This window comes from Pseudomonas psychrophila HA-4 (genome assembly GCF_000282975.1).
Classification (GTDB): domain Bacteria; phylum Pseudomonadota; class Gammaproteobacteria; order Pseudomonadales; family Pseudomonadaceae; genus Aquipseudomonas; species Aquipseudomonas psychrophila_A.
Genome location: NZ_ALJC01000050.1, coordinates 1 through 56,477, shown reverse-complemented (window position 1 = coordinate 56,477; position 56,477 = coordinate 1). Strand labels below are relative to the sequence as shown.

The 56,477-nt window shown below is 57.1% G+C and carries 50 protein-coding genes (1 of these 50 running past the window's edge); 25 read left to right on the top strand and 25 right to left on the bottom strand.

What is annotated here, in order from left to right:
- Positions 1–592, bottom strand: partial view of an MATE family efflux transporter gene (locus B347_RS0105905; protein WP_019408779.1) — the 5' end (the start) only. It extends 758 nt beyond the left edge of the window; 592 of the gene's 1,350 nt are visible here — the first part of the coding sequence; the start codon lies at positions 590–592; its stop codon lies beyond the left edge, outside the window.
- Between the two features lie 267 nt (positions 593–859).
- On the opposite strand from B347_RS0105905, the gene B347_RS0105900 reads away from it, so the two are divergent.
- A complete protein-coding gene (locus B347_RS0105900; RefSeq protein WP_019408778.1) occupies positions 860–5,752 on the top strand; it encodes an alpha-2-macroglobulin family protein in 4,893 nt (1,630 codons plus the stop codon).
- A gap of 92 nt (positions 5,753–5,844) precedes the next feature.
- Here the strand turns inward: B347_RS0105900 and B347_RS0105895 are convergent, their stop codons facing one another.
- Positions 5,845–6,138 (bottom strand): hypothetical protein, encoded by a 294-nt coding sequence (locus B347_RS0105895; protein ID WP_019408777.1) that lies wholly within the window; start codon positions 6,136–6,138, stop codon positions 5,845–5,847.
- 85 nt (positions 6,139–6,223) lie between these two features.
- On the opposite strand from B347_RS0105895, the gene pbpC reads away from it, so the two are divergent.
- From pbpC to B347_RS0105880, 3 genes are all read left to right on the top strand, one after another.
- The gene (gene pbpC / locus B347_RS0105890; RefSeq protein WP_019408776.1) at positions 6,224–8,551 is read left to right on the top strand and encodes a peptidoglycan glycosyltransferase PbpC; all 2,328 of its coding nucleotides are present in this window, start codon (positions 6,224–6,226) and stop codon (positions 8,549–8,551) included.
- Positions 8,552–8,905: 354 nt separating this feature from the next.
- On the top strand, positions 8,906–10,426 hold the full coding sequence (locus B347_RS0105885) for a collagen-like triple helix repeat-containing protein (protein ID WP_019408775.1): 1,521 nt from the start codon (positions 8,906–8,908) through the stop codon (positions 10,424–10,426).
- Positions 10,427–10,609: 183 nt separating this feature from the next.
- Positions 10,610–12,292, top strand: a complete 1,683-nt coding sequence (locus B347_RS0105880) for a ShlB/FhaC/HecB family hemolysin secretion/activation protein (RefSeq protein WP_019408774.1) — start codon at positions 10,610–10,612, stop codon at positions 12,290–12,292.
- A 126-nt stretch (positions 12,293–12,418) separates the two neighbouring features.
- Here B347_RS0105880 and B347_RS0105875 read toward each other — a convergent pair whose 3' ends face one another.
- Positions 12,419–12,823, bottom strand: a complete 405-nt coding sequence (locus B347_RS0105875) for a response regulator (RefSeq protein WP_019408773.1) — start codon at positions 12,821–12,823, stop codon at positions 12,419–12,421.
- Between the two features lie 20 nt (positions 12,824–12,843).
- Complete coding sequence (locus B347_RS0105870) at positions 12,844–13,062, bottom strand: Flp family type IVb pilin (protein ID WP_019408772.1); 219 nt, start codon at positions 13,060–13,062, stop codon at positions 12,844–12,846.
- Positions 13,063–13,401: 339 nt separating this feature from the next.
- On the opposite strand from B347_RS0105870, the gene cpaB reads away from it, so the two are divergent.
- From cpaB to B347_RS0105830, 8 genes are read left to right on the top strand one after another with little or no spacing between them, the layout of a single operon-like run.
- A complete protein-coding gene (gene cpaB, locus B347_RS0105865) occupies positions 13,402–14,337 on the top strand; it encodes a Flp pilus assembly protein CpaB (RefSeq protein ID WP_019408771.1) in 936 nt (311 codons plus the stop codon).
- Between the two features lie 26 nt (positions 14,338–14,363).
- Complete coding sequence (locus tag B347_RS0105860; RefSeq protein WP_019408770.1) at positions 14,364–15,590, top strand: type II and III secretion system protein family protein; 1,227 nt, start codon at positions 14,364–14,366, stop codon at positions 15,588–15,590.
- Positions 15,587–16,786 (top strand): protein TadZ, encoded by a 1,200-nt coding sequence (locus B347_RS0105855; protein WP_019408769.1) that lies wholly within the window; start codon positions 15,587–15,589, stop codon positions 16,784–16,786. The genes B347_RS0105860 and B347_RS0105855 overlap by 4 nt, the downstream gene beginning before the upstream one ends.
- Positions 16,783–18,057, top strand: coding sequence for a CpaF family protein (locus B347_RS0105850; protein ID WP_019408768.1), 1,275 nt, complete (start codon positions 16,783–16,785; stop codon positions 18,055–18,057). Before B347_RS0105855 ends, B347_RS0105850 begins: the two co-directional genes overlap by 4 nt.
- Before the next feature lie 10 nt (positions 18,058–18,067).
- Positions 18,068–18,952 (top strand): type II secretion system F family protein, encoded by an 885-nt coding sequence (locus tag B347_RS0105845; RefSeq protein ID WP_019408767.1) that lies wholly within the window; start codon positions 18,068–18,070, stop codon positions 18,950–18,952.
- Between the two features lies 1 nt (position 18,953).
- Positions 18,954–19,838: a type II secretion system F family protein gene (locus B347_RS0105840; protein ID WP_019408766.1), complete on the top strand. Its 885-nt coding sequence runs from the start codon at positions 18,954–18,956 to the stop codon at positions 19,836–19,838.
- Positions 19,839–19,852: 14 nt separating this feature from the next.
- Entirely contained in the window at positions 19,853–20,545 is a 693-nt protein-coding gene (locus B347_RS0105835) for a tetratricopeptide repeat protein (protein ID WP_019408765.1), read from the top strand.
- 17 nt (positions 20,546–20,562) lie between these two features.
- The gene (locus tag B347_RS0105830) at positions 20,563–20,829 is read left to right on the top strand and encodes a DUF3613 domain-containing protein (RefSeq protein WP_019408764.1); all 267 of its coding nucleotides are present in this window, start codon (positions 20,563–20,565) and stop codon (positions 20,827–20,829) included.
- A gap of 61 nt (positions 20,830–20,890) precedes the next feature.
- Here B347_RS0105830 and B347_RS0105825 read toward each other — a convergent pair whose 3' ends face one another.
- The gene (locus tag B347_RS0105825) at positions 20,891–21,670 is read right to left on the bottom strand and encodes a response regulator transcription factor (RefSeq protein ID WP_019408763.1); all 780 of its coding nucleotides are present in this window, start codon (positions 21,668–21,670) and stop codon (positions 20,891–20,893) included.
- 120 nt (positions 21,671–21,790) lie between these two features.
- Positions 21,791–22,264, bottom strand: coding sequence for a prepilin peptidase (locus B347_RS0105820; protein WP_019408762.1), 474 nt, complete (start codon positions 22,262–22,264; stop codon positions 21,791–21,793).
- A gap of 71 nt (positions 22,265–22,335) precedes the next feature.
- Between B347_RS0105820 and B347_RS0105815 the strand changes: the two genes are divergently transcribed.
- Both B347_RS0105815 and B347_RS0105810 read left to right on the top strand, forming a co-directional pair.
- Positions 22,336–22,782, top strand: coding sequence for a TadE/TadG family type IV pilus assembly protein (locus tag B347_RS0105815; RefSeq protein WP_019408761.1), 447 nt, complete (start codon positions 22,336–22,338; stop codon positions 22,780–22,782).
- A complete protein-coding gene (locus B347_RS0105810; protein WP_019408760.1) occupies positions 22,779–25,535 on the top strand; it encodes a PAS domain-containing sensor histidine kinase in 2,757 nt (918 codons plus the stop codon). The genes B347_RS0105815 and B347_RS0105810 overlap by 4 nt, the downstream gene beginning before the upstream one ends.
- Here B347_RS0105810 and B347_RS0105805 read toward each other — a convergent pair.
- The 7 genes from B347_RS0105805 to B347_RS0105775 form a co-directional block, all read right to left on the bottom strand.
- On the bottom strand, positions 25,524–27,509 hold the full coding sequence (locus B347_RS0105805; RefSeq protein WP_019408759.1) for a pilus assembly protein TadG-related protein: 1,986 nt from the start codon (positions 27,507–27,509) through the stop codon (positions 25,524–25,526). The two genes, B347_RS0105810 and B347_RS0105805, sit on opposite strands and share 12 nt — an antisense overlap.
- 242 nt (positions 27,510–27,751) lie before the next feature.
- Positions 27,752–28,336, bottom strand: a complete 585-nt coding sequence (locus B347_RS0105800) for a DUF4136 domain-containing protein (RefSeq protein WP_019408758.1) — start codon at positions 28,334–28,336, stop codon at positions 27,752–27,754.
- 28 nt (positions 28,337–28,364) lie between these two features.
- Entirely contained in the window at positions 28,365–28,979 is a 615-nt protein-coding gene (locus B347_RS0105795; protein ID WP_019408757.1) for a DUF4136 domain-containing protein, read from the bottom strand.
- A 23-nt stretch (positions 28,980–29,002) separates the two neighbouring features.
- Complete coding sequence (locus B347_RS0105790; RefSeq protein WP_019408756.1) at positions 29,003–29,752, bottom strand: methyltransferase domain-containing protein; 750 nt, start codon at positions 29,750–29,752, stop codon at positions 29,003–29,005.
- Complete coding sequence (locus tag B347_RS0105785) at positions 29,749–30,054, bottom strand: MazG-like family protein (protein WP_019408755.1); 306 nt, start codon at positions 30,052–30,054, stop codon at positions 29,749–29,751. The genes B347_RS0105790 and B347_RS0105785 overlap by 4 nt, the downstream gene beginning before the upstream one ends.
- Positions 30,055–30,349: 295 nt before the next feature.
- The gene (locus B347_RS0105780) at positions 30,350–31,204 is read right to left on the bottom strand and encodes a MaoC family dehydratase (RefSeq protein WP_019408754.1); all 855 of its coding nucleotides are present in this window, start codon (positions 31,202–31,204) and stop codon (positions 30,350–30,352) included.
- Positions 31,205–31,207: 3 nt separating this feature from the next.
- A complete protein-coding gene (locus B347_RS0105775) occupies positions 31,208–32,560 on the bottom strand; it encodes a 3-oxoacyl-ACP reductase (protein WP_019408753.1) in 1,353 nt (450 codons plus the stop codon).
- Positions 32,561–32,682: 122 nt separating this feature from the next.
- On the opposite strand from B347_RS0105775, the gene B347_RS0105770 reads away from it, so the two are divergent.
- Entirely contained in the window at positions 32,683–33,957 is a 1,275-nt protein-coding gene (locus B347_RS0105770) for an acetyl-CoA C-acetyltransferase (RefSeq protein ID WP_019408752.1), read from the top strand.
- Here B347_RS0105770 and B347_RS0105765 read toward each other — a convergent pair.
- Positions 33,954–34,982 (bottom strand): bile acid:sodium symporter family protein, encoded by a 1,029-nt coding sequence (locus tag B347_RS0105765; RefSeq protein WP_019408751.1) that lies wholly within the window; start codon positions 34,980–34,982, stop codon positions 33,954–33,956. The genes B347_RS0105770 and B347_RS0105765 overlap by 4 nt on opposite strands.
- A gap of 82 nt (positions 34,983–35,064) precedes the next feature.
- On the opposite strand from B347_RS0105765, the gene B347_RS0105760 reads away from it, so the two are divergent.
- On the top strand, positions 35,065–35,856 hold the full coding sequence (locus B347_RS0105760) for an AraC family transcriptional regulator (protein ID WP_019408750.1): 792 nt from the start codon (positions 35,065–35,067) through the stop codon (positions 35,854–35,856).
- Between the two features lie 247 nt (positions 35,857–36,103).
- On the top strand, positions 36,104–36,997 hold the full coding sequence (locus B347_RS0105755) for a PA4780 family RIO1-like protein kinase (RefSeq protein WP_019408749.1): 894 nt from the start codon (positions 36,104–36,106) through the stop codon (positions 36,995–36,997).
- A gap of 112 nt (positions 36,998–37,109) precedes the next feature.
- Here the strand turns inward: B347_RS0105755 and B347_RS0105750 are convergent, their stop codons facing one another.
- Positions 37,110–37,973, bottom strand: coding sequence for an MBL fold metallo-hydrolase (locus B347_RS0105750; RefSeq protein WP_019408748.1), 864 nt, complete (start codon positions 37,971–37,973; stop codon positions 37,110–37,112).
- Between the two features lie 92 nt (positions 37,974–38,065).
- Between B347_RS0105750 and B347_RS0105745 the strand changes: the two genes are divergently transcribed.
- Genes B347_RS0105745 through B347_RS0105735 form a run of 3 tightly spaced genes read left to right on the top strand, consistent with a single transcriptional unit; the run spans position 38,066 to position 40,814 of the window.
- Complete coding sequence (locus B347_RS0105745) at positions 38,066–38,395, top strand: ArsR/SmtB family transcription factor (protein WP_019408747.1); 330 nt, start codon at positions 38,066–38,068, stop codon at positions 38,393–38,395.
- 44 nt (positions 38,396–38,439) lie between these two features.
- Positions 38,440–40,005 carry a bifunctional protein tyrosine phosphatase family protein/NAD(P)/FAD-dependent oxidoreductase gene (locus B347_RS0105740; RefSeq protein WP_019408746.1) on the top strand — a complete coding sequence of 522 codons (1,566 nt, stop codon included), beginning with the start codon at positions 38,440–38,442 and terminating at the stop codon, positions 40,003–40,005.
- Positions 40,006–40,013: 8 nt separating this feature from the next.
- Positions 40,014–40,814 (top strand): sulfite exporter TauE/SafE family protein, encoded by an 801-nt coding sequence (locus tag B347_RS0105735; protein ID WP_019408745.1) that lies wholly within the window; start codon positions 40,014–40,016, stop codon positions 40,812–40,814.
- Positions 40,815–40,969: 155 nt separating this feature from the next.
- On the opposite strand, the gene cueR is transcribed toward B347_RS0105735, so the two are convergent.
- From cueR to B347_RS0105720, 3 genes are all read right to left on the bottom strand, one after another.
- The gene (gene cueR / locus B347_RS0105730; protein ID WP_019408744.1) at positions 40,970–41,371 is read right to left on the bottom strand and encodes a Cu(I)-responsive transcriptional regulator; all 402 of its coding nucleotides are present in this window, start codon (positions 41,369–41,371) and stop codon (positions 40,970–40,972) included.
- Between the two features lie 12 nt (positions 41,372–41,383).
- Complete coding sequence (locus B347_RS0105725) at positions 41,384–43,777, bottom strand: heavy metal translocating P-type ATPase (RefSeq protein ID WP_085983201.1); 2,394 nt, start codon at positions 43,775–43,777, stop codon at positions 41,384–41,386.
- A gap of 96 nt (positions 43,778–43,873) precedes the next feature.
- Positions 43,874–44,254, bottom strand: coding sequence for a hypothetical protein (locus tag B347_RS0105720; RefSeq protein WP_026014008.1), 381 nt, complete (start codon positions 44,252–44,254; stop codon positions 43,874–43,876).
- A 147-nt stretch (positions 44,255–44,401) separates the two neighbouring features.
- Between B347_RS0105720 and B347_RS0105715 the strand changes: the two genes are divergently transcribed.
- Together B347_RS0105715 and B347_RS0105710 are read left to right on the top strand one after the other, a co-directional pair.
- Positions 44,402–44,602 (top strand): heavy-metal-associated domain-containing protein, encoded by a 201-nt coding sequence (locus B347_RS0105715; protein ID WP_019408741.1) that lies wholly within the window; start codon positions 44,402–44,404, stop codon positions 44,600–44,602.
- Between the two features lie 177 nt (positions 44,603–44,779).
- Entirely contained in the window at positions 44,780–45,976 is a 1,197-nt protein-coding gene (locus B347_RS0105710; protein ID WP_019408740.1) for a multidrug effflux MFS transporter, read from the top strand.
- Between the two features lies 1 nt (position 45,977).
- Here the strand turns inward: B347_RS0105710 and B347_RS26655 are convergent, their stop codons facing one another.
- The 3 genes from B347_RS26655 to B347_RS0105695 form a co-directional block, all read right to left on the bottom strand.
- A complete protein-coding gene (locus B347_RS26655) occupies positions 45,978–46,148 on the bottom strand; it encodes a hypothetical protein (RefSeq protein WP_019408739.1) in 171 nt (56 codons plus the stop codon).
- 123 nt (positions 46,149–46,271) lie between these two features.
- Positions 46,272–47,285 (bottom strand): zinc-binding alcohol dehydrogenase family protein, encoded by a 1,014-nt coding sequence (locus B347_RS0105700; protein ID WP_019408738.1) that lies wholly within the window; start codon positions 47,283–47,285, stop codon positions 46,272–46,274.
- A gap of 252 nt (positions 47,286–47,537) precedes the next feature.
- Entirely contained in the window at positions 47,538–48,491 is a 954-nt protein-coding gene (locus B347_RS0105695) for an adenosine deaminase (protein WP_019408737.1), read from the bottom strand.
- A 225-nt stretch (positions 48,492–48,716) separates the two neighbouring features.
- On the opposite strand from B347_RS0105695, the gene B347_RS0105690 reads away from it, so the two are divergent.
- On the top strand, positions 48,717–49,802 hold the full coding sequence (locus B347_RS0105690) for a calcium:proton antiporter (protein WP_019408736.1): 1,086 nt from the start codon (positions 48,717–48,719) through the stop codon (positions 49,800–49,802).
- A 37-nt stretch (positions 49,803–49,839) separates the two neighbouring features.
- On the opposite strand, the gene B347_RS0105685 is transcribed toward B347_RS0105690, so the two are convergent.
- The 4 genes from B347_RS0105685 to B347_RS0105670 form a co-directional block, all read right to left on the bottom strand.
- Positions 49,840–50,523, bottom strand: a complete 684-nt coding sequence (locus tag B347_RS0105685) for an SDR family oxidoreductase (protein WP_019408735.1) — start codon at positions 50,521–50,523, stop codon at positions 49,840–49,842.
- A gap of 496 nt (positions 50,524–51,019) precedes the next feature.
- Positions 51,020–51,622: an IMPACT family protein gene (locus B347_RS0105680; protein ID WP_019408734.1), complete on the bottom strand. Its 603-nt coding sequence runs from the start codon at positions 51,620–51,622 to the stop codon at positions 51,020–51,022.
- Positions 51,623–51,635: 13 nt separating this feature from the next.
- Positions 51,636–52,286: a TetR/AcrR family transcriptional regulator gene (locus B347_RS0105675; protein ID WP_019408733.1), complete on the bottom strand. Its 651-nt coding sequence runs from the start codon at positions 52,284–52,286 to the stop codon at positions 51,636–51,638.
- 58 nt (positions 52,287–52,344) lie between these two features.
- Entirely contained in the window at positions 52,345–53,265 is a 921-nt protein-coding gene (locus B347_RS0105670; RefSeq protein WP_019408732.1) for a LysR family transcriptional regulator, read from the bottom strand.
- A gap of 123 nt (positions 53,266–53,388) precedes the next feature.
- Here B347_RS0105670 and B347_RS0105665 point away from each other — a divergent pair, with 123 nt between their 5' ends.
- Both B347_RS0105665 and B347_RS0105660 read left to right on the top strand, forming a co-directional pair.
- Entirely contained in the window at positions 53,389–54,738 is a 1,350-nt protein-coding gene (locus B347_RS0105665) for an aspartate aminotransferase family protein (protein ID WP_019408731.1), read from the top strand.
- 81 nt (positions 54,739–54,819) lie between these two features.
- On the top strand, positions 54,820–56,313 hold the full coding sequence (locus B347_RS0105660; protein ID WP_019408730.1) for a CoA-acylating methylmalonate-semialdehyde dehydrogenase: 1,494 nt from the start codon (positions 54,820–54,822) through the stop codon (positions 56,311–56,313).
- Positions 56,314–56,477: the final 164 nt, after the last annotated feature.

Sequence of the window (56,477 nt, the reverse complement as noted above, 5' to 3'; positions counted from 1 at the left end):
GTGCGGAGCCGACAACGCCCCAGTCCAGCCCGAGGACAAACCACACGTTGAGTACGATATTGATCAGGTTGGTGGTGAGCAAAATCGCCAGAGGTGCCCGCGCGTTTTGCGCGCCTAAAAACCAGCCCACCAACGCATAACAGGCCAAGGCCGCCGGTAAGCCAAACAAACGGGTATGAAAGAAGTCCAGCGTCAGCTCATGCAGCTCGGTCGAAGGCTGCATCACGCTTAACGCTACGCCGCTGAAAGGAATCGCAATCGCCCCCAGAAAGAGCGAGAGCAGCAGCGCCAGCAGCAAGCCCTGGAGCAGAATTTGCCGTAATGCGTTGCCATCATTGCGCCCGGCGGCTTGCGCGGCAAAGCCGGTGGTGCCCATGCGCAGAAAGCCCATCATCCAGGCCAAGAAGATATACAGACTGGCGCCCACCGCCACCGCGCCCAGTTGGTGTGCGTGGGGCAAATGGCCGATCACGGTGCTGTCGACCAAAGCCACCAGTGGCACGGAGATGTTCGACAAAATCATCGGCGCTGCCAGCGCCCACACCCGGCGATGGGTTGCGCGGTCGCGCCAATCAGCTAACAGAAAAGACATGCAGGCTCCTTTGGGGACCGGCATTGTAGAGCGAATGTTTGCCCAGGGCGGGTATTGATTTACAACCTGTGGGAGCCGGGCTTGCCCGCGATTGGGGCGACGAGGGGCGTCAGGCAGATCGAGTTGTTGGCATCGCGAGCAAGCCCGCTCCCAGAATGGGTGTCGAGAACCAATTGCGCATTCCCAGGTCAATCTGACCAGCGCGTCAGCCGTTCGCGCCACGCTGTTATATAGTCGCCCCTTCACTGCCACGACAATGAGTACACCATGCTTAACAAAGGACTGTTCCTGGCTTGCGCGCTGGCGCTGCTGAGCGCTTGCGATTCTTCTTCATCCGGCAAGCCCGAGCCTGTGAAGCCCGCGGCGACTGCGCAGGCCGCCAAGCCGGTTCAAGACCTCAAGGTGCTGGCCGAGCGCTACACCGGACGCCCGTTAAGCGTGGTGGATGTCTCTGAAGTGCAACTGGACGGTGCCAGCACGCTGTCGGTGAGCTTTTCGGTGCCGCTGGATGCGAAGCAACATTTCGCCGACAAATTGCATCTGATCGACGCCAAAACGGGCAAGGTCGATGGCGCTTGGGAACTGTCGGATAACTTGATGGAACTGCGCCTGCGCCATCTCGAACCCCAGCGCAAATTGATCCTCACCGTCGACCCCGGCCTGCGCGCCGTGAACGACGCCACCCTGGCCGCCGAGTACGTGAGCCGCCTCGAAACCCGTGATCTGCAACCCACCGTCGGCTTTGCCAGCCGTGGCAGTTTGCTGCCCAGCCGTTTGGCTGAAGGCTTGCCGGTGATCGCGTTGAATGTCGATAAAGTCGATGTTGAATTTTTTCGAGTCAAACCCGAGTCGCTGCCGGCATTTCTCAGTCAATGGGGCCGCAACAGCAGCCTGCAAAGTTACGAAGCCAAGGACCTGCTGAGCATGGCGGATCTTGTGTACGGCGCACGCTTTGACCTGAACCCTGCGCGCAATACCCGCGAAACCCTGATTCTGCCAACCTCCGGGATCAAGCCCTTGCAGCAGCCGGGCGTTTACCTGGCAGTGATGACCGCGTCGGGCAGTTACAACTATTCAACCCCGGCGACTCTGTTCACCCTCAGTGACATTGGTCTTTCCGTACACCGTTATCAGAAGCGTCTGGACGTGTTCACCCAAGCGCTGGAAGGTGGCAGTGCGCTGGCCAATGTGGACCTGGAGTTGCTCGACGGCAAAGGCAAAATGCTGGCCCAAGGCAAAACCGATAAGCAAGGGCACGCCGAACTGGCGTTGCCGCCCAAGGCCGAGGTACTGGTGGCACGCCAAGGCGATCAGACCAGTGTATTGCGCTTGAACACAGCGGCGCTGGACTTAGCCGAATTCGACATTGGTGGCCCGCAAGCGCACCCCCTGCAATTTTTTGTGTTTGGCCCGCGTGACCTGTATCGCCCCGGTGAAACGGTGTTGCTCAATGCCTTGCTGCGTGATCGTGATGGCAAACTGGTCAAACCGCAGCCGGTAAGCGTTGAAGTGCGCCGCCCGGACGCGCAAGTCAGCCGCAAGTTTGTCTGGGAACCGGACGCGTCCGGTTTCTATCAATACTCGTTGCCCTTGGCCGGTGAAGCGCCGACCGGGCGCTGGCAGTTGGTGTTCGATCTGGGCGACGGCAAGCCGCAGTTGTATGAGTTTTTGGTCGAAGACTTCTTGCCCGAGCGTCTGGCGCTGGAGCTTAAAGGCAGTGACAAACCGCTGAGGCCCGATCAGACCGCTGACATTCACGTCAATGGTCGCTATCTGTATGGCGCCCCGGCTGCTGGCAATCGCTTGAGCGGGCAGGTTTATGTACGTCCGTTGCGCGAGGCGGTCAGTGCGTTGCCGGGTTATCAATTTGGCTCGGTGACCGAGCCCGATTTGACTCAAGACCTGGAGCTGGACGAAAGCGTGTTGAACGCTGAAGGCAAAGAAACCCTCAGCATCGAAAGCCAATGGAGCGAGGCCAAGTCGCCGCTGCAACTGATCGTGCAGGCAAGTTTGCAAGAGTCTGGCGGGCGCCCGATTACTCGGCGCTTGGTGCAGCCTGTGTGGCCTGCGGATCGGTTGCCGGGGTTGCGCGGGTTGTTTGAAGGGGCCGAAACCAATGGCGATGGCCCGGCAGCGTTTGAACTGCTGGTGGCCGACAGTCAGGGCAACAAGCTAGCGGCTGAAAACCTGAAGGTACGACTGGTGCGCGAGCGCCGCGATTACTACTGGAACTACTCGGACAGCGACGGCTGGAGCTATCACTACAACGAGAAATTTCTGAACCTCAATGAAGAAACCGTCGACGTGAAGGCAGGAGAAACCGCCAAGGTCAGCTTCCCGGTGGAGTGGGGCCCGTACCGCGTTGAGGTTGAAGACCCGAAAACCGGCTTGGTTAGCAGCCTGCGCTTTTGGGCCGGTTATCACGCTCAGGACAACGCCGAAGGTGGCGCCGTGCGTCCTGACCAAGTCAAGCTGGCGCTGGACAAAGCCGCGTACAGCGATGGCGACACGGCTAAAGTCACCGTCACGCCGCCTGCTGCGGGCAAAGGCTATTTGCTGATTGAAGGCAGCGATGGCCCGTTGTGGTGGGAAGAGATCGAAGTCCCGGCCGAAGGTAAAACCTTTGACGTCAAGCTCGACCCGAGCTGGGCACGGCACGATTTGTATGTCAGCGCGCTGGTGATTCGTCCCGGCGAGCGCAAAACCAACATCACCCCAAAACGGGCGGTCGGCGTGCTGCACTTGCCGCTTGATCGCACGCAGCGCAAGTTGGCGCTAACCCTCGATGCGCCTGAAAAAATGCGCCCCAAGCAACCGCTGACGGTGAAAATCCAGGCTAAAAACGCTGACGGCAGCATTCCCCAACAAGCCCACGTTTTGTTGGCGGCAGTGGATGTCGGGGTGCTGAACATCACCGATTACCCAACCCCTGATCCGTACGCCAGCCTGTTCGGGCGCAAAGCGTATGGCGCCGACCAACTGGATATTTATGGGCAACTGATTGAGGCCGGTCAGGGGCGTTTGGCCAGCCTGGCGTTCGGCGGTGATGCGGCATTGGCCAAGGGCGGCAAACGGCCTGCGACCAGCGTCACTATCGTTGCACTGCAAAGCACGCCGGTGGCCTTGAACGCGCAGGGCGAAGGTGAAGTCAGCGTCGACATTCCGGACTTTAACGGCGAGCTGCGTCTGATGGCCCAAGCCTGGACCGATGACCGCTACGGCATGGTGCAGGCCAAAACCGTGGTCGCCGCGCCGTTGGTGGCCGAGTTGGCCGCGCCGCGCTTTTTAGCGGGCGGTGATGAGACCCGGCTAGCGCTGGACCTGTCCAACCTCACCGATAAACCGCAAAAACTTGAGGTAAAACTGAACGCGGACGGCCAGCTTAATCTGCTGGGCGAGGCCACACAGAACGTCACGCTAAGCCCCGGCCAGCGCAGCACCTTGCAGATTCCGGTTAAAGCGTCGGGCGGTTTTGGTACGGGTGTGGTCAAGGTGACGGTGAGCGGCTTGGACCTGCCGGGCGAAACCTTGGCGCCGTTTAGCCGCGAATGGACCTTGGGCGTGCGCCCAGCGTACCCGGCGATGCTTAAGCACTACCGCGCCGTGCTCACGGATCAGCCGTGGAACTTGCCTGAAGGCGAGTTGCAGGCCTTTGAGCCAGCCGGGCGCGAAGCCTTGTTGAGCTTGTCGAGCCGCCCGCCGCTTAACCTAGGCGAACAGATTCGTGCGCTTAAGGCGTATCCGTATGGTTGTTCCGAGCAAACCACCAGCGGCCTGTACCCGGCGTTGTATGCCGATGCGGCCTTGCTCAAGCGCTTGGGGCTTAAAGGGGATGAGGACGCCGAGCGTAAACGCAAAATTGAACTCGGTATTGAGCGCCTGTTGGGCATGCAGCGTTACAACGGCAGCTTTGGCCTGTGGGGCGCAGACGGTGAGGAAGAGTATTGGCTGACCGCCTATATCACCGACTTCTTGCTGCGCGCCCGTGACCAAGGTTATGCCGTACCTGGCGAGGCGCTGAAAAAGGCCAACGAACGGCTGCTGCGTTATGTGCAAGAGCGCAACCTGATCGAAGCCGATTACAGCGACAACCTCGACCACACCCGTTTTGCCGTGCAGGCCTATGCTGCCCTGGTATTGGCGCGCAGCCAACAAGCGCCGCTGGGTGCGTTGCGCAGCATTTTCGAGCGCCGCAGCGACGCGCGCTCAGGCTTGCCGCTGGTGCAATTGTCGATTGCCTTGCAGAAGATGGGCGACCAACCACGTGCCGATCAGGCTTTGATCGCGGGGCTGGCAGCCAAGCGCAAAAACGATCAATGGCTAGGCGACTACGGCAGCCCGCTGCGTGATCAGGCGCTGATTCTGGCACTGCTGGAAGAGAACAACCTGATGAACAGCCAACGCGAGCAGCGTCTGTTTGAACTGTCAGATAGGTTGGCAGAGAGCCGCTGGCTGTCGACTCAGGAGCGTAATGCTTTGTTCTTGGCTGGGCGTGATCTGTTGAGCAAGCCGGAGTCGAACTGGAAGGCGCAGCTCACCAGTGGCGATCAAACCCGCGAGCTGAATAACAACCAGTCGGGCTTCAAACTTGAAGGGCCGTTGTTGGCGCAGCCGTTGACCTTGCGCAATGAAGGCAGCGACGCGGTGTATCAACAGTTGACCATTTCGGGTTACCCACAGCAGGCCCCGGTTGCGGGCGGCGAGAACATGAGCATTCGCCGTGATTACCTGGGCATGAATGGTGAGCCGCTGAATATCAAAAACCTTAAAAGCGGTGATCTGGTGTTGGTGCATGTGGCGGTGACGGCCAAGCAGCCCGTGCCGGATGCGTTGGTGGTCGACTTACTGCCAGCGGGTCTGGAGCTGGAAAACCAGAACCTTGGACAAAGTGCCGCCAGCCTTGAAAACGCCAGCAGCGAGGTCAAGCAATGGCGCGAATCGATGCAGAATGCCAGCGTGCAGCATCAGGAATATCGCGATGACCGTTACGTGGCGGCGCTGAAACTGGAGGGTTATGGCACTGCGCACTTGCTGTACCTGGCCCGTGCGGTCACGCCGGGTACTTACCGCGTGCCGCCGCCGCAAGTGGAGTCGATGTACCGGCCCAACTGGCAGGCCGTGGGCGAAACACCCGGCGACATGGTGATCAAGGCCCGCTAACCCAACCAACTTTGTAGGAGCTGCCGAAGGCTGCGATCTTCTGATCTTTTAAAAGATCGCAGCCTTCGGCAGCTCCTACAGGGTGAACGGCGTCAGTGGATAATCCAGCTCAATACCCACAGCCCCAGCAGCAGCCAGATCACGCCGCCGATGATTGAAACGCGCATAAAGGCGCGCACGGCGTTGTACAAAAACAGCAGCCCGAGCACCAGCACAGCGATGCTGACGATGGAGGTGTCCATGCCCAAGGCGCGGGCCATGCCGTCGATAAAGTTGCTGCCCGCTTGAGTAATCATGTTGAACAGGCCGCTTAGGCTTTCGACGATCCAGCGAACGACAGTGCCCAACCACAGGCCCAGATTTCCAATAAAGCTTTCGACGTGCATGGGGATGTCCCGATCAATAAGATGGCCACTGTGCCAGAGATACCCCTTAGGCAACCAGACAGGGTGCAAAGTTGCGTCATGAATAATGCTTAAAAAGAGCGTGTTGTGGACCACCAGCGGCCTGTTGTTGATGGTCGCTTTGCTGTGGCTGGCCGATCGGCTCTGGCCCTTGCCGCTGCCCAAGGATGACTTGGCCCGCGTGGTATTGGCCGAAGACGGCACGCCGCTGTGGCGTTTTGCCGATGCCAATGGCGTATGGCGTTACCCGGTGCAAACGGACGAGGTGTCGCCGTATTACCTTGAGGCGTTGCTGACCTACGAAGACCGCTGGTTTTATCAACACCCTGGGGTTAACCCGCTGGCCTTGGGCCGTGCAGCCTGGCAAAACCTCAGTGGCGGGCGAGTGTTGTCTGGGGGCAGCACGTTGTCGATGCAAGTCGCCCGTTTGCTGGATCCGCATGAGCGAACGTTGCCGGGCAAGTTGCGTCAGCTGTGGCGCACGGCGCAGTTGGAATGGCATTTGTCGAAGGATCAGATTCTCAATCTGTACCTCAATCGCGCCCCTTTTGGCGGCACCTTGCAAGGTGTGGCGGCGGCCAGTTGGGCGTATTTGGGCAAGTCGCCGCAGCAACTCACACGCTCCGAAGCGGCGTTATTGGCGGTATTGCCCCAAGCGCCGAGTCGCCTGCGCCCCGACCGTCACCCGGAGCGTGCGCAAGCGGCGCGCGATAAAGTGCTGCGGCGTTTGGCCGAGTATCAAGTGTGGCCGCAGGCTGCGGTCGATGAAGCGCTTGAAGAACCCCTGCTGCTGGCGCCGCGACTGGAGCCGAGCCTCGCGCCGTTGCTGGCGCGGCGTTTGAATCGCCCGCACAGCCCGCCACTGATTCGCACCACATTAGATGCCAGCTTGCAGCGTCGCCTTGAAGACCTGCTGCTGGGCTGGCGCGCCCGGTTACCCGATCACACCTCAGCGGCGATCATTGTGGTCGAAACTGAAACCATGGCCGTGCGCGCCTATTTAGGCTCGGTCGACATCAACGATGCGCGGCGCTTTGGCCATGTCGACATGATCAACGCCCTGCGCTCGCCGGGTTCGACGCTCAAACCGTTTTTGTACGGGATGGCAATGGACGCGGGGCTGATTCATTCCGAATCGCTGCTGCAAGATGTGCCGCGTCGTTATGGCGATTACCGGCCGGGCAACTTCTCGATGGGCTTTAGTGGTCCGGTGTCGGCCAGTTCGGCCTTGGCACTGTCACTTAACCTGCCGGCGGTGCAACTGCTCGAAGCCTACGGGCCTAAACGCTTTGCGGCGGACCTGCGCAACGGCGGGATGTCGCTGAGTTTGCCGGCCTTGGCTGAACCTAATCTGGCGCTGATTTTGGGCGGAGCGGGGAGTCGCCTCGAAGACTTGGTTAGCGGCTACAGCGCGCTGGCCCGTGGCGGTAACAGCGCGAACTTGCGCCTGCAGCCACAAGACGAATTGGTCGAGCGACGCATGCTGTCACCGGGTTCGGCGTGGATTATCCGACGCATTCTGAGTGGGCAGGCGCGACCTGATCGCGACCCAAGCGCCGAGTTGGTACAGCGTCCGTCATTGGCGTGGAAGACCGGCACCAGCTACGGCTTTCGCGATGCTTTAGCGATTGGTGTGGGGCCGCGCTACCTGATAGGCGTCTGGATTGGTCGCCCCGATGGCACGCCGGTGCCGGGGCAATTTGGCTTGGCCTCGGCTGCGCCGCTGATGCTGCAAGTGCACGATGTCGTGAGTAATCGCGACAGCCAGCGGGGCATTGTCGCCCCGGTACAGCCGGTGCCGAGCACGGTTGGGGTGGCAGCGATTTGCTGGCCGCTTGGCCAGCCACTGAGCAAAAGCGACCCGAATTGCCGCCGTCAGCGCTTCGCCTGGACGCTGGACCACACCACGCCGCCGACCCTATTAGCGGCCGACCAACCGTTGGGTGTGGGCTTGCGCGAAACCCTGTGGGTCGACCCGCAAGGCCTGCGAGTTGGCCCACAATGCCCTGGCGCCCAACAGCGCGAAATCGCGGTGTGGCCTTCACCGCTTGAACCTTGGTTGCCACGGGTTGAGCGACGCGAAGCCCGCTTGCCGCCCGCCTCGACAGACTGCCCGCCACCCGCCTTGAACGCGGTGACAGCCCTGACGATCGTCGGCGTGCGCGAAGGCGATCGCCTACGACGCCCGGCGGCAAGCCAAGCCTTATTGCGCTTGGAACTTTCCGCGTTGGGGGGGGATGGTCGTCGCTGGTGGTTCCTCAACGGCGCGCCGCTGGGCGACAGCGGGCACCAAGAAACACTCAACACCACACTCGATCGCCCCGGTCGATACCAACTCAGCGTACTCGACGAAAGCGGGCAAACAGCCCGGGTCGAATTCAGCGTGGTGGAGTAGGGGCGGCCTTCAGGTCGGCCGTGCCTCTGTTGGAGTATTTCGCAAAGAACAGCTAGGCACCCACCCCATAAAAAGACACATCAATTAGCGTTATATCTTTAGTGATCAAGAGTTGTGCGCGCACAACATGATAAAAACTTACTCATTGATTTATAAGATTTTTTAAAATCTTATGAGCCAAAAGTATTAATCATTAAATGAACTGAAACCCATGGATATAGAAGGGGTTAATACCAAGTTGTGAATTGTTCTAATCCTGATGCGGCGTAGATATGAAGCCACGGACGAACGCATCTCTGACGTTAGAGCAGAGAGCTTTCGAACTTAGGCGAATCAGGTGCAAGGGAATAAATCATGAACACTCAACTTTGGTTAAAAACAAGCACAGCCCTTCTGTTGGTGATGACCGTCAGCCTTGCTGGCTGCCATAGCGGCGGTGGCGGATCCAAAAGTCATGTTGAATCGAGCACGCCTGACAGCGGTACGGGCGGCACAGGTGGTGGTGACGGTGGTGGTACCGGTGGTGGTGATGGCGGCACAGGCGGTGGAAACAACGGTGGTGGTAATGGCGGTGGCAACAATGGCGGTGGAAATAACGGTGGCGGTAATGGCGGTGGCAACAATGGCGGTGGAAACAACGGTGGCGGTAATAACGGCGGTGGCAACAATGGCGGGGGTAATAACGGCGGCGGAAACAACGGTGGCGGTAACGGCGCCAGCAACACGCCTCTGGTCACCGGCCAGGTAGTTAGCCAGGTCGGCACAGCAGTGGGGGGTGTTGGCACGGCCGTCAGCGGTGTGGGCACCACGCTCACTACCGTTCCTGTGGTGGGGGCGGCCGCAGGCCTAGTCACCAATACCGGCAATGCAGTGACGTCCATCAGCGATGGTTTGAAAGGCCTGGGCACGCTGGGCACTGATAAAAACTCGCTGGGCCTCACTGCTGCTGGCGCAACCAATGCGGTGGCTGATGTCGGCAAAGGTGTGTCCTCTCTGGGACAAGGCGTTAGTGGCCTGCTCGACAACACACCCATCAGCCATATCCCGTTGGTGGGTGGCGTGACAGACAAAGTGACAGGCGTGGCTGGCGGCTTGGTGGGCAAGGTCGGCACAACCGTCACCATGATCGGTAATACCTTGACCACTGACATCACCAGCGGCCAATTGGGCAAATTGACCGGCACGGTTAATGGCAAGGTGCTGGTACCCGTGATTTCGCTGGTCGAGAAAACCACGGGTCAAGTTGGCACGGCGACAGGTTTGGGAGCGCCCGTGGATGGTGTCTTGAATAAGGTGGGCGGTGTGGTGACTGGCCTTGGCAATAAGGTGACTACCGTCGGTGATCAAAACCCGGTGACCACGCTGGTCGGGGGTGTCTTGGTCGGTGTCGGCGGTGTGGCTGACAAGGCCGGTGGTTATGTGAATCCGGCGCCGGGTACAGGCACAGGTACTGGCACTGGGGTTGGTGGATTACTCGGTGGCGTGACCGGCGCGGTGGGTGGTGCAGGTGCAGGCGGCGGCTTGCTGGGTGGTGTGACAGGTGGCTCGGGCACCGTTACTGGCGCCGGCGGTGTGGGCGGCGTGTTGGGCGGTGTTGCAAGTACGGTCGGTGGTGTTGTGGGTACTGTCACCGGTTCTGGTGAGGGTGCAGGGGGTGTTGGCGGCTTGCTGGGCGGTGTGGGTATTGGAGCAGGTGTGGGTGTTGGGGCCGGTGTCGGCGCAGTAACCACCCCTTCAGGCGCAGGTGTTGGCGCCGGGGCAGGGGCTGTTGCTGGCGCAGGTGCAGGTGCAGGTGCAAGTTCTGGCACAGGTTTGGTCGGTGGCTTGGTTGGGGGTGTGCTTGGCGGGTTAGGCAACTTGGGCAAGAAAAACTAACGAAATTGCACCTGGCCGGTTCGACGGCCACTTCTACAACGCCTACGCTTGGTTGGGACGAGAGATTCATTTGGATCTCTCGTCTTTTTTCATGTCCAGGTTGTAGGACTGCTATTTGGACAGCGTCATCGCCAGATGACGACCCAGATCGTTAAGCCGCTGAAGTTGACCATGGAGTGTCATATGCGAACGTACGTCCCTTTTTTACTCTTGGCATTAACCCCGTATGTGAGTGCCGAACCCCTTCCGCGTTACCTCAACAGCAACGACACCCTGCAGTCCCTGCCAACGCCCAACTTGCCGGTGGATGCCTATCGCCCGCAGACGCCTGCGCTGGAACTGCCTAAACCGGGTGCCGCTGAATCTCAGCCGTTATTGATGGGCACCAAACTGACCATCCGTAAATTGCAGATTGAAGGCGGTACGGTGTACCCGCTGCAAGAGTTGGGCGCGGCGTATAAACCGTTACTGGGGCATGAAATCACCTTGGCCGAATTGATTGAGGCCACGCGCAGCATCACCCAGCGTTACCAAGCCGATGGCTACTTGTTGTCGTATGCTTTTTTGCCCCCGCAGAACTTTGACCAAGGATTGGTGCGCGTGGTGTTGGTCGAAGGGTATATCCGTGATTACAAGGTCGATGGCGATGTAGGGCGGGTCAAAGGATTTATTGATGAACTGGTCGATAAGCTCAAGGGTGAGCGCCCGTTGACCCGCAAAACCTTTGATCGATATGCCACGCTGATGAGCCGGATTCCGGGTGTGACCTTGCAGGCGCAAGTGCCTCCGCCGGGCACCACGGATGGTGCGGCAACCCTGCATGTCACTGCCAGCCGCAAACCTTTCACCACCAGCATGAGCATGACGGAAGGCAGTCGTGGCAGTACCCAGGCCTTGTTTGGCGTGAGCAGCAACTCGCAAACTGCCATGGCCGAGCAACTGACCTTGAGCGGATTGTTCCCGCCCGGCAACGACAAAGAGCACTACTACCGTCTCGATTACAGCCAATACCTCAACGCCGAAGGCACGCAGTTGAGCCTGTATGGCGCGCGTTATCGCAGTGATCCGGGCACCAACATTGCCACCAGTGATGGCTTTGAGCTCAAGCCCCATCGCGAGAATGATCGTTTTTCGATTGGCGTCAGCCACCCGCTAATTGTCGCGCCGGACCAATGGCTAAGCGTCGCGGGCCGCTTGTACGGGGTCAACGACAAGACCGACTATGAGGTGGTCGGGTATTCGCAAAGTATCAGTGAAAAAACCAATGTCCGAGCACTGGCCTTTGAGGGTGACTGGCGCACGTCCACGGCCAGTCAGTTGCGTATTGTCAGTGGCGGTGTGTACCAAGGTATTAATGGTATGGGGGCCAAGACCGAGAGCAACTTGACCGGCACTCGCTACGACTTGGACTTCTTTCGTCTGCGCGTATCTGGGGTGCAAAGCGATACCTTCTTCGACAATTGGCAAGGTGTGATGTCGGGTGCGTTGTATTGGACTGACGACAGTTTGCCGAACAGTGAGCGTGCTGCTTTTGGGGGGCAGAACTTTGGTCGCGGTTATCCCGATGATCAGGCCTCCGGTGATAAAGGCTGGGGCGTTGCGTATGAACTCAACTACAGCGTTAACCGCGAAGGCGAGTGGGTGAAATTGTTACAGCCGTATGCCGTTTTGGACAGGGCAAAAACATGGTTCAATGAACTTCCTCTTAAAGGCTCTGATATGTCGTCTGCTGCGGTTGGGCTGCGTTTTGGCGATAAGCGTTATTACAATATTGCAGTGGAAGTTGCTAAGCCAATGTCGGATATGGCACTGGACAGTTTTAATCGTCGGCCACGCTATACGTTGAGCTTTAGTTATCAGTTGTAAGTCTGTTTAAACTTCCCAGGGTTGTCATCGTTTGATGTGTTTGCGTGCAGGTATTCAGGCGCGTGACAGATCAAATGATCACAGCCTTTATGGGAGTTTATGGGTAATAAAACGGGGAATGGAGCGTTATAAAACAGTGGGTATCGGGAAGAGAGTGTCGAGGGTGTTAATCAGGCGCACGTGATAGATGGGCTTGCGAAACAGGTCCAGAACCTGCAAGCGCAAGAGGTCACTGACATCGTTCATGTCGGCGTGCCCCGATATGACGATGACCGGTAAATGCTGGCGCGATGTGTGTTTGCGCAGGCGCTGAATCAGCTCAATGCCGCTTTCCTCCGGCATACGGAGGTCGGTGATGACCAGTGCAATGTCTGGGTGTTGGGTCAACTGTTGAAGGGCGAGTGTGACTGATGTTGCCGTGAAGCAACAAAAGTTCTCGCCCTCCAACAGTTCAGCCAACTCCAGCAGTGCGTCTTCTTCGTCATCCACCAAGAGCAACTGTTGGCGTGTTGAGAAAGGAAGCATGCCCATTACTCTTAGTCACCCATGAATCAAGCTGTTTTCAATCCTGCCGTGATCTTGGTAAAGATACTGGTGACCTCTGTTTGCACGGCCGGTGATAACCCAGCAATGACCACCGCCACCATCGCCGCAATAATGGCGTATTCAATACCCGACGCACCTTCTGTTCGTTGAACAAACAGTTTGGCTTGGCGTGTCAGGAATACTTGGGTAGTGACATATACGGTAAGAACAGTATTTAAAAACATCTGACATCTCCTTGGTGCACCGGGGGAGGGCACTGCGTCATTGTGATACTGCGTGGTTCCCATTTGCCATTACAGAATTGGCAATAATTAATGATTCAGCAACTGTAATAACTAACTAATCAGAAAGTATTAATCCTAAAGAGTGCCGGGAAAAATGTGTGCTGAATCAAGGTAATCAGAATGTATTAAAGATTTTTAGTTCCACTAATGGCATTTTGATTTGCGTGCGCTATTTTCAAATAGCGAAACGGTTGTAACAGCGTTGCCTGTTCATAACTGCCTGAGTGCGAGCGGGTCATTTATCAGCAGTGCGCAGTCAAGAAGAAGGGGAGTGTGTTTATGAACAATCGACGTAGTTTAATACTGGCAGGCGTGCTGTTTGTGGGCGCCATTGCCACCGGTTACTGGGGGCTGGTGTTAAGCCGGCAACAGCCGGTTGCTGCCGTTCCGGTCACAGAGGTCGTTGAGCAAGGTGTGGCCGCCGTTGAGGACAAAACCCTTAAGCTAGTGGTCGTGCTCACCCGCGATGTGCCACCCCACGTGGCGCTGATAGCCGATGACCTCACCGTAGAAAAATTGCACACAGCACCGATTGGCAGCTTCTCCTCGCTTGATCAGGCGGTGGGTCGCACACCCTGGCGCAGCCTCAGTGCTGGTACGTGGCTGAATGAGCAAAGTTTTGAAGTGGGTGGGCCATTGGCGCGAATGATTCGTCCTGATGAGCGCGCTCTGGCAGTAGCGATTGACGAAGTCATCGGCGCCGCAGGGCAATTAACACCAGGCGATTACGTCGACGTTCTTCTGTTTTTGCGCCAAGACACGGCCAACCCGCAACAGTCCGCGCAGGTGGTGCTGCCCGCCGTGCGGGTGTTGAGTGTGGGTGATGAGATGGGCCTGACCAGCGACGGCCAACCGGCCAATCCCCCGCTGAATGCCGAAGAGGCTTTGAAGCAAACACAACGCCGCGTCGCTGCCCGGACCGCAGTGCTGGCCGTTCCCGAGCCGTTGCTGGATCAACTGATGCTTGCCACCCAGGCCGGGACGCTGCGCTTGGCCGTGCGCAGTGCCCAAGAGCAGCGCCTGAGCAAATACTGGGCAGGCGAAAAAGAGGCCTCGAGCAATCTCGATAACGCTAAGCGCAGCCTGTATCAGTTCAACCAGTTGTCCATGGTCAACCCGGTAAAAGCCTCGGTGCCCGGTCATTACGGTGTTCCTCGGCCACGCGGTATTGAAATTATTCGCGGCAATCAAGCGGCCAAGCAGCCTGGTCAATAAAATCCTGATCTACAAGGAAGTCCACCATGAGCGAACGTCGCGTTGCACTGTACAAACGAGTTGCCTGGACATTGGTCTTGAGCAGCTTAACCGTTGAAATGGCGTTGGCCGCCTCGAACAATTGCACCGCGCTTGGGCAGTTGCCTGCGGTGGTGGAAGTGGCCCAAGGCGCCCAGCAAGCACTGAACTCCCCCGTCAGCATTTCGCGCATTGCCGTGGGCGACCCAAGCATTGCCGATGTGCATGCCAATGGCAGCAATGACTTTTTGCTCACCGGTGTGGCGCCGGGCACTACCAGCCTGATGGTCTGGACTGCCTGTTCGAAGTCGCCGCGCCAAAGCATGGTATTCGTCAAAGGCAGAGCCACTGAAGGCTTTACCAGCAGCGCATTGCCACCGTCTGCCGATGCGACATTGCCCAGCCAGGTGCAAACCGATATTCGTTTTGTTGAAGTCAGCCGCACTAAGTTGCAAGAAGCCAGCACCTCGATTTTCGGCATGGGCAAGGACTTTCTGTTCGGATCACCGGGCTCATTTATCAGCAATGCCGAGAGCGTCATAACCGGTGGGCCGGTGGCTAACGGCAAGTACTTCAACATTGGTTTTGGCGGTGGACGGGTCAAAGCCATGATCAATGCGCTGGAAGGCAGTGGCTTTGCCTACACCTTGGCGCGCCCAAGTTTGGTCGCATTAAGTGGGCAGAGTGCAACGTTTCTAGCGGGTGGCGAAGTGCCTATCCCGGTGCCCAGCAGTGGCAGCGATAACGTTTCCATCGAGTACAAGGAGTTTGGTATTCGTCTCACGCTGACCCCGACGGTAATAGGGCGTGATCGGATCTTGCTGAAAGTGGCGCCCGAAGTCAGTGAGCTGGATTACACCAATGCGGTGACGATTGCCGGCACTGCGGTGCCGGGGCTGAATATTCGGCGCACCGATACCAGCATTTCATTGGGCGATGGTGAGAGCTTCGTCATCAGTGGCTTGATCAGCTCGCGAAACAGTTCGCAGGTCAATAAATTTCCGGGGCTTGGCGACATTCCGGTACTCGGCGCGTTCTTCCGTGATTCGAACATCAGCCGCGAAGACAAAGAACTGCTGATGATCGTGACCCCGCATTTGGTTCAGCCGCTGGCAGCTAACGCACAGTTGCCTAATCTGCCTGGCGAAAATCTGCGCAATTATGACCCTAACTGGTATCGCCTGTACTTCCTTGAAAACGGCAATTTCAACCGCCGTAGTGGGTTATCCCAATGAGCCAGAGCCTAAGCCAGACGTTTCTCGCGCTGACGCGCAACAACACGGACCTTGAGTGGTTACAAGGTGCGCTGGCGCCGCTGGGGCAAGTGGTGGGCGCCGGAAACAGTAGCCTGGATGAGTTGCTGGCGTTGATTGACGTGACCTTCGCCGGCTTGGTGTTTGTGGGGCTGGACCGCGAAAAAGTGGTGTCACAGTGCGCGTTGATTGAAGGTGCGCTGGAAGCCAAACCGATGCTGGCCATTGTCGCGTTGGGCGACGGCATGGATAACCAGTTGGTGTTAAATGCAATGCGTGCCGGGGCGCGAGACTTTGTCGCCTACGGCTCGCGCTCCAGTGAGGTGGCCGGGTTGGTTCGGCGCTTGAGCAAACGCTTGCCGCCGACTGTGCCGAATACCGAGTTGGGTGGTTTGACGGTGTTGTTCAGCGCGCAATGCAACGCCGATGGTGCATTGGTCGCCAGCCACTTGGGATTGGAAGTGCAAAAGAGCGGGCAGAACACCCTGTTTCTAGATTTAGGGGTTCCGCGGGGCGACGGCCTAGCGTTGCTGGGCCTAGAAAGTTCGTTCTTTTTTGGCGATGCCCTGCGTCATTTGCGTCGTCTGGACAGCACCTTGATCGACAGTGCTTTTACCAGTGCGCCGGGTGGCATGCGCGTCCTGGCCAGCAGTGCCAACGATGAGCCGGTGGAGCAGACCAGCGCCGCCGAGTTGTTCATGTTACTCAGCGCCCTGCGTCAGCACTTTCAACACATCGTGGTGAACCTCACGGGGCAACCGGACGGTGAGGCCTTACGGACCTTTGTCAGCCATTGCGACAAATTGCTCTGGTACACCGATCAGAGTGTGCTCGATTGTCGACGCAATCTGGACGTGCTCAGCGTGTGGCGTGCCAAGGGTATGAAGCTGGAACACGCCGCCTTGGTGGTCGACCGTTACTTGCGCGGCGTTGCCCCGGATGCTGATGCGCTGGCCAAAAGTTTTGGTTTCCCGGTGATGGCCACGTTACCGCTGAGCCCCGAGTTGCGGATCAATGCCAAGAATCAGGCGGTGACGCTGTATGAGTTGGCACCGCGCGAGTCCCTGTGTCAGGGATTGAAAAAAATAGGTGATCAGTTGGCGAAGCGTTCGCTGTTGCCGGGGCAGTCTTCTGACGGTTCCGGTCATTGGCTGAACCGCCTGTGGGGGTCGAAATGAGCAATGAGCAGTTGTTCGGTTCTGGCTTGTACAAGGATGGGCGTGCCGATCACGACGGCCTGAAACTGGTACTGCACCGTTACATCATTGATGCCCTTGAGGAGAGCGGAAAAAACCTGCTTGAAGATTCGCGCCACGCCTTGTCGCAGTTTGTGACGGATCGTGTGGCTGAATATGTATCGCGTCTGCACCTGGCCATTTCGCGCTATGAGATGGAGCGGCTGGCTGAAGAGATCGTCGATGAACTGACCGGTTTCGGGCCGCTTGAAGTGCTGCTTCGCGACCCGGCTGTGACCGAGATTCTGGTGAATGGTCCGCACCGGGTGTTTGTGGAGCGTGCGGGGATTTTGAGCCAGAGCGATCTGCGTTTTATCGACGATCACCACGTTGAGCGGGTGATGCAACGCATTCTGGCGCCGCTCGGTCGGCGTCTGGATGAGTCGTCACCCATGGTCGATGCGCGCCTGCCGGATGGTAGCCGGGTTAACGCGATCATTCCGCCGATTGCGCTGGACGGCCCCTGTTTGTCGATTCGTAAGTTTCGCAAAGACATGCTCAAAAGCAGCGACTTGGTGGCGATGCAAACCATCGATCAGGCGATTTACGAATTTTTCCAGGACGCGGTGGGCAAGCGTTGCAACATCTTGATCAGCGGCGGTACCGGTACCGGTAAAACCACGCTGCTCAATATTCTGAGCCAACTGATCAACCCGCATGAGCGTCTGGTGACCATCGAAGACGTGGCTGAATTGCAACTGGCCCACCCGCACGTGGTGCGCCTTGAAACCCGCCCGCCGAATGCCGAAGGGCATGGTGAAGTCAAATCCAGTGACCTGATTCGCAACGCTTTGCGGATGCGTCCTGACCGAATAATCCTCGGCGAGATTCGGGGCGTGGAGGTGCTCGACGTGATGACCGCGATGAACACCGGTCACGATGGTTCGATGAGTACGGTGCACGCCAACACCGCACAAGATGCCTTACTGCGCCTGGAAACGCTGGTCGGTTTGACGGGCCGTTCTGTGGCAGAAAAAACCCTGCGCCAAATGATTTGCGCCGCCTTGGACGTGATCATCCAACTGACGCGCATGCCGGACGGTCGGCGGTGTGTCAGTGAAGTGCTGGAGGTGGTCGGTGTGCGTGACGATGTGTACGTCACCAACACGCTGTTCCGCCTCGACAAGCGCACCGGCTTTGGCTTTATGCGCGAAGCGCAGAACCCGGCGGGCGACAAATTACGCCGCGATCCCATTTTGAATGCCAACGGCTAAGGGGCTGAACATGACTCCCGCCTTAGTGCTTTTTACGATCAGTGTATTGATGTTCGGGATGTCGATGAACTTGGCCTATCGCACCCTGCGTGATCCGGCGACCCATCGGGTGCTGGACCGCTTGACCGAAGGCTTGCCGCAAACGGCTGAAAAAGCGCCAGGTATCGCGTGGCTGGATCGGGCGTTTTTACAGGCCGGGCTGGGTCGCCCTTCGGAGCGCCTGGGCGTGTGGTTGAGCCTTTGGCTGGGGGCTGCGCTGTTGGCGGGACTGCTGGGGGGCTGGGTATTCCTGCTTGCGTTTGTGGTGCTGCCACCCGTTGTGCTGAAACTGTTTGTCAGCTGGCGCTACCACCGCAGGGTTCGGCGCATGGTGGAGCAACTGCCTCAATTGCTTGATCACTGTGTACGCAGCTTGAAGTCGGGCCGCACCTTGTCCGATGCCGTATTGACTGCCATCGAGGCGGCTAATGAACCGCTTAAAAGCAGCATCAGTCGGGTGTCACGTAACGTGCAGTTAGGGGTGAGCTTGCCTGAGGCAGTACACGATTTTGCTGAGCTGTATGAGCGCGACGAATTTCGCATGTTCGCCCTCGGGCTGAAGGTTAACCACCGTTATGGCGGCAATGCCAGTGAGCTGCTGACAAACCTGATGGTCCTGATTCGTGAGCGCGAACAAGGAGCCCGCAAGCTAAAAGCCATGACGGGTGAGACCCGTGTAACAGCGTGGGTTTTGGGCCTGCTGCCGGTGCTGGTGGTTGGCTATTTTATGCTCACCAACCCGGGCTACATGCTCAAAATGTGGCATGACGTGGGCGGTCAGCACATGTTGCTAACAGCTGTTGGCTTGCAACTATTGGGCAGTTTTGCCCTGTGGCGCATGGTGCGGAGCGTATGACATGGTCTATCTAATTTGCGCAACTCTGCTGCTCGGCGCTCTGGGGTTGTTGATCAGCCACATGGTCCAAGAACGTATGCGCCAGCAGCGAGTGATGCAACGGCTGGACGGTGAAAAAACCGGGCCGAGCAAGCTCCGACTCTGGATGCGAGCCCTGGGTGACAGCAAATTTGGGCAGCGCTCAGTGTCACTAGACACCGAAACCCAGACGCTGCTTAACCGTGTGGGTTGGCGTAGCGCGAGTCAACGCTCACTGTTTGCGGCGTTTCAGATCGGCACGCCAGTCGCGTTCGCCGGGCTGGTGTTTTTAGGACATGAGGTGTTCTTTCCGCGCTCGGGCAACCAGTTAGTTGTGCTGCTGTGCGCGTTGGCATTGGGCTATCTGATCCCTAAGCGAATGCTGGCTTACGTGGCGAAAAAGCGGCAGGAAGAGGTGGCGATAGAGGTGTCGACCTTCATCCCCTTGCTGCGCATTTTGTTTGAGTCAGGCATGGCCGTTGAGCAGGCACTGCGGGTGCTCAGTTCGGAGGCGCGGCAGTTGCTGCCGGTACTCACCGGCGAGTTACGGCTGATTCTGTCTCGCGTCGACTCAGGGTTGGAGTTGAGCCAGGAACTGAGCAAAACCGCGAGCATGCTGCAGGTGGATGAGTTCAATGACACCTGCGTGATTCTTCAACAATTAATTCAGCAGGGGGGTGGCGCGATGAAATCGTTGCAGACCCTAAAAGAGCTTCTTGATGATCGGCGTATGACCCGTATGGAGGAATACATCTCCAAAATGTCCGCGAAGATGTCGGTGGTGATGATGGCGTTTCTGTTCCCGGCGCTCATGATCGTTTTGGCTGGGCCGAGCTTTGTTGCTATCTCACGCGCGTTTACTTCTTGACCTGGAGTCTGTCTATGAAAGCCATCATCGCCGTATATGTGTTGTTGCTGTTGGGCGGGTGCGCGACCGGAGGCCAGAGCAATCCGCCATGGCTGTCCTTAACCGAAGGCAGTTGCGCCAAGTTGAGTGGCGATCAGGAACTGTCGATGAACCTGGCAGACGATATGGCCAAGGAAGGCAAGTTGCACGCCAGCCTGGCCAACCTGCAAAGCCTGCCGGAGCGTTATTCACAGGTGCAGTTGCGCAAAGCGCGGATCTATCGCCAGTTAGGGCGCAGTGAGGCCGAGCCGTTGTATCGCGGGTTGCTGGGTACGTGCCTGGCCGCTGAAGGTGAGCATGGTTTAGGTCAGTTGGCTGCAGGGCGAGGCGATAACACACAGGCCGTGGCGTACCTGGAGCGGGCGGCGCGGATGGCGCCGACCGATGACAAGATACGCAATGACTTGGGGGTGGTGTACCTCAACCAATTGCGTCTTAACGAAGCGCGTTTTGAGTTTTTGACTGCCCTGGAACTCAAGCAGACGGACTCACTGGCGGCACTGAATTTAGTGACCTTGCTGATTTATCAGGATCAGTGGAAACAGGCCTCCGAACTGGTGACACGTGCCGGGCTGACACCTGAGCAAGTGAGTGATGCACAGAGCAGGGCGCAGGCTCTTAAAACCCAAGCCCGGCCATCCAGCAGCCAGGTTGCTGCGATCAAATAATGCGGTGGAGGTATGCCATGAAGTTGAGTATTCGCGTGGGTCTGTTGTTGGCTGTCATGCCGTTGGGCGCCTTTGCCATCGAGCCTGGGCCATCGTCGAAAAACCAGCAAGAAACCGAAAACTGGTTGCAACTGCAAGTCAGTGGCCGCGCCCAGTCGCCGGTGAGTCAGACGGCTACTTCGGCAGAGCGCGAGCGCAGCCTGCAACGCTGGCTGGACAGCTACACGCATCCGATCCCTGAGTATTACAAGCAGAGTGAAGGTGGTAAGGCCAAGCAGGAGTGAGGTGAATAACTGACCGTAGGTGCTGCCGCAGACTGCAGCAGCGCCTCCGGGGGGAGTGGCGCTAATGCGTAGATTGCCGATGCTGCTGGCTTGACGCGCTAGGTGATAACGCGAGGGCCAGTTGTGTGCGGTTATTCATGTGGGTCAGGCGCAATACTTGCGACACGTAGAGTTTGACCGTGTTTTCGGTAATGCCCAGGTCACAGGCGATCTGGTAGTTGGTCTGGCCTTTGCCCACGAGCTTGGCAACATCCAGTTGGCGCGGTGACAGCTGTTTGAATATGTGTGGGATCTCACCTTCGACTTGAACCTGTACAGGAGGTGGGGAAGGCACGTTTTGCTCGGGGCGCAACACGGACTCCATGTCGTGATAAAGGCCGTCGATAGACTCGGCTAGAAACTGCATTTTCTGATTCAGGTGGCCCAGATGTTCAGTTTTTTTACGCTCCTGCAATACCGCATCTTGGCGCTTGATACCTTCAAGCAATTCGTCCAGGTCGACCGGCTTTTGATAGTAGTCAGCAATACCAATGCGCAGGGCTTTGATGACGTCCTGTTTATCGGCTCGGCCGGTCAGCAGGATGCTTTCAAACAAGCGGCGTTTACCGGCAATTTTTTGCAGGTGCTGAGTCAACTCGATGCCGTTCATTTCAGGCATGTGCAGGTCGCACAACACCAGACCTATCTCGGGATCGGCGACGAAAGCCGCAATCGCTTCACGACTGGTGACGCAAGGCACACATCGGTAGCCGCTGCTTTCCAGAAATTCGCTGAGTTCTTCGACGATCAAAGGTTGGTCGTCGACCACAAGTACTTTTACAAGAGAGGTGAGCTTGTTCACGCGTTACTCCATGCCTGGCAAGCCAATCTAGGGCGTCCTTGCCATTCAGTTGAATGGGTTGGTTTTTAAAACATAGACGTACTTTCTCATGCTGTACATCAAATAAGTCCTACGTTTTGACTAGGGTATACACACGCTCGTTACCGTGAAGCCGAAGAGCAGAAAAGGCGCAAAAGGCAATTTTTTTGACGTTTTCATTACGGATTTATTGCAGTGAGGGCTAAGCCGTTGATTGCACAAAGACCGAAACTTTGGCGCCAGCCAATACCACAGCCCGGCGCCCAAACCCGCGCCGATAAAGGTGCCCAGCAGCATCTGACGATCGGTTGCCAGCGCCAAGGCAATCAGCAGTTTTACATCGCCTGCGCCCAGTTTGTTCAAGGCATAGCCGGGCAGGGTCAGCACTAGTGCAATCAACAGCGCCCAGCCCCCTTCGCCTGCACTGGCACCGAGCCAGGTGTGGCCCGTGATGAGCATGTACAGCAGCGCCAGCGCCGCTGCGCCAAAGGTCAGGCTATTGGCAATCTGGCGCTGGATCAGGTCTTGGACGGCACAGGCGATGAGCCACATGAACACAACAAGAAAGTGAATCACGTATTAAACATCCCTTTTTTACGAATGATTCTATGATGATATTACGGTCGATTGGCAGGGTAGACGCAGTCATGAAAACAGGCCTTCCTCAGAAGCAAAAAGGTGCCGTCGCGATTGAATTTGCGTTGGTATTTGTGATCTTTTTCGCAGTTCTCTACGGCGTTGTGAGCTATAGCTTGCCGTTGTTGCTGATGCAGTCATTCAACAATTCGACGGCTGAGGCCGTGCGACGAAGCGTGGCTGTCGACCCGACGTCACTGACGGATGCAGCCTACAAAACGGCAGTGGAAAAGGTGGCGACGGACGTGCTGACGGACAAACTCTCCTGGGTACCGAATGCTGTGCGAGGCTCTGTGCAGAAAACTGCGGCGTACAACATATCGACCAAAATGCTGACGGTGACGGTCACACTTCCGTCCACCGCGTTGAGCAGCATCATGCCAGTGCTCAAATTGCCGGGTATCACGGTCCCCAGCTTGCCGGACAATTTGCAAGCCCAGTCGAGTCTGCAATTTTGAATCGCGGTGACGGGGTATTTGAGCGGTTACTGGGTCGGTCCAGCGAACGGGAGCCTGGGTTATCTGGCCAACAGTCCCGCTCCGAAGCGGGTATTCAACTGGTTCTTGATCATCAAGGGCACGTCTTGGAAACCCATGGCCTGCAACGTTATGGCTTGACGCGGGGCCGGGGTGACGGCGCGCCGCGTCTACTGATCGATTACATGGTGCCGGGCAGCACAATGGCGCTTGAAGGGGTACCGGCAGATTGGGTCGGCCAAAGCCTTGATCTCGATTTTCAATGCGTGGGTCTGCGTGTGGTGCACACCCGTGGCTGGGTTCAGCCGCAGGCCGATGGCTGGCTGTTACAGCTGCTGGACATCAGCGATTTAAGGCTCGGCAGTCAGCAGGCGCGTAGCCGTGAGCAATGCACGCAACTAACCCTGCGGGTGGGCGAACAATTACGCCAATGCGGTTTTGCGCGCTTGTCTGACGTGGCAGATGAAGCGCTGCAAAACTTGGCCCAGCATGGACGCGTGCCCTCCATGGCGCTGGCGCTGCGTGATGAGTCTCAGCCCGGTTGGTACCTGTACAGCGCCTACCATGCGTTTGATGCCCCAACGCTTTGGACGGCTGGGCAAATGCTGGGCGGCTTGTTTGACCCGCTCACCGGCTCGTCTCCCCAGCGGGTTGAACGTGACGGCAATCCGCGCCTAAACGATCTGTTTGGCAATGCCGACGGTGTGCTGGTGCCTTACTACGATCAGCAAGGGTTGTCGGCTTGGCTGCTGCTGGGTTTTTACCCGGCATCGTTACATGGTCCGCAGATGAGCACGAGCGACTGGCTGCAAGTGTGTGCGGGTTTGGCTGGGCCGTTGCTGGACCGGTTGCGTGGGCAGCAACACGAGCAGCAACAAGCGCGCACGCAAGCCTTGCAAGAATTACTCGGGACCGGTTGGTGGGAATGGTCCACGGACCTTCAACACATGCAGTTGGCCCCACAGTTGGGCACCCGCTTGCTGTCGACGCAGGAGCCGCTGACACGTGATGCCTGGCTGGCGCTGTTTCATCCTGTTGATCGCGACGAACTGAACTACCGTTTCAATGAGTTGCTGGAACATGGCAAAACGTTATTGTTCTGCGCACGGCTGCATCTACCTCGGAGTGCCCAGCCAGCACCGTGGTACCGGGTTCAGGGCCAGGTGCTGGACACCGGCCCGGAGCGGCGGATTGTGGGTTTTATGTTGGACATCAGCGACATTAAAAATCAGCAGTTACAGGCTGACGCCGCACACGCCAGGCTGAATAATTTGATCGCCAGTTCGCCGGCAGTGATCTATGTGCAGCGTTATGACGAAGGCGTGTTGTTGCCTGAGTTCTTTAGCGACAGTTTGCAGCCATTGCTCGGCTGGACGTTGGCCGAGAGCACTGAGGGCGGGCTGATCGAGTGGATTCATCCCGACGACCGCGAGCAATATTTTGAGCGCACTCGCACATTGCTACGCAATGGCAGCGCCCGTAGTCGCTATCGCTTGCGTGATCGAAGCGGCAATTATCACTGGCTGCTGGATGAAGCCAAATTATTGCGCGATGACGTGGGTTTGCCGGTCGAAGCCGTCGGGCTGTGGCTGGACGTCACAGAAGCCACCGAGACGGCCGAGCGGGTCACGCGCAGTGAAGAGCGCTACCGGATTCTGGTCGAAGATTCCCCGGCAATGATTTGTCGTTACCAGCCTGATTTGACCCTGACCTTCGGTAACCAGCCGCTGGCCCATTACCTGGAATGCACCACCGAGCAACTGGCGGGGATCAACCTGGGCAGTTGGCTCTCGGCCGAACAGCGCGAAGCGTTTGTGCAGCGCATCGCACGGTTAAGCCCGGAAAACCCGGTCAGTGCGGCCGAAATCAGCCTGCAACTGCCGGGGCGTGAATACGCTTGGTGGGTGTGGTCCGATCGAGGCGTATTTGACCCCGAGGGCAACCTCTTGGAAGTACAGGCCGTGGGCCGAGACAACACCGAGGTGCGTCGCTCGCAACAGCAACTGACCCACAGCGCCAAAATGGCCACCCTGGGTGAAATGGCCACCGGCCTTGCCCACGAGATCAATCAGCCGCTGAACGTGATGCGAATGGCCGTTGTCAATGTGCTCAAACGCCTAAGCAACGGCGATGTGCAGGTCGACTACTTGCAAGACAAACTCTCGCGTATCGACTCACAAATTCAACGTGCGGCGCGGGTGGTCGACCACATGCGAGTATTTGGCCGCCGTTCAGAGGTCGAGCAACAAGTGTTCAACCCGGTGCAAGCGCTGGAAGGGACGCTGGCCTTGCTCGGCGAAGGCATGCGGGGCAAAGGCGTTGAGTTGCGCAGTGAAAATCTGGAGAGCACATTGTTGGTTCGCGGCCACGCCGACCAGTTGGAACAAGTGCTGATTAACCTGTTGGTCAATGCTCGCGATGCACTGATGAGCAAGCGCGAAACCGACCGTGAGTTCAAACCTTGGATTGCCCTGAGTGCCGAACCGTGTGGCAACTGCGTGCGCCTGTGGGTGGAAGACAACGCGGGCGGAATCGACCCGCGTTTGCTGGAACGGATCTTTGAGCCGTTCTTCACCACCAAGCCAATTGGTTTGGGCACGGGGCTGGGGTTGTCTGTGAGCTACGGCATCATCGACAACATGGGCGGGCGGTTAAGCGTCTGCAATACCGGGCACGGGGCCCGGTTTTGCGTGGAGTTGCCGGTGGTTGGTCAGGCTGGGTTGTCAAAGGACTAGTTGAGCGCGTCCGCCTTGACCGCAAGTTAGGTTGGCGCCGACTTCTACTTTATTCAGATCAATGCCAAGAAATTTTAGGATGTTATCCAATATCGGGTCCACAATCTGGCTCAGCAACGAACTTAGAAGATTGCCTAAGGCAGTTGTTAAGCCATTTAGGATATCGCCTACGCCAACTAATAGATCTCCTAGAACACTGCTGCCGGTTGGTTTGTAGGCCTGAATTTGTATACCGGCTAAGGTGGACTTCAGACTGCCCACGAGTTGTTCTGTTTTTTGGGGGAAATACAACGGCTGGAGTTTTACGTCCGGAGGCTGGAGGTAAATATGAGGGGCAGGGTTTGTAGTAAGACTGCCAATAGTAGTATCGATTTTTAGACCTATTCCTCCCCCGTAAAATGGTTTGCGGGTTTTAGGGTCGCAATTCTTGAGCACAAGTCCGGTGCAGGTGATTGCGCCAATGTCAACTATGGTTAAGGGATTGACTTTGACATCGGCAGTCGAGGAGAAGGCGCTGTCCATATCGGCGACGCTTCCAACCTTGACCTTTATAAGGGAGGCATTGGTTTGTGCTGTAAGTGACTTGGCAGATGTGCTGGAGCAAGAATAGTCAGTGACATGGCTGTCAGCACTCCCGATTTCGATCACCGCACTAATAGTTTTCGAATCGGAAAAAATCCTAAGACTTGTTTGTTCGCACGAAAAAACCAAACATAGAACAGATTTGAGTGTGCCTGCCAGGTTCAGGCTCAGCAAGTTGGTCAACGTATCTGAAAGTGGGCCTACTAGCTGGTCGAGCGCACCATTGATAAGTGGGTTATCCAAGACCGGCAGACTCAAAGATGCACCAACCCTAACTTGTGCAGTGCGCACGTATATTTGGCTACCAGGTAACGTTGGGTTTGCTTTGGCTTTTGCAGGGTCGCCAATGGCAGAAAGTTGAGGCGGCTCAATTATCTTAATTTTTACCCCGCCGTTAATTAAGTTTGGAATGTTGACGGGGATGCTCGCTGAAATGCCATTATTTTTATTAGCTAATTGTACGAAAGCCTCTGCTAGCTGAAAAATGTTAATGTTTGCATCTAATCCTGAATTCAGGGCCCCTGTTTGTAGTTTTAATATGTCGGCTAGCTTGACTTGAGTGCTGCCAGCGATGAGTTTTAATTTTGTTAGGCCGTCAACTGCAATGCTGGTGGTTGTTCCATTGGCAGTTAAAACTGTAATTGCAGTGTCAATTAATTTTGTGAGTTGGAGATTTGTGTTGAGGACGTCGTTATATCCTCCAGCGTTTAATTTTAAGTCAACAGCGAGCTGGTCAAGATAACTCAATAAATTTATTTGACTGTCTACTAGGCCTTGGTAGCCCCCAACTCCGATATTTAGGGTTCCTCCTAACAGCCCCCCCCAGACAATATTAAGTAGCGCTGATTGGCTTGAAGTAACAGTGATGATGGTATTTTTTATGGTCAGTTGTGCCAGTAACCCCTTAGGTGATGCCGCCACTGCACTCGCCGTCAATTGGGTATCGAGATCAATCCCCTGTTTTGTCAGCAAGTTCCACAAGCCCCCAGCCACACTGGTGTGAACGGTGGTGGTCGCGATGACCCGGATAGCACTGGATTGATTGGCGTCGGCTTTGAAGGTGCGCAAGTTATCAGTGCCGGTCACCAGGGTGCCGCAGGTGGGGCTTATTTTTTGAGTACCGCCCGGCGTGAAGTTGTTGCGAGTGGCGCTGGCGTTAACGTAGGTGGTGGCTGTACCCGCAGAACAACTGCCCCCCCGAGTGACCGCTTCGAGCGCAGCCATGTCTGCTACCCGTTGCAACTTGCGCTGCTCAAAGTACAGTCGCCCGCTGTCGATCACCAATAACATAAAGAGCAGCACCATGCCGAGGGTGAGTGCCGCCATTAAACCAATTGCACCGCGTTGTTGTTGCGGGGCCTTGAAATGCATGCCGCGTAGTTGGGGAGACATCGAGCACTCCTGATGCTGGGACATTGCCCAGCGCTAACGCTCCAAAGTTTCAACGAGTGTAGCCAAGATGTGATCGCTGCGTTGGCAAGTTGCCACTTTTATCGGGGGTGTGTGAGCAATTAATCAAAAGGAGTCGAGAAGTGGTGCAAGGCATTGCCTGAAAAGCAACTTACTCACGAAAGTATTAATACATCCTGCTTATATACTTCGTGAGTAAGTTGGCCGTTATAAAGTTGTAAGGCTTACTTGGGTGGGTAGTTACTCAGGATTTTAGTCACCGCTTCACGGATGGCCGCGCTGCGTTCTTGCGGTGTCGGGCTGTTGTTGAGGATTTTTTCAGCGCTGCCACGCCAGACTAGCCTGCCGTCTTTGGCGTCGGTCAGGTCGATCTGTAGGGTGCCCACCTGATAGATCACATTGCGGGTTTCGTTGTACGCCGGGCGCCAATACCCTTCCCATGGCCCGCCCCAATAACCACCCCAAGGCCCGCCCCATGGGCCGCCATAGCCGTAGTTAGTCACCACCTGTTCCTGGCGGTTGGCAACAATCAGGTAGGTCTGCACAAATAGGTCCGGCTTGGCGCCGGCAGCCACCGGGCGCAGGCCGCGTTGGTCCAGTTGGCTGCCAACAGCCTGAATAATCCGTTGCTCGGTGAGGTCACTTTTGAGCATCGGGTTATTCGGTTGGTACTGCACGGCAGGGTCTTTCCAGGCCCAGGTTCGGAACTGGGCGAAATCCACAGCTGGGTTGAAGTCGTTGGTCACCTGCATGCTTTCGCAAGCACTGAGCAGCAGGGCCAATCCCAATAACGCAATGCGCCGTAACATGATGATTTCTCCGCTTAAAGAAACAGTCTTAATGGGGAGGATAAGCCTGCACTGCCTTGTTCAGTGATTCGCGCAGGGCGTCACCGCGTTCGCTCAGGCTGCCTTTACTGCTGGTCTCTGCACTTGAACTCCAGACCGGTTGACCGGTTTTCCCGTCATACAAGTTGATGCGTACCACCATCACTTCAACTTCGTAGGTACGCACTACCGGTACGCTGTTGTACATGCCGTACTGGTTGCCGTAGCGACCATAGCGGTCGCCGTACATACCGCCATAACCATAGTCTTCCTGAACCTGACGCAGACGTTTTTCTGTGTGTAAATCTGCGCTGACCCACAGGTCTGCTGGACGGTTGGGGCGTGCTGGCCGCAATCCGCGCTGGTCCAGGGCGTTACTCACGGCTTCGGCAATTTGTGCCGAATCGGCCCATGCCGAGCCCGCAGGCAGTCGGCCATTGAGCCAAGCCCAGCTTTGATAACGGCCGTAGTCCCGTGGCGCTGCCGGGTAGGCGCTCAAGTCTAGGGTGTTGGCCGCTTGCGCCGGGGCGGGTTGCATCGGCAGGGAGCTGGCGGTGTAAGGGTTGGGGCTTTGGCACGCCCCTAATCCAAGGCTTAGAACGAGCAAGGCAACGCGGCGATACATCAGGTACTCCTCGAACAGGGGGCTTAAACCGGGCGGCAAACCCAATGCAGATAACGTCCCAGCCCGGCAAACGCAGGATGGCGACGATGGGCCAGTTCCATTTCAACCAATGCTTGCAGCTCGGCGCGAGCTTGAAACTCCACGGGCATGTAATCGTGAAACACCCGTACGCCGCTTTGCGTTTCAACTGCCCACAGGCCTTCAAGCGCAGTCGCCAGCTCTCGCGGATCGAGCGGTTGTTGCGGGGTGAGGCTCTGCTTTTCGCCCGCCATGTCGTTCTTGCGCATTTTGCGGAAGTGGCCTTTAAGCAAGTTGCGATAGATCAGCGCGTCGCGGTTATAAAACGCCAGCGACAACCAGCCGTCTTTGGCGGTCAGTTGGTGCAGCACGGGCAGAATCGCGTGAGGTTCGGCCAACCATTCCAGCACGGCATGGCACAGCACCAGGTCGTAGGGCTCGGTCAGTTGCCCCAGCAATTCTTGCCACGGTGCCTGAATAAAGGTGCCGGTCTGGCCTGCCTCGGCAAAGCGCTGACGCGCGCCTTCGAGCATAGGCGCGGCGGGCTCTGCCAAGGTCACATCGTGACCTTGTTGAGCCAGCCACAGCGACATATGGCCAAGGCCAGCGCCGATGTCCAGCACGCGCAACGGGCGCTGCGGCAGTGACTCTTGAAGGTCGGCTTGAAGCACGGCCAGGCGAATGGCCCCTTTGGCGCCGCCATAAATTTTCTCGGCGAAGCGGGTGGCCAGTTGATCGAAGTGACGGTCACTCATTTGCTGAAACGCCTTTCACTGTCGGCCAATTTGCTGCGCACCACTTCGTTCATGTCCAGCCCCAACTCACTGCATAACAGCAGCAGATACAGCACGATGTCACCGACTTCCTGTCCGGCATGGGCCAGCGTGTCGGCGGGCAGTTGGCGTGATTGGTCTTCGCTGAGCCACTGAAAAATTTCCACTAACTCGGCCATTTCGACACTGGCCGCCATGGCCAGGTTTTTCGGGCTGTGAAATTGTTTCCAGTCGTTGTTATCGCGAATGCGGTGCAGGCGTTGAGTGAGTTCGTCGAGGTTCATCGGGGGTGGGTTCTCCAGAAGGAGCAAAGCTTGCGGCTGAATAAGAATTGGTGCAAGTGAAAGGCATTAGCTACAGGCACATATCCCCTACAGGAGATTCTAGGCTGCGCTGCAAGCCGATTTCGTAGCAGTTGCCGAGCTTGCGAGGCTACGTCCGATTGCGAAGCGATCGTAAACCCTAAGTGCAGGATTTAACTGATACACCGCAGTGCTTGATTTACGACTGCTGCGCAGCCGGACGCAGCCTCGCAAGCTCGGCAGCTGCTACGAATTTTCGCGCTCCATAGATGATCCATTAATCAACCGGCCGCCACTGCCCGACTAAATGTACCAAGTCCCCATGCCCATTGAGCTGGAAGTCGCCACTGGAACCCGCATCGCTGCTCAGCAGGATGACTTCACTGGGCAGGCGTACCGGCTTTTTAAATGCCACGTTGATCTCGACATTGGCCGCTGGCAAATGCGCGGTCAGCGCGGCTAACGCACGCGCCTTTAGCCAAAGCCCGTGGGCGATGGCGCTGGGCAGGCCAAACAGTTTGGCGCTGGCGGCGCTCAGGTGGATTGGGTTGTAATCCCCAGACACTTTGGCGTACTGGCGGCCAATACTGAGGGGGGCGTACCAGCGTGTCAGTTCGGTTAACGCCGTCGGGGCTGGCGTTGTGGTCTGCGGCACGTCGCCCGGCAACTTGACGCCTTTGCACAGCAACGTACTTTCGGCTTCCCACAGTGGCCCGAGCAGATCATCGACCTGAGTCACGACTTCGAACGTCGCGCCTTTGGGGTGTTTTTGCAGGTTGTGTACAGACACACCGATGCGCAGTTGCGTCACGCCGCCCATAGGGCGCAGGACCCGAATCCGGTTGCTCAGATGAATCAGACCGAGCAGCGGGAAGGGGAAGTCCTTGTCAGTCAGTAACTGCATTTGCAGACCAAAGGCCAAAACATGGGGATACGTCGGCGGCAACAGTGGGCTTGGCGCTAAGCCGCAGGCATCCCGAAAAGCATCCAGCGGCTTGGCTTTAACCTCGACCCAGCAGCGTAATCCTTGCTCCGGGAGGGTGTTGCCGGTGATCTTGCGCTTGGCTGCTGCGTAGGCATACAGCGCAGGTAGAGATGGCGGGCTGTCGAGGTCGAGCCACTGTACGGTCATGGCTTAGGCCCCCAGTACGCTTTGGCCGCACACGCGCAGCGCTTGCCCGCTGACGGCACCCGAGCCCGGCTGGCCTAGCCAAGCCACGGCTTCGGCCACGTCTTGTGGCAAACCGCCCTGACCCAGAGAACTCATGCGACGCCCGGCTTCTCGCAGGGCAAACGGGATATGCGCGGTCATTTGGGTTTCGATAAAACCGGGTGCCACGGCGTTGATGCTGATGCCGCGCTCGCCCAGCAGTGGCGCCCAAGCTTGGGCCAGACCGATCAGCCCGGCTTTGCTGGCCGCGTAGTTGGTTTGGCCGCGGTTACCGGCGATACCGCTGATGGAGGCGAGCAAAATCACCCGACCGTTATCGCGCAGGGTGCCGCTGTCCAGCAGGGCTTTGGTCAGCACTTGGGGCGCGTTGAGATTGACCGCGAGGACGGCATCCCAGAATTCGGGCGTCATGTTGGCCAAGGTTTTGTCACGGGTGATACCGGCGTTGTGCACCACAATGTCGACGCCATCAGGCAGGTGCTCGATCAATTGCGTGGCTGCATCGGCGGCGCAAATATCCAGTGCAATGCTGCGCCCACCCAAGCGAGCGGCGAGTGCTTCGAGGTCATTTTTGGCCGGTGGCACGTCGAGCAAAATCACCTCGGCGCCGTCGCGGGCCAAGGTCTCGGCAATCGAGGCGCCAATGCCACGCGCCGCGCCGGTGACCAAGGCTTTGCGCCCGGCCAGCGGGCGAGTCCAGTCGGCAACCTGAGTCGCACACGGGCGCAGGCGCAATACTTGGCCACTGATGAACGCGCTTTTTGGGGAGAGGAAAAACCGCAGCGCGCCTTCGAGCTGATCGTCGGCACCTTCATCGATATACAACAACTGCAACGTGCCACCATTGCGCAACTCTTTGGCCAGTGAGCGGCTAAATCCTTCGAGGGCGCGCTGTGCGCTGGCGGCAAAGGGGTCGCGCTGGGTGTCGGGCGCACGGCCTAAAATAACGATGTGCGCGCTGGGCCCAAGGCTGCGCAGCAGCGGTTGGAAGAACTCGCGCAATTGCTTGAGTTGGTCGGTGTGCAGCAACTCGCTGGCATCAAACACCACGGCTTTTAATTTAGGTCCTTGGCCAGGAATCCACGGGTTTGCCTCCCACGGCCCAGTACCGTAGCCGAACACGGCGTCGGTGAGTTTGCTGGCAAATCCGCCGACCTTGGCTGCCAATGCGCCACCGCCTAGCAATAGTGCGCCGTCGACTGGGCGCAGTCGGCCTGCTTGCCAGCGCTCTAGTCGTACCGGCGACGGAAGCCCTATTGCACCCACCAGGCGATGGCCGATGGATGAGTTGGCAAAGTCGATATAACGGTCTGACATGGAACACTCTCCGACAGATGGGGTTCAAAGGATTGACCACAAACATGTCATGGTCGTTCGTTATCAGCGATAAGACCTACGCTTGTAACGATCAACGGCTTTGAAAGAATAGGGAACATCTTATGAGTTTGCGTCGTGTAGCCATTATTGGCGGTAATCGAATTCCATTTTCCCGTGCCAACGGGCCGTACGCGACCGCCAGTAATCAGGCGATGTTGACGGCGGCGTTGGAAGGGCTGATCGAGCGCTACAACCTGCATGGGCTGCGTATGGGCGAAGTGGTGGCCGGGGCGGTGCTCAAGGACTCCAGAGATTTTAGCCTCACCCGCGAGTGCGTACTGGGGTCGCGTCTGTCGCCGCAAACCCCAGCCTATGACCTGCAACAAGCTTGTGGCACCGGGCTAGAAGCGGCGTTGCTGGTGGCCAATAAAATTGCCTTGGGGCAGATCGAGTGCGCGATTGCCGGTGGCGTCGACAGCGCTTCGGATGTGCCGATTGGCTTGAATGACGGACTGCGCCGATGGTTGTTGCAGTTGAAACGGACCAAGGCGCCTCTGGACAAGATCAAAACCCTGCTTCAGTTGCGCCCCCGTTTCTTAAAGCCTGAGTTTCCACGTAATGGCGAACCCCGTACCGGATTGTCGATGGGCCAGCACTGCGAGTTAATGGCGCAAACCTGGAACATTCCGCGCACCGAACAAGATGCCTTGGCCTTGCACAGCCACCAAGCGCTGAGCGCGGCGTATCACGCGGGCTGGGAAGATGACTTGATCACCCCGTATCTGGGGTTGAGCCGCGACAACAACCTGCGCCCGGACCTGACGCTGGAGAAACTCGCCGCCCTTAAGCCGGTGTTCGATCGCACAGGTAAAGGCACGTTGACGGCGGGTAACTCCACGCCGCTGACCGATGGCGCTTCAGTGGTTTTGCTCGCCAGTGAGGCCTGGGCCAAAGAGCGCGGGTTGCCGATTTTGGCTTATTTGCGAGATGGCGAAACGGCTGCGGTCGATTTCGTCCATGGCGCCGAAGGTTTGCTGATGGCCCCGGTGTATGCGGTCCCACGGCTTTTGGCGCGCAATGGCCTGACCTTACAAGACTTTGACTACTACGAAATTCACGAAGCGTTTGCTGCGCAAGTGCTGTGCACCTTGAAAGCTTGGGAAGACGCCGATTACTGCCAGAAAAGACTGGGGCTGGACGCGCCGCTGGGTTCAATTGATCGCAGCAAACTGAACGTCAAAGGCAGCTCATTGGCAATTGGGCATCCCTTTGCCGCGACCGGAGGGCGGATTGTGACCAACCTGTCCAAATTGCTCGCCACGGCCGGGCAGGGACGAGGCTTGATCTCGATCTGCGCGGCGGGCGGTCAAGGTGTTACAGCGATTATTGAGCGTTAATTGGCAGGCACCGCCGCTTGGTTTTGCTCCGCTTTCTCCTGACGGTTCCGGCTGGCGTAGCTTTCTGCCATCACGGAACACACGATGAGTTGCAGCGGGTGGTAGATCATGATGGGCAGCAGAATCAGGCCAATCCCAGGGTTGGCGCCGAAGATCAGCGCGGCCATCGGCGCACCGGCGGCGAGTGATTTTTTGCTCGCGCAGAACACGGCCGCGATCTCGTCTGCGGTGCTGAATTTGAGGGCGCGGGCGGTGCGGGTGGTCATGTACAGAATGATGGCGAGCAATATCGCGCTGCCGACCAAGGCGCTGAAAATCACCGATGTGCCTTGCTGTTGCCACATGCCCGAAACCATCGAGTTGCAGAACGCGGCGTACACCAGCAGCAAGATCACCACTTTGTCGCAGATGTTGGTGTAGCGCTTGTGGCGGGCGAAAAAACGTCCGAACAACGGGCGTACCAATTGACCGAGCACCAGCGGCAACAAGAGCATGGCGCACAGGTCGAGCAAGGTTGAGCCCAGGTCGATACCGCCCGAACCGCTGCCCACGACAAAGCTCACCAGCAAGGGCGTCAAAAATATCCCCAGGACGCTGGACAGGCTGGCATTGAGAATTGCCGCCGGTACGTTGCCGCCTGCGCTGCCGGTGAGGGCCACCGATGAGGAAATGGTGGAGGGCAGGGCGCACAGGTAGAAAAAGCCAAGCATCAGCAGGGGCGGAATGTGTGCCCCCAGTAGCGTGTTGGCGGCCACCCAAATCAGCGGAAACACAATAAAGGTGAAGCCTTGAACCATCAGGTGCAGGCGTATGTTTTTAAGGCCGTGACGAATTTGCTCGCTGGACAGGTTGACCCCGTGCAGGAAAAACACCAAAAACACGCCAACATTGATCACCACCTCTGCGTGCATTGCTCCGCCCGTGCTACCGAAGGTCGGAAATAGATAGGAGAGAAATGTCGCCACCAACATGCCGCACAGAAACCAGTCTGTGAACAAACGTTTGAGGTGTTTGAAGATATGCATCGCGGGCACCAGAACATTGTAAGAATTGATGACTTAGCCTAACGTCGCACCTATCTGACGTCTCGCGACATAAGGCCAATCAATGCCGCCAAACGGACAACGTGGTACCCAGCGCGCGATTCCTGCGCTCAATACTTTGCCTCGGCCGCTGTATGCTCGCGCCGAAAGCTTGGGGGCCGGGTCGTGGACGCCGCGCCATCGGCATGATTGGGTGCAATTCTCTTACGCCATCAGCGGTGTGCTCGGTGTGCATACCGACGAGGGCAGTTTTTTCGCACCGCCCCAGTGGGGAATCTGGATTCCGGCGGGTCTAGAGCATGAAGTCGTGACCTCGATGCGCGCCGAAATGCGCAGCCTGTACGTGCGCCGTGAAGATTGTCTGTGGGCGCCCGGGCACTGCCGGGTACTGGAAGTCACGCCGCTGGCACGTGAGTTGATCAAACGTTTTTGTGCATTGCCGGTGGATTACCCGGAAGGCGGGAGCGCAGAGCAACGTTTGGTGCAGGTGTTGCTGGATCAACTAGCGGGTTTGAGTCAGGTCGGTTTTTCGCTGCCATTACCACGGCATCCACGGTTGTTGACGCTGTGTAATGAACTGATCGAAAACCCGGACGCGGACGCGAGCCTGGGCCTCTGGGCCGAGCGTTTGGGCACATCGGAAAAAACCTTGATGCGTTTATTTGACCGCGAAACCGGTTTGAGTTTTCGCAGTTGGCGTCAGCGCATGCGCCTGCTTTCGTCTTTGCGCGTACTTGAAGAGGGTGGCAGTGTGACGCTGGCCGCGTTGTCGTGTGGGTATGAGTCGACGTCGGCGTTTATTGCGGCATTTAAAAAGATGTTTGGCTTCACGCCTGGCGAGTTATTCAGACATTAATAAGCTGCTTTTCGGAAATGCCCTGCATACATTTAGCCCCGCTCTAGTAGGGTGCGCGCTTATTCAAAGGGATTAGTCGATGCTCTACGATCGACGCTCGACTATCATCCATGGCATTCGGAATTTTTGGCACATGGCGTGCCTACAAGCGACTCATACACGGTCGCCCCCTCCCCGTAGTGAGTGGATTGCCGTATAACGAGTGACATTCGCGTGTTTGGTAACAAAGGACCCACAATAAAAGCTGATGAAGACTCCAAAACGCTTAGAACCCCTGATCGAAGACGGTCTGATCGACGAGGTGCTGCGCCCACTTATGAGTGGCAAAGAAGCAGCTGTTTACGTGGTCCGCTGCGGCAATGAGCTGCGATGCGCCAAGGTTTATAAGGAGGCTAATAAACGAAGTTTTCGCCAAGCCGCCGAATATCAGGAGGGTCGCAAGGTTCGCAACAGCCGTCAGGCGCGAGCGATGGCCAAGGGCTCGAAGTTTGGGCGTAAAGAAACCGAAGATGCCTGGCAGAACGCCGAAGTAGCCGCTCTGTTTCGTTTGGCGGGTGCCGGTGTACGTGTTCCCAAACCGTTCGACTTCCTTGAAGGCGTGCTGTTGATGGAGTTGGTGGCCGATGAATACGGCGATGCGGCGCCGCGTCTGAACGACGTCGTGCTGGAGCCGGATCAGGCCCGCGAGTACCACGCGTACCTGATTTCGCAGATCGTGTTGATGTTGTGCACGGGTCTGGTTCACGGCGACTTGTCGGAGTTCAACGTGCTGCTGACACCGACCGGGCCGGTGATTATCGACCTGCCACAGGCCGTTGACGCGGCGGGCAATAACCACGCGTTCAGCATGCTGGAGCGGGACGTGGGCAACATGGCTTCTTACTTCGGACGTTTCGCGCCGGAGTTGAAGAAAACCAAATACGCCAAGGAAATGTGGGCGCTTTACGAAGCGGGTACCTTGAGCCCTTCCAGCGTCTTGACCGGTGAGTTTGAAGAGCCTGAAGAGTTGGCGGATGTCGGCGGAGTGATTCGCGAGATTGAAGCGGCTCGTTTGGACGAAGAACGTCGCCAAGCGGTGCGTGCTGCAGACGATGCACCACCGAGCAAAGCCGAAGAGCCGCCGCCACCGTGGATGCAGTGATTCGATGAATAAAAAATCCGGCTCAGGCCGGATTTTTTATGCCTGTGACTTTTTAAAGATCAAAAGATCGCGAGGCAAGCTCGCCCCAATAGGGGCGCGGACGCTTAACGGATTAAAACCGGTTCAGCGGGATCTTTAAGCTGGTCAGCCCGCTTTCATCGGCGGGTGGTAGGTTGCCGGCGCGAATGTTGACTTGTATGGCTGGGATTAATAGCGCTGGCACTCCCAGGGTAGCGTCGCGGGCCGTGCGCATGTCGACAAAATCCGCCAGCGGGATGCTGTCGTTGACATGGATATTTCGAGCGCGCTGTTCGCCAACGGTGGTCGACCAACTGGCCTCGCGACTGGCGGGGGGGTAGTCGTGGCACATGAACAGTCGAGTGTCGCTCGGCAAGGCCAGCAGGCGTTTGATCGATTGATACAACTGCTGTGCATCGCCCCCCGGAAAATCGCATCGTGCGGTGCCGACATCCGGCATGAAGAGCGTGTCGCCGACGAAAATGTTGTGGCTTTCGATCTGATAGGCCATGTCCGCCGGGGTATGGCCCGGCACGTGGAGCGCCCGGACCTGAAGTCGGCCAACATGGAACACTTCATCGGGCTCAAACAAATGGTCGAATTGCGAACCGTCCAGCTTGAATTCAGGCTCAAGGTTGTAGAGATCGCGAAACACGCCTTGTACCTGGGTGATCGCCGAGCCGATACCAATCTTGCCGCCGATTTTTTGCTTGAGGTAGGCGCTGGCTGACAGGTGATCGGCGTGGGCGTGTGTCTCCAGTAGCCACTGCACCTTCAGGCCATGCGCTTGCACAAAACGCATGATGCTGTCTGCGCTGTCGGTGCTGATGCGCCCGGCCGCGGCGTTGTAATCGAGTACCGGGTCAATGATTGCGCACTCGCTCCCGCAGGCTTCGTAAACCACATAGCTCACGGTCGAAGTTGCGGGGTCGTAGAAGCCTTGAATTTCGGCGTGCATGAAAAGCCTCGCGTGTATCAAAAGAGTTTCAATATATTGAAACATATATTATCGAGACGTAGACTGTCGACCATTACGTCACGGAGCCTTCCATGTCTGCCCAACTCACCAGTGAAGAGATTGGCCTTCTGCGCGATTCTGCGTCCAAAGCCTGCACCCTGCTCAAAGCCTTGGCCAATGAAGATCGGCTGTTATTGCTGTGCCAACTGACACAAGGCGAACGCAATGTGGGCGAGCTTGAAGCGCTAACAGGGATCCGACAGCCCACCCTGTCGCAACAACTCGGTGTGTTGCGCGATGAGGGCATGGTCAATACCCGTAGGATGGGGAAATTCATTTTCTACTCGCTCGCCAGCTTCGAAGTGGTTTCGGTGATGCAAACCTTGTCGGGTCTGTATTGCGGTCAAGCGCTCAAGAAGTAACGGGTCAACTATTCCATTCATTTTTGTTGTGCCTGGAGTGCCCAATGGAGCCAAACATCAAGCGAATCGACGACACATTCTCTGTGTCAGGGCAGCTCGCGCTGTCCGAACTCCACGCGTTGGCTGCGCTGGGTTTTCGCAGTGTGATCTGCAATCGCCCAGACCATGAAGGCGGGGCTGAGCAACCCGAGCACACGTCAATGCAGCAGGCCGCCGAGGCGCTGGGGCTGAGCTTCGCTTACCTGCCCGTACAAACCACCGGGGCGACCCCTGAGCAAGCGCAGCAGTTGCACCAATTGTTGAGCGAAATGCCGACGCCGGTGTTGGCGTATTGCCGCACCGGGAATCGCTCCTCAAAGCTGTATGAAGCCGCGACTCAGGGCGGGCGTGAAGTCCGTCAGTTTGACGTTGTCGTGATTGGCGGCGGCTCGGCCGGTATCTCGGTAACAGCCAGCTTGCTCAAGCGCGACGCCTCCTTGCGCATCGCGGTGATCGAACCCAACACCGAACACTACTATCAACCGGCGTGGACGTTGGTGGGCGGCGGTGCCTACGATGTCAAAGACACCGTGCGGCCCACTGGCGAGGTGATGCCCAAAGGGGCGCAGTGGATCAAAGCATCGCTTTGCGCCTTTGCCCCGCAACGCAAGGTGGTGTTGATCAGTGATGGCACTGAGCTGGGCTATCAACAGTTGATCGTTTGCCCTGGGCTGCAATTGGCTTGGGAGAACATCGAAGGCCTGGAAGAAACCTTGGGCAAACATGGCGTTACGTCCAACTACCGACATGACCTAGCGCCCTATACGTGGGAGCTGGTGCGTTCGCTGCGCGGTGGCAAGGCGCTGTTTACGCAGCCTGGCATGCCAATCAAATGTGCCGGTGCGCCGCAAAAAGCCATGTACCTGTCGTGTGATCACTGGCGCAAACAGGGCGTTCTGGATTCGATTTCGGTGGAGTTCAATCTGGCGGGGGCGGTGCTGTTTGGTGTCCCGATCTTTGTCCCTCCCTTGATGAAATACGTAGAGGCCTACAAGGCTCAGTTGGCTTTTCAGTCCAATCTGGTCAAGGTCGATGGGCCGAACCGGACGGCCTGGTTTGATGTGACGGGCGCTGATGGCCAAGTTACCCGCCATGAAAAACGTTTCGACATGCTGCATGTGGTGCCGCCACAACAGGCGCCGGATGTGATCCGCCGCAGTGAGTTGGCCGACAAGGCGGGCTGGTTTGAAACCGACCCGGCAACGTTGCAACACCCGCGTTATCCCGAGATTTTCGCGGTGGGTGACGTGTGCGGCACCTCCAATGCCAAGACGGCAGCGGCGGCCCGCAAGCAAGTCGTGGTGGTGGCCGACAACCTGATTGCCCTGCGCAAAGGAGCTGCGTTGCCCAAGCGGTATGACGGTTATGGCTCTTGCCCGCTGACAGTGGAAAAAGGAAAAGTGATTTTGGCCGAGTTCGGCTATGGCGCAAAACTACTGCCGACGTTCCCGCTGGACCCGGTTGTACCGCGCACGTCGGCGTGGTTTCTGAAAGCAACGCTGCTGCCATGGTTTTATTGGCAAGGCATGCTCAAAGGGCGCGAGTGGTTCACTGACTGTAAGCAGGACTGAGCTCAAGCATGCTGATTATCATCTTGGGCGCGTTGGTGGGTTTGCTTCTGGGCCTGACGGGGGCGGGCGGCGGTATTTTGGCCATCCCGGCGTTGACGCTGGGCTTGGGTTGGACGTTGCTTGAAGCGACGCCGGTGGCGTTGTTGGCCGTTGGGGTTGCAGCGGCCGTGGGTGCGGTCGACGGATTACGCAAAGGGCTGGTGCGTTACAAGGCTGCCGGGTTGATGGCGGGCGCCGGCTGGCTGGCTTCGCCGCTGGGGTTGTACTTGGCTAAGTTGTTACCGGGTGCGGCACTGATGGCGCTGTTTGGCTGCGTGATGGTGTTTGTCTCTGGGCGTATGTTTATGCAGGCAAGAGCGGGCTGCCCTGGAGACGAGGGTGTCCACCCTAAAAACTGCCAGCTTAATCCTTCAACCGGGCATCTGAAGTGGGATGCACGATGCGCCGCGACGCTCGCTTCAATCGGCGCGACGTCGGGGTTGCTGACGGGGCTGCTGGGGGTTGGCGGCGGTTTTCTGATCGTGCCGGCCTTTCGAAAGTTTAGCGACGTGCCCATGCACGGGATTGTCGCCACCTCGTTGATGGTGGTGGCGCTGGTGTCACTGGGCACCTTGGGGCATCTGGTTTACCAGGGCTTTAACTTGTCAGAGGAGGCGCTGATGTTTATCAGCGCGACCTTGGCCGGGATGATTGTCGGACGTGTTGTGGCGCCGAAAGTCTCAGGGCAACGGATGCAGCAAGGCTTTGCAGTGCTGTGTGCGGTGGTCAGCGTGTTGATGATCGGCAAAGTGTTGCTGATGGTGCTGTGACCGATCTTGTAGCAGTTGCCGAAGGCTACGTCCGATTGCGAAGCGATCGCAAACCCTGGCACTCAGGTGTGCCTTACGCAGCGTAGAACCTGATTTTGCGACGGCTTTGCCGCCGAACGCAGCCTTCGGCAGCTGCTACGGATTTTGAGTGCCCTTTAGGGGCAACACGCTCCCGACTCTAGGTCCTTGAGAATCGGGCAGTCGGGGCGATGGTCGCCTTGGCAGCTTTCTACCAGCACTTGCAAGGTGTCGCGCAGGCTGCTCAGTTCAAGAATCTTTTGATTCAGCGCGTCGATGTGCTGGCGTGCCAGGGCTTTCACATCGCCGCTGGCGCGTTGGCGGTCTTGCCATAAGGTCAGCAACTTGCCGACCTCTTCCAATGAAAACCCTAAGTCCCGCGAGCGCTTGATAAACGCCAGCGTGTGCAGGTCATCGTCGCTGTACTGGCGGTAGCCGCTGTCGCTGCGGTGGGCGGGTTTGAGCAAGCCAATGGATTCGTAGTAACGAATCATCTTGGCGCTGAGGCCGCTGTGTTTGGCGGCCTGGCCGATATTCATGACAGTTGCCTCCTACTCAAGGTCTTTGGGTTTCCAGAACTTCAGTAACAATGCGTTGCTGACCACGCTGACGCTTGAGAATGCCATGGCCGCGCCAGCCAGCACCGGGTTCAAGAAGCCAAAGGCTGCCAACGGAATGCCGATCACGTTGTAAACAAAGGCCCAGAACAGGTTTTGACGGATTTTAGCGTAGGTTTTACGGCTGATTTCCAAGGCGGCGGGCACCAGTCGCGGGTCGCCGCGCATCAGGGTGATACCGGCGGCGTGCATGGCCACGTCAGTGCCGCCTCCCATGGCGATGCCAATGTCGGCCGCTGCCAGCGCCGGAGCGTCGTTGATGCCGTCGCCGACCATGGCCACCACACCGGTTTTTTTCAGTTCGGCCACGGTGGCCGCCTTGTCGGCGGGCAGCACTTCGGCGTGCACATCGGTAATGCCCAGCGCCTCAGCCACCACGCGCGCGCTGCCGCGGTTATCGCCGGTCAGCAGGTGACTGCTGATGTGGCGCGCATTGAGTTGCTGAATCGCGGACTGTGCGCCGGCTTTGAGTGTGTCGCCAAAGGCAAACAGACCCAGTACCCGAGCCTGCGGGCTTTGTTCGATCAACCACGACAGGGTGCGGCCTTCGTTTTCCCAGGCGGCTGCGGACTCCGCCAATGAGCCCGGTTTGAGCCCTGTTTCATCCAGCAGGCGGCGATTGCCCAAGGCCAGGCGACGGCCCTCCAACGACCCTGCGATACCCCGGCCTGTGAGTGATTGGCTGTCTGTGACATCCGGCACATTCAGGTTTCGGGCAGCACAGGCGTCAAGCACAGCTTTGGCCAGCGGATGTTCGCTGCCGCGTTGCAAGGCCCCGGCGGCTTGCAGCAGGCTGGCTTCGTCGCCATCCAAGGCACTGAAATGGGCAATTTGCGGAGTGCCCGAGGTTAATGTGCCAGTTTTATCGAAGACCACAGCGCTGACTTCGTGAGCCCGTTCGAGGGCTTCTGCGTCTTTGATCAGAATGCCGTAGCGTGCGGCCACCCCGGTACCGGCCATGATTGCAGTGGGTGTTGCTAACCCCAGCGCGCACGGGCAAGCGATGACCAATACGGCCACGGCGTTGATTAGCGCTGTCTCGATCGGAGCGCCATAGAACCACCAGCCGAGCAGGGTGGCGAGGGCGATCAAGAGTACGACCGGGACGAAGATTTGGCTGACTTTATCCACCAGCTTCTGGATCGGCGCTTTACCGGCCTGAGCGTCTTCGACTAGGCGAATGATGCGCGCCAATACGGTTTCTGTGCCCAGTGCCAGGGTTTTGATCACCAGACGGCCTTCGCCGTTAATGGCGCCCCCGGTGACTTTATCCCCAGGCTGTTTGGGCACGGGCAGACTTTCGCCGCTGATCAGGGCTTCGTCGGCGTGGCTTTGGCCGTCGACTACTTCGCCATCAACCGGGAATCGCTCGCCGGGTTTGACCAGCACCCAATCGTTGAGGCGCAAGTCGCTGATGGCGACGTCTTGTTCCTGACCGTCGATTACCCGCAATGCGCGTTCAGGGCGCAAGGCCTCAAGGGCTCGAATGGCGCTGGCGGTCTGACGTTTGGCGCGGCTTTCGAGGTATTTGCCCAGCAGCACCAGTGCGATGACGACGGCCGAGGCTTCGAAATACAGATGCGGTGTGCTGCCTGGCGCAGCAATCGCCCATTCATACAGGCTCAAACCATAACCGGCGCTGGTGCCGAGGGCGACCAGCAAGTCCATGTTGCCAGCACCGGCCTTGACGGCTTTCCACGCGGCTATATAAAAGCGTGCACCCAAAATGAACTGCACGGGCGTGGCGAGTACAAACTGTGCCCACGCGGGCAGCATCCAATGAATACCTAAGGGCATGAGCAGCATTGGCAGTACCAGCGGTAACGCCAGCACGATGGCCAAAATCAGCGACCAACGCTCGCGACGCAGGCGTTTTTGCTGATCGTCTTGAAGTGTTTGCGGGGTGTGCGCCTGGTGCAGGCTGGCGTAATAGCCCGCCTGGCTGACAGCGTCGATCAGCAGGTTGGGATCGACTCGACCGCGCAATTCGACATGGGCACGCTCGCTGGCAAGGTTGACGCTGACACGTTCAACGCCTGGGACTTTGCCCAAGGCTTTTTCGACACGCCCGGCGCAGGAGGCGCAGGTCATGCCGCTGATATCGAGTTCCAGACCTTGCGCCGGGACGCTGTAGCCTGCTTGCTGCACGGCGTCGACCAGTGCGGGCAAGCTGTCGGCCGGGGCTTGGACACGTGCCTGCTCGGTAGCTAGGTTGACGCTGACCGAACTGACGCCCGTTACGTTGGCTAAGGCTTTTTCGACGCGACCAGCACAACTGGCGCAGGTCATGCCGTCAATCGGCAGATCGAATTGGGTGAGCACGAGCAGTCCTCCTCAAGAAGTTATCTGTCCATAGAATCGACCTTGACCCCGTGGCAAGGTCAAGGCTTCTGGCTGTGCTTTATTGTTGCGCGTGGCGTGCGTTCAATATTCCAGTTTTGCGGGTTTGAGGTACATGCCGTCTTTGCCGAGGGCGATCCGGTATTTGCGCACATCGCCGGCTTTTAACGTGAATTGCTGGGCGGGCGGCACCAGCATGCCAGGCAAGCAGCCGGGCGCTTGTCCGGGAAGTAGCTTGAGTCGGATGTCGACAGCGGCGGGTGGCAAATTGAAGGACAGCGCTTGCTCTTGAAATAACCGGCCAGCCAGTTGGTCGTCGATGTACACCCCGACCTCGCAGTTGGTGGGGACCTCTAGACGCTCGCGCGAAATGATCAGTACGCCATAGTCCTGATCGGCATTTGCCCATAAGGGCAAGCTGGCGAGACTGAGAAGACTGACTAGGCTCAAAACGGACCTGCGCATGGCTCGGTACCCTGTTTTCAAATCACAAGGCATTCAGCTTGGCCGAGCAAGGTGCAGATTGCCAGCGCGCTAACGCAACAAGGGGCTTGACCTTGCCACGATGGCAAGGTGAATGCTGTTGCCATCTCAAACAACGGAGGCTTCATCATGCAGACTTTTAAAGTGGATGGAATGACCTGTGGCGGTTGTGTACGGGGTGTGACAAACGCGATTCAACGCATTGACCCTCAATCGACTGTACAGGTCGATCTGGCGACCAAGACCGTTAAGGTTGATAGCGCACTGCCTTGCGCCCAGATCGTCGATGCGATTAAAACAGCCGGATTTGACGTCCCCGATATGGCCTGAAATAAATCTGTGTAGGCGCGCAATGTTGTTCACTTAAGTGAACAGCATTGCTGTAGGCGCGAGCTTGCCCCGGTGATCTGCCGCGATTTATTAGCTAGCTCGCTATCTTTATGTTCAACGTCTGCAACCACGGCTAGACTATCGGGCTGCGCTAAACGCACTTCGATTGGATACCTGATGAACGTAAGAACAATCCTGATTCTGGGCGCTCTCAGCGCTTTTGGTCCCCTGGCGATCGACTTCTACTTGCCAGGCTTTCCGGCGATGGCTCAAGCCTTTGCCACTGATGAGAAGCACATTCAACTCACGCTGGCGGTTTACTTTCTGGGTTTGTCTATCGGCCAACTGGTCTATGGCCCGATCGCTGACCGCTTTGGTCGACGGCTGCCACTGCTGGTGGGCGTGGGTCTGTTTACGCTGGGCTCGTTTGCCTGTGCCTTTGCTCCCACGCTTGAGTGGCTGATTGGTGCGCGCTTTGTCCAAGCGCTGGGCGGTTGCGCTGGGATGGTGCTGTCGCGAGCGATTGTCAGTGATAAGTGCGACGCAGTGGGGTCGGCCAAGGTGTTCTCACAGCTGATGCTGGTGATGGGGCTGGCACCGATCTTGGCGCCGATGCTAGGCGGCCTGTTGGTGAATGTGTACGGCTGGCAGTCGATTTTTATTGTACTGACCGGCTTCAGTGCGCTTGCCGCCTTGGCTGTTGCGCTGGGCCTGCCGGAAAGCTTGCCGGCCAACGTACCGCGCCAACCGTTGTCGGGTGCTCTGCATCAATATGGCCGTTTGCTCAAGGATCGTGAATTTCTGGGGCATGCACTGACCGGGGGGATCGCAATGGCCGGGATGTTTGCCTACATCGCCGGATCACCTTTTATATTTATCAAACTCTACGGTGTGCCCGCTGAACACTTTGGCTGGCTGTTTGGCAGCAACGCGGCAGGCTTTATTTTGGTCGCCCAAGTGAACGCCCGTTTGCTGGCCAAGCGCGATCCAGGCTTTTTGCTAGCGCGCACAGTGTGGGTGTATCTGGCGGCGGGCCTTGCGTTGCTGGGTATTAGCGCCTTGCACACCGAGCAGCTGTGGCCGTTGCTGATTCCGCTGTTTGTTTGCATCGCCAGTTTGGGCTGCATCATCCCCAACGCCTCGGCGTGTGCGATGAACGGGCAGGGCGCACGTGCGGGCAGCGCTTCAGCGATGTTGGGCTTTTTGCAATTCAGCGTTGCTGCCGGGGCGGCCTCATTGGTCGGCGTGTTGCACGATGGCAGTGCGATGCCCATGGCGATGGTCATCATCTTGTGCGGGATTTTGGCAGTGGTCATCGGTATGGCGACCCGCCGTTTATACACCGCGCGGATCGCCGCCGAAGACGCCGTCTGAGTTACCCCGCCAAGCGTTCGGGTAATGTGTGCGGCGCTTTCAAGCGCGATTGCAGTTTATCCACAAAGGCTCTGGCCTCGGCTTCGCTGCGAAAATTGACGGCTTGCTGGCCGAGTTGAACCTGCCATTGGCAGTCATGGGATCTTGCTAACGCTTTTATCAGGATTTTCATTTCTGGCCTCCTTTGGTTGGCAAAGGTGGCCAGTGTATGCCCGAAAACGTTGAGGAAGATGACGGGCATCAAGTCTCTGACTGACGGTTAAAAAATGGCCGCTTCAGTCCCCCGCACGTTTGTTCAGAACCCTTCAAGGACGATTTTGCCTTTGGACTTGCCGCTTTCTAGCAGTGCATGTGCCCGGCGCAGGTTAGCGGCATTGATGGTGCCAAAGTGTTCACCCACAGTGGTACGCAATATGCCCGCATCAATCAGCTCGGCCACCCGGTTCAACAGGTTGTGTTGCTCAATCATGTCCGGGGTTTCAAACAGCGAGCGGGTGTACATGAACTCCCAGTGCAGCGACAGGCTTTTGCGCTTGAGTTTGGTGATGTCGAGGGCCTTAGGGTCGTCGATGAGTGCCAGTTTGCCTTGTGGCGCTAGGGCTTCGACCAGTTGGTCCAGGTGCTGATCGGTTTGGGTCAGGCTGGCGACGTGAGTGACCGCGCTAATGCCTTGACGCTTGAGTTCTTCGCTCAAGGGTTGCGCATGATCGACGACTACATCGGCACCCAGTTCGCGCACCCAGGCTTGAGTTTCGGGGCGTGAGGCGCTGCCAATCACCTTGAGCGCGGTTAACTGGCTGGCCAGTTGGGTCAAGATAGAGCCGACGCCGCCTGCCGCCCCGACGATTAACAGGCTTTGTTGCTCATCGGTTTTACCTTCTTTTATACCCAGGCGTTCAAACAGCAGTTCCCATGCGGTGATGGCGGTCAGTGGCAGCGCCGCGGCTTGCGCGAAGTCCAGGCTCTTGGGCATGTGCCCGACAATGCGCTCATCCACCGCGTGTAACTCGCTGTTGCAGCCTGCGCGGGCGATGGAGCCCGCGTAAAAAACCTTGTCGCCTACCTTGAATAGACTGACCTCACTGCCGACGGCCTTGACCACGCCAGCGACATCCCAGCCCAGCACTTTGGCGACATCGGCTTCGGGCTGTACGTTTTGGCGGACTTTGGTGTCCACCGGGTTCACAGAAATAGCATGGACCGCCACCAGCAGGTCACGCGGGCCGACCGTTTGCTCGGGCAGCTCGATGTCTTGCAGGGCTTTAGGGTCCTGAATCGGCAGCGACTGGTAGTAGGCGATAGCTTTCATGGGGCAAGTCCTAAAAGTGAGTACGAAAGTGAGGTGATCATTAACTATTTCACAGGGCGATAATACGGGCTAAAACAGCTGTCTCTTTCAATAACAGGTTGATAGTGCCGAGAATGAACTCTGGGTGTGGCGGGGGATGTGAGGCGAGGGTGTGAGTGCAGTTGAGTGAGTGGGGTTAAGCGCGTTACGTCCTGTAGAACCCTGACGCTGTATAGGCGCGAGACAAGCTCGCCCCTACACAGAGGCAGGTGTTTAGGGTTTGACCAACCGTGCATCTAGGCTGTTTTGTGCCAGGCGCTTGGCCTGGTCCTGGGTCATGCCGAGATCGGTGTACAGCGCGTGGAAGTTCTCGGTTACGTACCCGCCAAAGTAGGCAGGGTCATCGGAGTTGACGGTGACTTTCACACCGCGCTCAAGCATGTCGAGAATGTTGTGTTGTGACATGTGATCAAACACGCACAGTTTGGTGTTGGACAGCGGGCACACGGTCAGCGGAATTTGCTCGTCGATGATGCGTTGCATCAAGCGCTCGTCTTCAATCGCGCGCACGCCGTGGTCGATGCGCTGGATTTTCAGCAGGTCGATGGCTTCCCAGATGTATTCCGGAGGGCCTTCCTCGCCAGCGTGAGCGACGGTCAGAAAACCTTCGTGACGGGCGCGGTCAAACACGCGTTTGAACTTGCTTGGCGGGTGGCCCATTTCTGAGCTGTCGAGGCCAACGGCGACAAAGGCATCGCGAAATGGCAGCGCTTGGTCGAGGGTTTTTTCCGCTTCTTCTTCGCTCAAGTGGCGCAGGAAGCTCAAGATCAAACCACTGGTGATGCCCAGTTGCTGTTCGCCGTCTTTGAGTGCGCTGGCAATGCCGTTGAGCACGACTTCAAACGGCACACCGCGGTCAGTGTGGGTTTGGGGGTCGAAGAAGGGTTCGGTGTGAATGACGTTCTGCGCCTTGCAACGCAATAGGTAGGCCCAGGTCAGGTCGTAGAAGTCCTGAGACGTGCGCAATACGTCTGCGCCCTTGTAGTAGAGGTCGAGGAACTCTTGCAGATTATTGAAGGCATACGCCTTGCGCAGTGTTTCAACATCATTCCACGGCAAGGCGATTTTGTTGCGCTCGGCCAGAGAGAACAGCAGTTCGGGCTCTAGGGAGCCTTCAAGGTGCAGGTGCAGTTCTGCTTTTGGCAGGGCGTTCAGCCAGTCATACATATTCTTTTTTCTCATCAAATCAGGTGCAGATGGCGGCATTCTACAGGCGCAGGGCGACACAGCTTGTAAAAAACCCCCCGCCATTTGTCGCACCGCTCTCGGCCAAGGGTGATGAGAGCGTCTTCGAGTCGTGTGCCCGTGAACTAACATGTAACGAAACGTTAGCAAGTTGCGGCAGTCTGTAACCTCACAACGTGTATTCGACTCCCGGCAAAAAGGCTCACGATGCTGACTTTATTGAAAGACGAAAAACTTCTGCTGCTGGCCATAATCATGGCCGGTATAGCGTTCCCGCTTGAGCATTGGCTGCTGAACAGTGGTCAGGTTTTTGCCTTGGTGGGCGGCTTTGTACTGATTGCCGCGATTGTTTGTGCGTCGATGCGCGTGGCGCACCATGCCGAGGTATTGGCCGAAAAGGTTGGCGACCCTTATGGGACGATGATCCTGACGTTGTCAGCCGTGTTGGTAGAGGTAGTCATCCTGGCCATCATGATGAGCAACGAACCGTCACCTACGTTGGTGCGTGACACGATTTATTCGGCGGTCATGCTCGATATCAACGGCATTCTCGGTTTGGCCGCATTGATGGGCGGGATCAAACACGGCGAGCAGTCTTATAACGATGATTCGGCCCGTACCTACAGCGTGATGATTCTGACGGCCATGGGTGTGTCGATGGTGGTGCCTGAATTTATCCCCGAGGCGGACTGGAAGATTTACTCCGCTTTCACCATTGGCGCGATGGTGTTGCTTTACACCTTGTTTTTGCGGATGCAGGTGGGGCCGCACAGCTATTTTTTCAGTTACAGCTACCCGGAGAAAAAAGGCCGCAAGCGTGAGCCAGAGGGGATGCCCGCTAACGTAAAGTTGTCGGTCGCTGTTTTGGGGCTGGGTGTGATTGTGATCGGAGCGCTGGCGGAGGTGATGTCTAAAGCGCTGGATCTTGGTCTTGAGGGCACGGGAGCCCCGCCGGTGATTACGGCTATTTTGGTGGCCGCCATTTCAGCCGCCCCTGAAATTTTGACCGCCTTGCGGGCCGCATTGGCTAACCGCATGCAGTCGGTGGTGAATGTGGCCTTGGGCGCTTCGCTGTCGACGGTAATTTTGACTGTGCCAGTGATGGAGGCCATGGCCTTGTATACGGGGCAGCCCTTTCAGATGGCCATGACTCCGGTGCAGACGGTGATGGTGCTGATTACTCTGGTGGTCTGTGCGATCAATTTGAATGACGGTGAAACCAATGCTATCGAAGGCATGACGCACTTTGTGTTGTTTGCAACGTTCATCATGCTGTCGTTGCTGGGCCTGTAATCAGAAGGGCGGCCTGTTGAGGCTGCCCTTCTCACGGTTACCAAGGAATGGTCTGACCTTTGTAGTCGATAAAGTGATGCCCGCCTTTGCCAGCGTATGCCTTTAGTTGCTCTACGATGCCGCGGATGCTGGTGTCGACATCGATATCTCCCGCCCCACCGCTCAGGTCGGTTTTGACTACGCCTGGGTGGATGGACAGTACGGTAGGCCGCTCCTCTCCCAGTTGGGTAATAAACGTATTGGTCAACGAGTTGAGTGCTGCCTTGCTGGCTTTGTAGAGTGCCAATTGCGGCGCGTTGGGGATGGTGACACTGCCCAGTCGTGAGCTCATGAAGGCCAGGATGCCATCGTCTTTTCGAATATTTGCAACGAACGCCTGTGCCACGTTAATCGGAGCCACGCTGTTGGTCATGAATAGCTGGCCTATCTCAGCCAGGCTGGCGTTACCTGGAGTCTGGTCATCCGGGCCTTTAATGCCTGCGTTAATAAACACTAGGTCGAAGATTTCTGCGTTTAAGCGTTGATGCAGTGCTTGGATGGCGTGCAGGTTATCGATGTCTAGTTGTTCAACAAGCACGTTATCCAACTTTCTCAACGCATCGGCCCGCTGAGGGTCACGGACGGTAGCAGTCACGTGCCAGCCTTCGTTTGATAACGCAGTGGCCAAGCCGAGGCCAAGTCCTCGTGAGGCACCGACGATGAGTGCTTTTTTTGCTGTCATGAGTTTCACCCTCTGAAAAGTAAAAGGAAGTCAGCGTTGAAGGTTTTACGCCTTCATGTAATCGCGAGATTAGGGCGTTAAGAAAAGTAGCACATGCGATTAGCGGACCCTGAACGAGAGAGCTTGCTACATCTGGGTGTCGGATGCAGCGTTTAAGTGACTCGTATTGGTTAAAAAACGTACAAGATTAAGTAAGCGTTATGGGGGCTGAATCCGCGAGGAATTTACACGGGTTATCCACAGGTTGTTCCACAGGTTCTGTGCGCAACTCGAGTGGAGGGGTATAAGCACTGGGTTGCTTTGTTCTAACCGCGATAACCCGCTCTAACTATTTGTTTTCACAGTAAATTACGAAATCGTCTAGCGGGCTGGCTAAAAAGTGTACAAAGCGTCAGGGAGCCCGCTGTATAAGGGCTGTAGCGGTGTGTGCTCAGCTTATCCACAGCCGGGTACACAGTGATTGTGGGCAACTGTAGTTAAGGCTTATGGCAGGTTTTTATAGGGCGGTGTGAAACGTGTCCCGGTGCAGCAAGATTCTGCCGCGACTGATGTCGGCGAGCTGCTGTTGCAAGGATGTTATGTGCTCTTCGCCTAGCGCCAGTTGCAGATCAACACCGTTGGCGGTGAAGGTTTCGTCGATGAGCAGGCCGTTGAGCTCGGCTAGGCGTAATTTCACCAAGGCCAGTTCACTGAAGTTGCATGAGCAGTGCAGCGCCACGCGGTTGATGAGCGGGCGTTTTTCTGCATTTTGTAGGCATTTGTTTGCGCCACCGCCATAAGCCCGGGCGAGCCCGCCAGTGCCGAGTTGAATGCCGCCGTACCAACGGATAACCAGCACCACGACTTGATCGCAGTCTTGCGCTTCAATGGCTGACAAGATCGGGCGACCAGCCGTACCGCCGGGTTCTCCGTCGTCACTGCTGCGATATTGAGCGCCAAGCTTCCAGGCCCAGCAGTTGTGCGTGGCGTTAAGATCACTGTGTTGCTCGATGAAGTCATGGGCCTGCTGGGCGCTGGTGATTGGCGCGGCGAGGGTGATGAAGCGGCTTTTGCGGATTTCTTCGCGGTATTCGCAAAGCCCGGTAAGGGTAGAAGGCATGTCAGTTCCGGGCTTAGGCGATGGGTGTGAGGCCGCAGCCTTTGAGGATGATGCGAATCAGGTTGTCGCTGGCGTCTTGCATGTCTTGTTTGGTCAGGCGCGTGCTGCCAGTGACGCGGCAGATTTGGGTGGCAAAGTCAGCGTAATGCTGTGTACTGCCCCACAGCAGAAATATGAGGTGCACGGGGTCGACTGGGTCCATTTTCCCGGCATCGATCCAGGCTTGGAACACTGCGGCGCGACTTTGGAACCAGGCGCGGTAGTCTTGTGTGAAGTACTCGGTCAGACATGCTCCGCCGCTGATGATCTCCATGGCAAAAACCCGCGAGGCCTGTGGTTGGCGGCGTGAGAACTCCATCTTGGTGCGAATGTAGTTGCTAAGCGCTTGAGCCGGGTCGTCTTCAGCATTCAAGGTGTTGAAGGTGCTGTCCCACAACTCGAGGATATTGCTCAGCACCGCGATGTAGAGCCCAAGCTTGCTGGCGAAGTAGTAATGCAAATTGGCTTTGGGCAGACCTGCCTTGAGTGCAATGGCGTTCATGCTGGTGCCTTTGAAACCGTGGCGTGCAAACTCATCTTCAGCGGCTTTGAGAATGGTCTCTTCGTTCTTTTGACGAATACGGCCAGCGGGCTTTCCATCGTGGGATGGGACTTCAAAGGTCATAGGTTTTTCCAAGACAATCTATGTGGGCGCATTCTGTGTTGTCGCGCTTCTTTTCACGTTAACGCGTCGCTTCCAGGCTCTCAAGAAAACTTTCCAGCACAAGGTGTGGGCGGCGGCCTTTACGCGTAACAGACGCTAGGCTTAAGTCATAAAAACGTGTTTTGGCTTTTAAGGCGCGAAGGCGCCCCTGTTGAACCCAGAGGCTGGCGTAGTGATCGGGCAGGTAGCCGATGTAACGCCCGGTCAAAATCAAGAAGGCCATGCCTTCTCGGTCGGAGGCGCTGGCGGTGCAATTGAGCGCCTGATAGTGCGCCTGAATCTCGGCGGGCAGGCGAAAGGTTGGAGCAATCGCGTCCTGTTCATTGAGGCGCTGATCTTCCAGTTGGCGGTCGTCGACATAAAACAGTGGGTGGCCGACGGCGCAGTAGAGTAACGAGCGCTCGCTGTATAGCGGTTGATATTCCAGCCCTGAGAGTGCGCTGGCTTGGGGGACAACGCCGACATGCAGGCGGCCGTCGAGTACGCCTTGTTCAACTTCGTTGGGGGCGATCATGCGAATGTGGATTTGCACGTCAGGCCCGCGTTCTTTGAGTTGGGCCAGGGCATGGGTGATGCGCATGTGGGGCAGGGTGACGAGGTTGTCCGTCAGTCCGATCGTCAACTCTCCGCGCAGATGGTGATGCAGGCCGTTGACCTCTGTACGAAAGCTTTCGAGTGCACCTAGCAATTGCAGGGATGACTGATAGACCTCACGGCCTTCTTCTGTCAGCGAAAACCCCGCACGACCACGTTGGCAAAGACGCAAACCCAAGCGTTGTTCGAGGTCGCTCATTTGTTGGCTAATGGCCGAGCGCCCAATCCCGAGCACGGTTTCTGCTGCCGAAAAACCACCGCACTCTACGACGCTGCGAAAGATGCGCAGCAGTCGAATATCAAAGTCGCTGACTTGGGCTAGTGCATCGGGACGACGGCTGCTCATAGTTTAGTAATCGCCTAACTAAAGGTTAGAAGAGTTGGATTTCACCGACTTTATAGGCGTGGCAATTTAGCTGCAACAACGCTTTCAATCCCACGCCGCTTTCTGCTTTGCGAGGTTTTGCCGATGAACATGCCTGAAAATGCCGAAATCACAGTGACTAGCCAGCTCAAGCTGGATGCTCATTGGATGCCTTACACCGCCAACCGTAACTTCCATCGTGACCCGCGTTTTATCGTTGGTGCCAAGGGGAGCTATCTGACGGACGATAAGGGTCGGCAAATTTACGATTCGTTGTCAGGTCTGTGGACCTGTGGCGCAGGGCATACCCGCACAGAGATTCAGGAAGCCGTGGCCAAGCAATTGGGTACACTCGATTACTCGCCTGCGTTCCAGTACGGACATCCGCTGTCATTCCAGCTGGCAGAGAAGATTACTGACCTGACGCCGGGCAACCTTAACCATGTGTTTTTCACTGACTCAGGTTCGGAGTGTGCGGATACCGCAGTGAAGATGGTGCGCGCCTACTGGCGATTGAAAGGCCAATCGACCAAAACCAAGATGATTGGTCGTGCTCGCGGTTATCACGGGGTGAACATTGCCGGCACGAGCTTGGGCGGTGTGAACGGCAACCGTAAGTTGTTTGGTCAGGCGATGATGGACGTCGATCATTTGCCGCACACGCTGTTGGCGAGCAATGCGTTTTCTCGTGGCATGCCCGAGTTGGGCGGTATCGCTCTGGCTGATGAATTGCTCAAGTTAATTGAACTGCACGATGCTTCGAACATCGCTGCAGTGTTTGTGGAACCAATGGCAGGTTCTGCAGGTGTGTTGGTTCCGCCGCAGGGATATCTGAAACGTCTGCGTGAAATCTGCGATCAGCACAACATCCTGTTGGTGTTCGATGAGGTGATTACCGGGTTTGGTCGTACAGGCTCGATGTTTGGCGCTGACAGCTTCGGCGTAACGCCTGATCTGATGTGTATTGCCAAGCAAGTCACTAACGGCGCAATTCCAATGGGCGCAGTGATTGCAACCAGCGAGATCTATCAGACGTTCATGAATCAACCTACGCCTGAGTACGCAGTTGAATTCCCACACGGTTATACCTATTCGGCTCACCCGGTGGCGTGTGCAGCAGGCTTGGCTGCTCTGGATTTGCTGCAAAAGGAAAACCTGGTGCAGAGCGTGGCTGAAGTCGCGCCGCACTTTGAGAATGCCATTCATGGTTTGAAGGGCGTAAAGAACGTCATCGACATCCGTAACTACGGCTTGGCCGGCGCGATCCAAATCGCTCCACGTGATGGCGATGCGATTGTTCGTCCGTTCGATGCGGCGATGAAGTTGTGGAAGGCTGGCTTTTACGTGCGCTTTGGTGGTGACACCCTGCAGTTTGGACCAACCTTTAACAGCAAGCCGCAAGACTTGGATCGTTTGTTCGATGCGGTCGGTGAAGCGCTGAATCAGATCGACTGATCCTTCTTTATATAGAAGCGTTTTTTGCAATTCATACAGGCGCGCAGTGTTCGCGTCTGTGGACAACTTTTTGGAGCACCCATGAGCACCATTCAACATTTGATTAATGGCGAATTGCTGAGCGATTCCGGTCGTACCGCCGATGTGTATAACCCGTCGACCGGCAAAGTGATTCATCAAGTGCCGCTGGCCAGCCGTGAAACCATTCAAAAAGCCATTGATGCGGCCAAGGCTGCATTCCCGGCCTGGCGCAACACGCCTGCGGCCAAGCGTGCTCAGGTGATGTTCCGTTTCAAGCAACTGCTGGAGCAGAACGAAGCGCGGATCTCTCAGTTAATCAGCGAAGAGCATGGCAAGACGCTGGAAGATGCTGCGGGTGAGTTGAAGCGCGGGATTGAGAACGTTGAGTACGCGTGCTCTGCGCCTGAAATCCTGAAGGGCGAGTACAGCCGTAACGTAGGGCCAAATATTGATGCATGGTCGGACTTTCAACCGTTGGGTGTGGTTGCGGGTATTACGCCTTTCAACTTCCCGGCCATGGTTCCACTGTGGATGTACCCGTTGGCGATTGTTTGCGGTAACTGTTTCATCCTCAAACCTTCCGAGCGTGATCCAAGCTCGACGCTGTTAATCGCCCAGTTGTTGCAGGAAGCCGGCTTGCCTAAAGGCGTGATGAACGTGGTGCATGGCGACAAAGGCGCAGTTGATGCGTTGATTGAAGCGCCAGAAGTCAAAGCGTTGAGCTTTGTGGGTTCGACGCCTATTGCGGAGTACATCTATGCCGAAGGGACCAAGCGCGGCAAGCGAGTCCAGGCGTTAGGCGGTGCGAAGAACCATGCGGTATTGATGCCGGATGCGGATCTGGATAACGCGGTCAGTGCTCTGATGGGTGCAGCCTACGGTTCGTGCGGTGAGCGTTGCATGGCGATTTCGGTTGCTGTGTGCGTGGGTGATCAGGTTGCTGATGCGTTGGTGGCCAAGCTGGTTCCGCAAATTAAGGCGCTGAAGATCGGTGCGGGTACGTCGTGTGGTCTGGACATGGGGCCTTTGGTGTCGGGCCAGGCGCGTGACAAAGTCAGCGGTTATGTTGAGGATGGCGTGGCAGCCGGTGCTCAGTTGGTCGTTGATGGTCGTGGTTTGAGCGTCAAGGATCACGAAGACGGTTTCTTCCTAGGGGGCTGTCTGTTTGACCAGGTGACGCCTGAGATGCGTATCTATAAAGAAGAGATTTTTGGTCCGGTGCTGTGCATTGTGCGGGTTAGCAGCCTAGAAGCAGCCATGCAGCTTATTAATGATCACGAATACGGCAACGGTACGTGCATCTTCACGCGTGACGGTGAAGCGGCTCGCTTGTTCTGTGACGAGATTGAAGTAGGGATGGTTGGTGTTAACGTTCCGCTGCCTGTGCCCGTTGCTTATCACAGCTTTGGTGGTTGGAAGCGCTCTCTGTTTGGTGACCTGCATGCTTACGGTCCGGACGGGGTGCGTTTCTACACGCGTCGCAAGGCGATCACTCAGCGTTGGCCGCAGCGTGCGAGTCATGAGGCGTCGCAGTTTGCTTTCCCTAGTTTGTAAGGTTCGCAGAAGCTCTATATATTCGCAGAAGCTCTATATAGAAGAAGAGAGGCCAGCCGTTAGGCTGGCCTCTGCTTTTGGAGGCTTTTAAGGCCATATGACAGAAATATGAAATAAAGTCTTGACTCAGATTTTCAACGGCCTATAATTCGCCCCACTTCCGG

What these genes read in the sequence shown, in the direction of transcription:
- B347_RS0105900 (WP_019408778.1), top strand. Translation starts at nt 860, where the DNA reads ATGCTTAACAAAGGACTGTTCCTGGCTTGCGCGCTGGCGCTGCTGAGC.
- B347_RS0105895 (WP_019408777.1), bottom strand. Translation starts at nt 6,138, where the DNA reads ATGCACGTCGAAAGCTTTATTGGAAATCTGGGCCTGTGGTTGGGCACT.
- pbpC (WP_019408776.1), top strand. Translation starts at nt 6,224, where the DNA reads ATGCTTAAAAAGAGCGTGTTGTGGACCACCAGCGGCCTGTTGTTGATG.
- B347_RS0105885 (WP_019408775.1), top strand. Translation starts at nt 8,906, where the DNA reads ATGAACACTCAACTTTGGTTAAAAACAAGCACAGCCCTTCTGTTGGTG.
- B347_RS0105880 (WP_019408774.1), top strand. Translation starts at nt 10,610, where the DNA reads ATGCGAACGTACGTCCCTTTTTTACTCTTGGCATTAACCCCGTATGTG.
- B347_RS0105875 (WP_019408773.1), bottom strand. Translation starts at nt 12,823, where the DNA reads ATGGGCATGCTTCCTTTCTCAACACGCCAACAGTTGCTCTTGGTGGAT.
- B347_RS0105870 (WP_019408772.1), bottom strand. Translation starts at nt 13,062, where the DNA reads ATGTTTTTAAATACTGTTCTTACCGTATATGTCACTACCCAAGTATTC.
- cpaB (WP_019408771.1), top strand. Translation starts at nt 13,402, where the DNA reads ATGAACAATCGACGTAGTTTAATACTGGCAGGCGTGCTGTTTGTGGGC.
- B347_RS0105860 (WP_019408770.1), top strand. Translation starts at nt 14,364, where the DNA reads ATGAGCGAACGTCGCGTTGCACTGTACAAACGAGTTGCCTGGACATTG.
- B347_RS0105855 (WP_019408769.1), top strand. Translation starts at nt 15,587, where the DNA reads ATGAGCCAGAGCCTAAGCCAGACGTTTCTCGCGCTGACGCGCAACAAC.
- B347_RS0105850 (WP_019408768.1), top strand. Translation starts at nt 16,783, where the DNA reads ATGAGCAATGAGCAGTTGTTCGGTTCTGGCTTGTACAAGGATGGGCGT.
- B347_RS0105845 (WP_019408767.1), top strand. Translation starts at nt 18,068, where the DNA reads ATGACTCCCGCCTTAGTGCTTTTTACGATCAGTGTATTGATGTTCGGG.
- B347_RS0105840 (WP_019408766.1), top strand. Translation starts at nt 18,954, where the DNA reads ATGGTCTATCTAATTTGCGCAACTCTGCTGCTCGGCGCTCTGGGGTTG.
- B347_RS0105835 (WP_019408765.1), top strand. Translation starts at nt 19,853, where the DNA reads ATGAAAGCCATCATCGCCGTATATGTGTTGTTGCTGTTGGGCGGGTGC.
- B347_RS0105830 (WP_019408764.1), top strand. Translation starts at nt 20,563, where the DNA reads ATGAAGTTGAGTATTCGCGTGGGTCTGTTGTTGGCTGTCATGCCGTTG.
- B347_RS0105815 (WP_019408761.1), top strand. Translation starts at nt 22,336, where the DNA reads ATGAAAACAGGCCTTCCTCAGAAGCAAAAAGGTGCCGTCGCGATTGAA.
- B347_RS0105805 (WP_019408759.1), bottom strand. Translation starts at nt 27,509, where the DNA reads ATGTCTCCCCAACTACGCGGCATGCATTTCAAGGCCCCGCAACAACAA.
- B347_RS0105800 (WP_019408758.1), bottom strand. Translation starts at nt 28,336, where the DNA reads ATGTTACGGCGCATTGCGTTATTGGGATTGGCCCTGCTGCTCAGTGCT.
- B347_RS0105795 (WP_019408757.1), bottom strand. Translation starts at nt 28,979, where the DNA reads ATGTATCGCCGCGTTGCCTTGCTCGTTCTAAGCCTTGGATTAGGGGCG.
- B347_RS0105790 (WP_019408756.1), bottom strand. Translation starts at nt 29,752, where the DNA reads ATGAGTGACCGTCACTTCGATCAACTGGCCACCCGCTTCGCCGAGAAA.
- B347_RS0105785 (WP_019408755.1), bottom strand. Translation starts at nt 30,054, where the DNA reads ATGAACCTCGACGAACTCACTCAACGCCTGCACCGCATTCGCGATAAC.
- B347_RS0105780 (WP_019408754.1), bottom strand. Translation starts at nt 31,204, where the DNA reads ATGACCGTACAGTGGCTCGACCTCGACAGCCCGCCATCTCTACCTGCG.
- B347_RS0105775 (WP_019408753.1), bottom strand. Translation starts at nt 32,560, where the DNA reads ATGTCAGACCGTTATATCGACTTTGCCAACTCATCCATCGGCCATCGC.
- B347_RS0105770 (WP_019408752.1), top strand. Translation starts at nt 32,683, where the DNA reads ATGAGTTTGCGTCGTGTAGCCATTATTGGCGGTAATCGAATTCCATTT.
- B347_RS0105765 (WP_019408751.1), bottom strand. Translation starts at nt 34,982, where the DNA reads ATGCATATCTTCAAACACCTCAAACGTTTGTTCACAGACTGGTTTCTG.
- B347_RS0105760 (WP_019408750.1), top strand. Translation starts at nt 35,065, where the DNA reads ATGCCGCCAAACGGACAACGTGGTACCCAGCGCGCGATTCCTGCGCTC.
- B347_RS0105755 (WP_019408749.1), top strand. Translation starts at nt 36,104, where the DNA reads ATGAAGACTCCAAAACGCTTAGAACCCCTGATCGAAGACGGTCTGATC.
- B347_RS0105750 (WP_019408748.1), bottom strand. Translation starts at nt 37,973, where the DNA reads ATGCACGCCGAAATTCAAGGCTTCTACGACCCCGCAACTTCGACCGTG.
- B347_RS0105745 (WP_019408747.1), top strand. Translation starts at nt 38,066, where the DNA reads ATGTCTGCCCAACTCACCAGTGAAGAGATTGGCCTTCTGCGCGATTCT.
- B347_RS0105740 (WP_019408746.1), top strand. Translation starts at nt 38,440, where the DNA reads ATGGAGCCAAACATCAAGCGAATCGACGACACATTCTCTGTGTCAGGG.
- B347_RS0105735 (WP_019408745.1), top strand. Translation starts at nt 40,014, where the DNA reads ATGCTGATTATCATCTTGGGCGCGTTGGTGGGTTTGCTTCTGGGCCTG.
- cueR (WP_019408744.1), bottom strand. Translation starts at nt 41,371, where the DNA reads ATGAATATCGGCCAGGCCGCCAAACACAGCGGCCTCAGCGCCAAGATG.
- B347_RS0105720 (WP_026014008.1), bottom strand. Translation starts at nt 44,254, where the DNA reads ATGCGCAGGTCCGTTTTGAGCCTAGTCAGTCTTCTCAGTCTCGCCAGC.
- B347_RS0105715 (WP_019408741.1), top strand. Translation starts at nt 44,402, where the DNA reads ATGCAGACTTTTAAAGTGGATGGAATGACCTGTGGCGGTTGTGTACGG.
- B347_RS0105710 (WP_019408740.1), top strand. Translation starts at nt 44,780, where the DNA reads ATGAACGTAAGAACAATCCTGATTCTGGGCGCTCTCAGCGCTTTTGGT.
- B347_RS26655 (WP_019408739.1), bottom strand. Translation starts at nt 46,148, where the DNA reads ATGAAAATCCTGATAAAAGCGTTAGCAAGATCCCATGACTGCCAATGG.
- B347_RS0105700 (WP_019408738.1), bottom strand. Translation starts at nt 47,285, where the DNA reads ATGAAAGCTATCGCCTACTACCAGTCGCTGCCGATTCAGGACCCTAAA.
- B347_RS0105695 (WP_019408737.1), bottom strand. Translation starts at nt 48,491, where the DNA reads ATGTATGACTGGCTGAACGCCCTGCCAAAAGCAGAACTGCACCTGCAC.
- B347_RS0105690 (WP_019408736.1), top strand. Translation starts at nt 48,717, where the DNA reads ATGCTGACTTTATTGAAAGACGAAAAACTTCTGCTGCTGGCCATAATC.
- B347_RS0105685 (WP_019408735.1), bottom strand. Translation starts at nt 50,523, where the DNA reads ATGACAGCAAAAAAAGCACTCATCGTCGGTGCCTCACGAGGACTTGGC.
- B347_RS0105680 (WP_019408734.1), bottom strand. Translation starts at nt 51,622, where the DNA reads ATGCCTTCTACCCTTACCGGGCTTTGCGAATACCGCGAAGAAATCCGC.
- B347_RS0105675 (WP_019408733.1), bottom strand. Translation starts at nt 52,286, where the DNA reads ATGACCTTTGAAGTCCCATCCCACGATGGAAAGCCCGCTGGCCGTATT.
- B347_RS0105670 (WP_019408732.1), bottom strand. Translation starts at nt 53,265, where the DNA reads ATGAGCAGCCGTCGTCCCGATGCACTAGCCCAAGTCAGCGACTTTGAT.
- B347_RS0105665 (WP_019408731.1), top strand. Translation starts at nt 53,389, where the DNA reads ATGAACATGCCTGAAAATGCCGAAATCACAGTGACTAGCCAGCTCAAG.
- B347_RS0105660 (WP_019408730.1), top strand. Translation starts at nt 54,820, where the DNA reads ATGAGCACCATTCAACATTTGATTAATGGCGAATTGCTGAGCGATTCC.